The sequence below is a fragment of the Nitrospira sp. genome, assembly GCA_030692565.1.
Classification (GTDB): domain Bacteria; phylum Nitrospirota; class Nitrospiria; order Nitrospirales; family Nitrospiraceae; genus Nitrospira_D.
Map to the genome: position 1 here is coordinate 1 of JAUYAO010000051.1, position 53,777 is coordinate 53,777.

At 60.0% G+C, this 53,777-nt stretch carries 63 protein-coding genes; 41 read left to right on the forward strand and 22 right to left on the reverse strand.

The window, feature by feature from the left end; genetic code table 11:
- Positions 1-281: 281 nt before the first annotated feature.
- Entirely contained in the window at positions 282-857 is a 576-nt protein-coding gene (locus Q8N04_13225) for a DUF3365 domain-containing protein (protein MDP3091636.1), read from the reverse strand.
- 213 nt (positions 858-1,070) lie between these two features.
- Here Q8N04_13225 and Q8N04_13230 point away from each other — a divergent pair, with 213 nt between their 5' ends.
- A complete protein-coding gene (locus Q8N04_13230; protein MDP3091637.1) occupies positions 1,071-1,271 on the forward strand; it encodes a hypothetical protein in 201 nt (66 codons plus the stop codon).
- Between the two features lie 19 nt (positions 1,272-1,290).
- On the opposite strand, the gene Q8N04_13235 is transcribed toward Q8N04_13230, so the two are convergent.
- Positions 1,291-1,806 (reverse strand): hypothetical protein, encoded by a 516-nt coding sequence (locus tag Q8N04_13235; GenBank protein MDP3091638.1) that lies wholly within the window; start codon positions 1,804-1,806, stop codon positions 1,291-1,293.
- A 4-nt stretch (positions 1,807-1,810) separates the two neighbouring features.
- Positions 1,811-2,029, reverse strand: coding sequence for a hypothetical protein (locus Q8N04_13240; protein ID MDP3091639.1), 219 nt, complete (start codon positions 2,027-2,029; stop codon positions 1,811-1,813).
- A gap of 147 nt (positions 2,030-2,176) precedes the next feature.
- Here Q8N04_13240 and Q8N04_13245 point away from each other — a divergent pair, with 147 nt between their 5' ends.
- From Q8N04_13245 to Q8N04_13255, 3 genes are all read left to right on the forward strand, one after another.
- Positions 2,177-2,500 carry a hypothetical protein gene (locus Q8N04_13245; protein MDP3091640.1) on the forward strand — a complete coding sequence of 108 codons (324 nt, stop codon included), beginning with the start codon at positions 2,177-2,179 and terminating at the stop codon, positions 2,498-2,500.
- Positions 2,501-2,825: 325 nt separating this feature from the next.
- Positions 2,826-3,359, forward strand: a complete 534-nt coding sequence (locus Q8N04_13250; GenBank protein MDP3091641.1) for an acyloxyacyl hydrolase — start codon at positions 2,826-2,828, stop codon at positions 3,357-3,359.
- A gap of 90 nt (positions 3,360-3,449) precedes the next feature.
- Positions 3,450-4,184, forward strand: coding sequence for an NADH-cytochrome b5 reductase (locus Q8N04_13255; protein ID MDP3091642.1), 735 nt, complete (start codon positions 3,450-3,452; stop codon positions 4,182-4,184).
- A gap of 120 nt (positions 4,185-4,304) precedes the next feature.
- Here the strand turns inward: Q8N04_13255 and Q8N04_13260 are convergent, their stop codons facing one another.
- The 5 genes from Q8N04_13260 to Q8N04_13280 all read right to left on the reverse strand — a co-directional run bounded on the left by Q8N04_13260 (position 4,305) and on the right by Q8N04_13280 (position 12,162).
- The gene (locus Q8N04_13260) at positions 4,305-6,869 is read right to left on the reverse strand and encodes an AsmA family protein (protein MDP3091643.1); all 2,565 of its coding nucleotides are present in this window, start codon (positions 6,867-6,869) and stop codon (positions 4,305-4,307) included.
- A 136-nt stretch (positions 6,870-7,005) separates the two neighbouring features.
- On the reverse strand, positions 7,006-7,887 hold the full coding sequence (locus tag Q8N04_13265) for a M48 family metalloprotease (GenBank protein MDP3091644.1): 882 nt from the start codon (positions 7,885-7,887) through the stop codon (positions 7,006-7,008).
- Positions 7,877-8,386: an SH3 domain-containing protein gene (locus Q8N04_13270; GenBank protein ID MDP3091645.1), complete on the reverse strand. Its 510-nt coding sequence runs from the start codon at positions 8,384-8,386 to the stop codon at positions 7,877-7,879. The genes Q8N04_13265 and Q8N04_13270 overlap by 11 nt, the downstream gene beginning before the upstream one ends.
- Positions 8,387-8,397: 11 nt before the next feature.
- The gene (locus Q8N04_13275; GenBank protein MDP3091646.1) at positions 8,398-10,575 is read right to left on the reverse strand and encodes an adenylate/guanylate cyclase domain-containing protein; all 2,178 of its coding nucleotides are present in this window, start codon (positions 10,573-10,575) and stop codon (positions 8,398-8,400) included.
- Between the two features lie 39 nt (positions 10,576-10,614).
- Positions 10,615-12,162, reverse strand: a complete 1,548-nt coding sequence (locus Q8N04_13280) for a mechanosensitive ion channel family protein (GenBank protein ID MDP3091647.1) — start codon at positions 12,160-12,162, stop codon at positions 10,615-10,617.
- A 259-nt stretch (positions 12,163-12,421) separates the two neighbouring features.
- Between Q8N04_13280 and Q8N04_13285 the strand changes: the two genes are divergently transcribed.
- The 3 genes from Q8N04_13285 (at position 12,422) to Q8N04_13295 (ending at position 13,633) form a co-directional block, all read left to right on the forward strand.
- On the forward strand, positions 12,422-12,841 hold the full coding sequence (locus tag Q8N04_13285) for a hypothetical protein (GenBank protein ID MDP3091648.1): 420 nt from the start codon (positions 12,422-12,424) through the stop codon (positions 12,839-12,841).
- Between the two features lie 216 nt (positions 12,842-13,057).
- Positions 13,058-13,417, forward strand: coding sequence for a cytochrome c (locus tag Q8N04_13290; GenBank protein ID MDP3091649.1), 360 nt, complete (start codon positions 13,058-13,060; stop codon positions 13,415-13,417).
- A gap of 78 nt (positions 13,418-13,495) precedes the next feature.
- Positions 13,496-13,633 carry a hypothetical protein gene (locus Q8N04_13295; protein MDP3091650.1) on the forward strand — a complete coding sequence of 46 codons (138 nt, stop codon included), beginning with the start codon at positions 13,496-13,498 and terminating at the stop codon, positions 13,631-13,633.
- 82 nt (positions 13,634-13,715) lie between these two features.
- On the opposite strand, the gene Q8N04_13300 is transcribed toward Q8N04_13295, so the two are convergent.
- The gene (locus Q8N04_13300) at positions 13,716-14,324 is read right to left on the reverse strand and encodes a short chain dehydrogenase (GenBank protein MDP3091651.1); all 609 of its coding nucleotides are present in this window, start codon (positions 14,322-14,324) and stop codon (positions 13,716-13,718) included.
- 252 nt (positions 14,325-14,576) lie between these two features.
- Between Q8N04_13300 and Q8N04_13305 the strand changes: the two genes are divergently transcribed.
- From Q8N04_13305 to Q8N04_13345, 9 genes are all read left to right on the forward strand, one after another.
- Complete coding sequence (locus Q8N04_13305; GenBank protein ID MDP3091652.1) at positions 14,577-14,831, forward strand: hypothetical protein; 255 nt, start codon at positions 14,577-14,579, stop codon at positions 14,829-14,831.
- 32 nt (positions 14,832-14,863) lie between these two features.
- A complete protein-coding gene (locus Q8N04_13310) occupies positions 14,864-15,193 on the forward strand; it encodes a hypothetical protein (GenBank protein ID MDP3091653.1) in 330 nt (109 codons plus the stop codon).
- A complete protein-coding gene (locus tag Q8N04_13315; GenBank protein MDP3091654.1) occupies positions 15,190-15,771 on the forward strand; it encodes a hypothetical protein in 582 nt (193 codons plus the stop codon). Before Q8N04_13310 ends, Q8N04_13315 begins: the two co-directional genes overlap by 4 nt.
- A 70-nt stretch (positions 15,772-15,841) precedes the next feature.
- Positions 15,842-17,071, forward strand: a complete 1,230-nt coding sequence (locus tag Q8N04_13320) for a TCR/Tet family MFS transporter (protein ID MDP3091655.1) — start codon at positions 15,842-15,844, stop codon at positions 17,069-17,071.
- Between the two features lie 193 nt (positions 17,072-17,264).
- Positions 17,265-18,032, forward strand: coding sequence for a CBS domain-containing protein (locus Q8N04_13325; protein MDP3091656.1), 768 nt, complete (start codon positions 17,265-17,267; stop codon positions 18,030-18,032).
- A 41-nt stretch (positions 18,033-18,073) separates the two neighbouring features.
- On the forward strand, positions 18,074-18,433 hold the full coding sequence (locus tag Q8N04_13330; GenBank protein ID MDP3091657.1) for a hypothetical protein: 360 nt from the start codon (positions 18,074-18,076) through the stop codon (positions 18,431-18,433).
- Positions 18,434-18,510: 77 nt separating this feature from the next.
- Entirely contained in the window at positions 18,511-19,233 is a 723-nt protein-coding gene (locus Q8N04_13335) for an SDR family oxidoreductase (GenBank protein ID MDP3091658.1), read from the forward strand.
- Positions 19,234-19,393: 160 nt separating this feature from the next.
- Complete coding sequence (locus Q8N04_13340; protein ID MDP3091659.1) at positions 19,394-20,575, forward strand: M20 family metallopeptidase; 1,182 nt, start codon at positions 19,394-19,396, stop codon at positions 20,573-20,575.
- Between the two features lie 19 nt (positions 20,576-20,594).
- Positions 20,595-22,223 carry a GNAT family N-acetyltransferase gene (locus Q8N04_13345; protein ID MDP3091660.1) on the forward strand — a complete coding sequence of 543 codons (1,629 nt, stop codon included), beginning with the start codon at positions 20,595-20,597 and terminating at the stop codon, positions 22,221-22,223.
- A 33-nt stretch (positions 22,224-22,256) separates the two neighbouring features.
- On the opposite strand, the gene Q8N04_13350 is transcribed toward Q8N04_13345, so the two are convergent.
- The 7 genes from Q8N04_13350 to Q8N04_13380 form a co-directional block, all read right to left on the reverse strand.
- Complete coding sequence (locus Q8N04_13350) at positions 22,257-23,153, reverse strand: lytic transglycosylase domain-containing protein (GenBank protein ID MDP3091661.1); 897 nt, start codon at positions 23,151-23,153, stop codon at positions 22,257-22,259.
- 215 nt (positions 23,154-23,368) lie between these two features.
- Positions 23,369-24,091 carry a hypothetical protein gene (locus Q8N04_13355; protein ID MDP3091662.1) on the reverse strand — a complete coding sequence of 241 codons (723 nt, stop codon included), beginning with the start codon at positions 24,089-24,091 and terminating at the stop codon, positions 23,369-23,371.
- A 68-nt stretch (positions 24,092-24,159) separates the two neighbouring features.
- Complete coding sequence (locus Q8N04_13360; GenBank protein ID MDP3091663.1) at positions 24,160-24,396, reverse strand: hypothetical protein; 237 nt, start codon at positions 24,394-24,396, stop codon at positions 24,160-24,162.
- Between the two features lie 99 nt (positions 24,397-24,495).
- Complete coding sequence (locus tag Q8N04_13365; protein MDP3091664.1) at positions 24,496-25,386, reverse strand: thiamine pyrophosphate-dependent enzyme; 891 nt, start codon at positions 25,384-25,386, stop codon at positions 24,496-24,498.
- A 46-nt stretch (positions 25,387-25,432) separates the two neighbouring features.
- The gene (locus tag Q8N04_13370) at positions 25,433-26,338 is read right to left on the reverse strand and encodes a thiamine pyrophosphate-dependent enzyme (GenBank protein MDP3091665.1); all 906 of its coding nucleotides are present in this window, start codon (positions 26,336-26,338) and stop codon (positions 25,433-25,435) included.
- Positions 26,339-26,395: 57 nt separating this feature from the next.
- Positions 26,396-26,716 carry an iron-sulfur cluster insertion protein ErpA gene (gene erpA / locus Q8N04_13375; GenBank protein ID MDP3091666.1) on the reverse strand — a complete coding sequence of 107 codons (321 nt, stop codon included), beginning with the start codon at positions 26,714-26,716 and terminating at the stop codon, positions 26,396-26,398.
- 404 nt (positions 26,717-27,120) lie between these two features.
- The gene (locus Q8N04_13380) at positions 27,121-27,447 is read right to left on the reverse strand and encodes a PilZ domain-containing protein (protein MDP3091667.1); all 327 of its coding nucleotides are present in this window, start codon (positions 27,445-27,447) and stop codon (positions 27,121-27,123) included.
- Positions 27,448-27,691: 244 nt separating this feature from the next.
- On the opposite strand from Q8N04_13380, the gene Q8N04_13385 reads away from it, so the two are divergent.
- A complete protein-coding gene (locus Q8N04_13385; protein MDP3091668.1) occupies positions 27,692-28,054 on the forward strand; it encodes a nuclear transport factor 2 family protein in 363 nt (120 codons plus the stop codon).
- Positions 28,055-28,157: 103 nt separating this feature from the next.
- On the opposite strand, the gene Q8N04_13390 is transcribed toward Q8N04_13385, so the two are convergent.
- On the reverse strand, positions 28,158-28,523 hold the full coding sequence (locus Q8N04_13390) for a hypothetical protein (GenBank protein MDP3091669.1): 366 nt from the start codon (positions 28,521-28,523) through the stop codon (positions 28,158-28,160).
- A 32-nt stretch (positions 28,524-28,555) separates the two neighbouring features.
- Between Q8N04_13390 and Q8N04_13395 the strand changes: the two genes are divergently transcribed.
- The 4 genes from Q8N04_13395 to Q8N04_13410 all read left to right on the forward strand — a co-directional run bounded on the left by Q8N04_13395 (position 28,556) and on the right by Q8N04_13410 (position 31,480).
- The gene (locus Q8N04_13395) at positions 28,556-28,828 is read left to right on the forward strand and encodes a hypothetical protein (GenBank protein MDP3091670.1); all 273 of its coding nucleotides are present in this window, start codon (positions 28,556-28,558) and stop codon (positions 28,826-28,828) included.
- A gap of 62 nt (positions 28,829-28,890) precedes the next feature.
- Positions 28,891-30,537, forward strand: a complete 1,647-nt coding sequence (locus Q8N04_13400) for a SulP family inorganic anion transporter (protein MDP3091671.1) — start codon at positions 28,891-28,893, stop codon at positions 30,535-30,537.
- A gap of 127 nt (positions 30,538-30,664) precedes the next feature.
- Entirely contained in the window at positions 30,665-30,937 is a 273-nt protein-coding gene (locus tag Q8N04_13405; GenBank protein MDP3091672.1) for a hypothetical protein, read from the forward strand.
- 375 nt (positions 30,938-31,312) lie between these two features.
- The gene (locus Q8N04_13410; GenBank protein MDP3091673.1) at positions 31,313-31,480 is read left to right on the forward strand and encodes a hypothetical protein; all 168 of its coding nucleotides are present in this window, start codon (positions 31,313-31,315) and stop codon (positions 31,478-31,480) included.
- Between the two features lie 131 nt (positions 31,481-31,611).
- Here the strand turns inward: Q8N04_13410 and Q8N04_13415 are convergent, their stop codons facing one another.
- The 4 genes from Q8N04_13415 to Q8N04_13430 all read right to left on the reverse strand — a co-directional run bounded on the left by Q8N04_13415 (position 31,612) and on the right by Q8N04_13430 (position 36,205).
- Positions 31,612-32,616: a hypothetical protein gene (locus tag Q8N04_13415; protein MDP3091674.1), complete on the reverse strand. Its 1,005-nt coding sequence runs from the start codon at positions 32,614-32,616 to the stop codon at positions 31,612-31,614.
- A gap of 324 nt (positions 32,617-32,940) precedes the next feature.
- Positions 32,941-33,552: a hypothetical protein gene (locus tag Q8N04_13420; protein MDP3091675.1), complete on the reverse strand. Its 612-nt coding sequence runs from the start codon at positions 33,550-33,552 to the stop codon at positions 32,941-32,943.
- 41 nt (positions 33,553-33,593) lie between these two features.
- Positions 33,594-35,120 (reverse strand): aldehyde dehydrogenase family protein, encoded by a 1,527-nt coding sequence (locus Q8N04_13425; protein MDP3091676.1) that lies wholly within the window; start codon positions 35,118-35,120, stop codon positions 33,594-33,596.
- On the reverse strand, positions 35,117-36,205 hold the full coding sequence (locus Q8N04_13430) for a saccharopine dehydrogenase C-terminal domain-containing protein (GenBank protein MDP3091677.1): 1,089 nt from the start codon (positions 36,203-36,205) through the stop codon (positions 35,117-35,119). The genes Q8N04_13425 and Q8N04_13430 overlap by 4 nt, the downstream gene beginning before the upstream one ends.
- A gap of 135 nt (positions 36,206-36,340) precedes the next feature.
- Here Q8N04_13430 and Q8N04_13435 point away from each other — a divergent pair, with 135 nt between their 5' ends.
- Together Q8N04_13435 and Q8N04_13440 are read left to right on the forward strand one after the other, a co-directional pair.
- Positions 36,341-37,717 carry a glycosyltransferase gene (locus Q8N04_13435; protein ID MDP3091678.1) on the forward strand — a complete coding sequence of 459 codons (1,377 nt, stop codon included), beginning with the start codon at positions 36,341-36,343 and terminating at the stop codon, positions 37,715-37,717.
- A 146-nt stretch (positions 37,718-37,863) separates the two neighbouring features.
- The gene (locus Q8N04_13440) at positions 37,864-38,193 is read left to right on the forward strand and encodes a hypothetical protein (GenBank protein MDP3091679.1); all 330 of its coding nucleotides are present in this window, start codon (positions 37,864-37,866) and stop codon (positions 38,191-38,193) included.
- 80 nt (positions 38,194-38,273) lie between these two features.
- Here the strand turns inward: Q8N04_13440 and Q8N04_13445 are convergent, their stop codons facing one another.
- Positions 38,274-39,218 (reverse strand): glutathione S-transferase family protein, encoded by a 945-nt coding sequence (locus Q8N04_13445; protein ID MDP3091680.1) that lies wholly within the window; start codon positions 39,216-39,218, stop codon positions 38,274-38,276.
- A 214-nt stretch (positions 39,219-39,432) separates the two neighbouring features.
- On the opposite strand from Q8N04_13445, the gene Q8N04_13450 reads away from it, so the two are divergent.
- The 18 genes from Q8N04_13450 to Q8N04_13535 form a co-directional block, all read left to right on the forward strand.
- Entirely contained in the window at positions 39,433-40,065 is a 633-nt protein-coding gene (locus Q8N04_13450; GenBank protein ID MDP3091681.1) for a DUF2238 domain-containing protein, read from the forward strand.
- 7 nt (positions 40,066-40,072) lie between these two features.
- Positions 40,073-40,729 (forward strand): DUF2238 domain-containing protein, encoded by a 657-nt coding sequence (locus Q8N04_13455; GenBank protein MDP3091682.1) that lies wholly within the window; start codon positions 40,073-40,075, stop codon positions 40,727-40,729.
- Between the two features lie 150 nt (positions 40,730-40,879).
- The gene (locus Q8N04_13460) at positions 40,880-42,118 is read left to right on the forward strand and encodes an efflux RND transporter periplasmic adaptor subunit (GenBank protein MDP3091683.1); all 1,239 of its coding nucleotides are present in this window, start codon (positions 40,880-40,882) and stop codon (positions 42,116-42,118) included.
- Complete coding sequence (locus Q8N04_13465) at positions 42,115-45,246, forward strand: CusA/CzcA family heavy metal efflux RND transporter (protein MDP3091684.1); 3,132 nt, start codon at positions 42,115-42,117, stop codon at positions 45,244-45,246. The genes Q8N04_13460 and Q8N04_13465 overlap by 4 nt, the downstream gene beginning before the upstream one ends.
- Positions 45,237-45,482 (forward strand): hypothetical protein, encoded by a 246-nt coding sequence (locus Q8N04_13470; GenBank protein ID MDP3091685.1) that lies wholly within the window; start codon positions 45,237-45,239, stop codon positions 45,480-45,482. Before Q8N04_13465 ends, Q8N04_13470 begins: the two co-directional genes overlap by 10 nt.
- 291 nt (positions 45,483-45,773) lie before the next feature.
- Positions 45,774-46,034: a hypothetical protein gene (locus Q8N04_13475; GenBank protein ID MDP3091686.1), complete on the forward strand. Its 261-nt coding sequence runs from the start codon at positions 45,774-45,776 to the stop codon at positions 46,032-46,034.
- Between the two features lie 66 nt (positions 46,035-46,100).
- On the forward strand, positions 46,101-46,388 hold the full coding sequence (locus Q8N04_13480) for a DUF2934 domain-containing protein (GenBank protein MDP3091687.1): 288 nt from the start codon (positions 46,101-46,103) through the stop codon (positions 46,386-46,388).
- A 172-nt stretch (positions 46,389-46,560) separates the two neighbouring features.
- Complete coding sequence (locus tag Q8N04_13485; protein MDP3091688.1) at positions 46,561-46,773, forward strand: DUF2892 domain-containing protein; 213 nt, start codon at positions 46,561-46,563, stop codon at positions 46,771-46,773.
- Positions 46,774-46,967: 194 nt separating this feature from the next.
- Complete coding sequence (locus Q8N04_13490) at positions 46,968-47,333, forward strand: cytochrome c (GenBank protein MDP3091689.1); 366 nt, start codon at positions 46,968-46,970, stop codon at positions 47,331-47,333.
- Positions 47,334-47,467: 134 nt separating this feature from the next.
- The gene (locus Q8N04_13495; GenBank protein ID MDP3091690.1) at positions 47,468-48,865 is read left to right on the forward strand and encodes an NfeD family protein; all 1,398 of its coding nucleotides are present in this window, start codon (positions 47,468-47,470) and stop codon (positions 48,863-48,865) included.
- Positions 48,862-49,854, forward strand: coding sequence for a flotillin-like protein FloA (floA, locus tag Q8N04_13500; protein MDP3091691.1), 993 nt, complete (start codon positions 48,862-48,864; stop codon positions 49,852-49,854). The genes Q8N04_13495 and floA overlap by 4 nt, the downstream gene beginning before the upstream one ends.
- Complete coding sequence (locus Q8N04_13505) at positions 49,851-50,201, forward strand: hypothetical protein (GenBank protein ID MDP3091692.1); 351 nt, start codon at positions 49,851-49,853, stop codon at positions 50,199-50,201. Before floA ends, Q8N04_13505 begins: the two co-directional genes overlap by 4 nt.
- A gap of 250 nt (positions 50,202-50,451) precedes the next feature.
- On the forward strand, positions 50,452-51,372 hold the full coding sequence (locus tag Q8N04_13510; protein MDP3091693.1) for a universal stress protein: 921 nt from the start codon (positions 50,452-50,454) through the stop codon (positions 51,370-51,372).
- A 34-nt stretch (positions 51,373-51,406) separates the two neighbouring features.
- The gene (locus tag Q8N04_13515) at positions 51,407-52,258 is read left to right on the forward strand and encodes a hypothetical protein (protein ID MDP3091694.1); all 852 of its coding nucleotides are present in this window, start codon (positions 51,407-51,409) and stop codon (positions 52,256-52,258) included.
- Positions 52,255-52,419 carry a hypothetical protein gene (locus tag Q8N04_13520; GenBank protein MDP3091695.1) on the forward strand — a complete coding sequence of 55 codons (165 nt, stop codon included), beginning with the start codon at positions 52,255-52,257 and terminating at the stop codon, positions 52,417-52,419. The genes Q8N04_13515 and Q8N04_13520 overlap by 4 nt, the downstream gene beginning before the upstream one ends.
- A gap of 14 nt (positions 52,420-52,433) precedes the next feature.
- Positions 52,434-52,577, forward strand: coding sequence for a cation-transporting P-type ATPase (locus tag Q8N04_13525; GenBank protein ID MDP3091696.1), 144 nt, complete (start codon positions 52,434-52,436; stop codon positions 52,575-52,577).
- Positions 52,578-52,878: 301 nt separating this feature from the next.
- On the forward strand, positions 52,879-53,235 hold the full coding sequence (locus Q8N04_13530; protein ID MDP3091697.1) for a hypothetical protein: 357 nt from the start codon (positions 52,879-52,881) through the stop codon (positions 53,233-53,235).
- Positions 53,236-53,330: 95 nt separating this feature from the next.
- Positions 53,331-53,777 (forward strand): TolC family protein (locus Q8N04_13535; GenBank protein MDP3091698.1); only part of this gene is annotated, 447 nt, incomplete at its 3' end.

Genomic DNA, 53,777 nt, shown 5'->3' on the forward strand with positions numbered 1-53,777 from the left:
TCCCCCCAAACCGATCACAATTCCACTCATTGGCACACGTATCGGCCACACCCTTCGGCGGCGGACCGAATCGCTGCTGGTCCTGCCGTGAATCTACGTCTTGTCACGCATGGTCAGCCATTACTCGGACAGGCTCCTAGGTGCGTATTTGGTGACAGGCTCTGCATCAGGCCGCGCCGGGCGCTTCCCTGGGCGTATCTCCATTTTCAGCCACCTCAGTATGAAATGGGAGGGGGTGACTGGATCAGAAGTAAGTCCCTCGCCTGCTCAAGCCGTTCGCCCTATCGCCCCATCGGAATTTCGATCACGAGGCCTCCCATGGCCTCATTCAGCTTGAAGTCCTTCTTGGCGCTCTGGGGGTGGGTGTTATGGCACCCCACGCAAGACTGACTCACGGCCCGGTCGGCATAGATGGCTTGAAAGTACGTCTCGCTCCCTTGCGTGACCGTGCCGGTCACGACCCATTCCGGGTGCGTGCGCAACGACTCCAGGCCGGCCTTCTCTGCGGCACTTCGTGGCACATTGAGTGGATTGATCGGCCAGAGACTAATGAGCCGGTAACGGACCGATGTGCCGGTCATCGCTGAAAGTGCGCTGGATTCCATGAGGAACTGGGCCGGCAGAGGGAGGGTATTCTTCGTGGCCCGCCAGTTTTCGGCTGCCGCAACGGCTCCACTTTTCTGCAGTCGTTCGACCACGTGGATGGTGTAGAACGTCCGATCCGCTTCGATTACCGCATGGAGGTAGTTCGCGACGGTCTCCGGCGGGATACCGGTCTGTTCGCCGGCTAGCGCGAGGTTTTGCAGGGACAGGCTCAGGGACAGAATCACGAGGGCGAGGGATCGGATGCCTCTCATGACGGAACCTCCTTCATGAAGGTTGGGACCGGCCGTACAGTGCCAGCATAGTCCTCTGCAAGGCTCGACACAAACTCAGAGTCCTGGCGATGGCCTTGAGCCGGAGAACACGGACCTTCTCATTTTCGGATCGCTTCACCCGCGTTGACAGGCCTTCTCCTGGATCGTACTCTTTCGTGCTGCAATATCAACTCGTGGAGGCTCGGTCCGTCTATGGCCACATTCGGAAAACTGCTGGTCTCGGCGTTCGGCGGCTATGTCGGGGGATTTCTCCTCGGCATGGCAGTGGTCTCCTCCTTCTCTTCGAACCGGCATGATAAGTCGACAGAGGCGGCGATGACGGGGGCCTTCGTTTTCGGTCCGCTCGGGGCGGTGCTTGCGATGATCGCCGCATGGATCTGGTGGGTATCGTAGCTTCTGCGAGGACCGTCGTTCAGTCGCCTTGCTGATGCCACCGATAGGTTGTCCCGTCCCAGTAGAGCAGGGCGCTGGCAGATTCGAGCTTCTGTACGAGGAGGGCGTCGCCGCGTAGCGCAGGCGGTTTCTTTCCCGTGGCGCTCTGCTGAGCCGCCTGTTTAACGAAGACGCTCCAGGCATCCAGCCACCCGAAGTCTGTCCCGCCGTTTCCGATGGCGCGCCCTGCTCCCAACACAATCAGGGTCTGTGCGCCTGCATGGAGGACCGCGATCCCCTGTTGTCCGCTCCTCTTGTGCACGATAAGCACGGCTACGTCGAGCCGTCCATCCCCGTTGAAGTCTCCGTGCAAAAAGAAAGGGTTGAGCCGTGTGGACAGGGCATAGGTGGAGGCGAAGGCCTTCTCCGTCAGGACCGGCGCGGTCCATTCTGGAAGATTTTGCTGCTCTTGCCAGGTCGGTTCGCCGCCCGACACGAGGCTTTCGGTCAGGAGGACGAGACCGACGACGAGCCCAAGTTCGCGAGCCATCTTCATCAGGTCACCGCACCTCATCCATCGTATCTTCCTGTTCAAACCACCACTCATAGCGACTCAGTTCCATATTCGGCAGATGGGCGGCGAGTTGATTGGCCGCGTTCGCGCGGCTGCCCGGCGCAATGCCGGTCGCGCTTCTCACGCGGCGCCAGGCATAGGGGGCAGTCAGATTGTCGTGTATGACGATGATCAGAGCGATCTGAGTCGGGTCGGTCGGTTTCATAGCGCCGGTATTGTGCGGCAAGGATCGGCTTGGGAGCAACAGTCCGGCTTCGCCTGCGATCAGCTCTGCGTCCCCAGTTGCGAGTATATAGGCGGGAACGTATGATATGCCTATCCGTTCAACATCTATCTAGAGGGAGGGTTGGTGATGGCACTTTTTCTCGCACTCTATCTGGTCTTTGCTTCAGTCCTTCCTGCCGTAGCGCTAGAGGGTTCCGCGTCGACCGCACCGGCTGCGATCAAGGCGGATGTGATGTATTGGGAAGGCAATGAGCTCATCGTGAAAGAATTCTCCGGTCACGAGATGCGTCTCGTGGTGACCCCCGACACAAAAATTGAGGGCGTGGTGGCCGGACGACTCAAGACCGGCGACAAGATTGTGGCGCAGGTCGGCGAGGATCGACGGGCGCTCTCTATCGTTCTACAAGTCCCTGATGCCGCGAGCAGCGGATCTGCTGGTGGCATGCGCTAGCGCGTGCCTCTTCCTTGCGGGGTGGGACTGTTCTCGCCGCATGAGTTAGACGAGGTCGTCTGTCCTTCGCTCACGGTTGTTTCCGCGTTTCATGCATTGGTTGCGAAGGTGTCGTTCGCCTTGTATAGTAAACAAGAGTGTGTTCTCACGATCTATCGCATGTATAGGTCGAACCCGCTCGCCCCCCTGAGAGACTACGACGATTCATTGCGATCTCCACTATTCGGAGCCCAGCGGCCTTGGTCTGCCTGACGGCGCTCGCCTGGTGAATTGCATCGTTCAGATCGGCTCCCTTCTGAGGAGCAGAGTAGGGCTGCGAGTCGCGATGGTCGGACTGCTTGTCTTGCTCGTGACTCCCTGTGTGATTCAGGCAGAAGAAATTCATTTGGAGAGCATTGGGTTGCGCGGAGGGGCGAGCGGAAGCTCTCCCATCGGAAAGAAGGAGACGCAATTCTTCAATGAATTTGACCTCATGGCCAGCTGGTCGCTTCCCTGGGGATGGTACTCTGACTCCGGATGGGGCATCGGCACGAGGCTGATGGGGAGTGTCGGCGCATTGAGGGCCTCGGGTGATACGGCCTTTATCGCCACGATGGTGCCTGGCGTGGTATTGGGAAAAAAAGATGGCTGGCTGTCCTTAGAGGTCGGGGCAGGAGTCGCCCTTCTCTCCATGCACCAATTCGCTAACCAGGATATGGGAGGCGCCTTCCAGGTGGTGGGGGATATCGCGCTTCGAGCGAAGGTCTATCGGGGGATCGGCGTGGGCTATTGGTTTCATCATCTGTCCGATGCCTCGCTCTATGGAGACAATGGCCGTGGATATGATCTCCATATGATCGAGCTCAGCTATCGGTTTTGACGCAAGGCGGCATCGGCGTCAGCAGTCTTCCCGCACCGCCTATTCTCTTCCTCCATTGCGGCCACGCGCTAAGGCTCGTAGGATGACCGCATGACTGCTGATTCTGTCAGGCGCATTCAGTCGAAGCAGCCGGTGCCGTATGAGCTGACGGCGATTCATCTCGATACCCACGACACGAAGACCTTCCACTTTGCCCTTCCGAGCGATACCACGCTGGATATGCTGCCGGGCGACCATCTCTATGTCCACGCGACGATCGACGGGAAATCCGTCAAACGTCCCTACACGCCTTCGTCGATGCCCGGCGCCACGGGCTCCTTCGATCTGACTGTGAAGCGATACGAGACGGGGGTGATTTCGCGCTATCTCCATGATCGGCAAGTCGGGGAGACGGTGCTGATGAGCGGGCCGAATCCGGGAGGCCATTGGGTAGACGGGATGGCGAAGAAAGTCGGTTTCGTGGCCGGCGGCTCCGGCATCACGCCGATGATTGCGATTATTCGGTGGATTCTTGCCAGGGGCCTCCCGGTCGAACTGGTCCTCCTGTATGCGAACAAGACCGAGGCTGACATTATTTTCCGCGCAGAGTGGGACGCGTACGCACGCGCTCACTCGAACTTCCATTGCCATCATGTCTTGAGCGAGCCGCCTGTTGGCTGGAGTCAAGGAACCGGCCGCATCAGCGAGGTGGCGCTACGCACGCATCTTCCGGCGCCCGGTGCCGACACGGTCATCTTTCTCTGTGGCCCCCCGCCGATGGTCGATGTGATCGAAACGACGCTCAAGTCGATCGGTCACGCCGAGCAGGCGATCATCCTGCCGTAGCGAACGCACGCATCACTGGACATAGGCCGGAGACGTGAGGCAGCACTCTCAGCGGTACGGTGTGTGTGCGCGCGCTGATTGCCGGCAGGTCTCTGTTCGGTACGACGTGCGAGACTGTCCTCACCGGCCGAGTAGCCCCTTCAACAGGTCTTTGCCTTGTTGTTGAAGGTCTTTAGGATTGGTCGTGCCTTCCAGCAGCCCTTTGACCGCTTCGTTCACTTTCTCTTTCACCTGCTCCTGGACTTTTCCCGTCAGCTCCTTGGTATCCAGCCCGTAGGCGGGAGCTTGTATGCTGCCGGTGATCTGGAAGGGGAGTCTGAGCCGCCCTTCCTTCAGCGCGATTCTGGCAATGGGTGAGGACGATGCCAGTTTCTGGCTGAGAGCGGGGGAGAGGTGCAGATTTACGGCAAGGTTGAGCGCCTGGTCGAATCCGACGGTGCCGGCGCCTGTGGCTTGGAAGTCGTGGCTATCGATCAGCAGTTTCTGCACAGTGACGAGGCCCTGCTTGATCATGACATCGGTTTCCATCGCCGAGAATGCGGTCGTTTTGAGGCGATCCGGCGAGAGGCCTGCCACCTTCAAGAGCGTGACCGCCTCCTCCATCAGGTTGATCCCTTCGATCTTCCCGTTCTTGATCCGCAGATGTCCCGGTCCCTCTAACGCCTTGGTCAGGTCCGGCATGGTGAAGCCGCTTCCTGTGACGGCCAGATCCATGGCGGCCGTTCCGCTCATTGAGACCTTGCTGTCCGGACTGATGGCCGCCAGCGCGGGGCCGAGTTGGAGTCCGTCGATCCTGACCTTGCCGCGAAACGGCGGAGTCGGCGAGGCTGTCGACATTTCTCCGTCCGCCTTGAACTGGCCGTCGAACAGCTGGAAGGAGGCGTTGGAAAGACGTGCGTTCGGCCCCTTGAGATCGGCATTTATGAGCAGGTTTTTGAGTTCGACGGATTTCGCGAGCCCGGTTTCGACCGGCAGATCTCCTGTCTGCACCGAGGGCGATGAGAGAATCACGTTCGCCTGGCCGCCCAGCAGGGTGCCTTTGACCGACAGAACAGATTTTCCCAGGATCACCCCAAGGCGCAGGTCGGAGATATCGGCGATCTCCAACGGAGGTGCCGTCGGTTTGAACGGCACACGGGTCTTGGCCGTGACGGTGAGATCCTTGATCTCCACTGGCTTGGCTAGCGGAATGGCGATCGGCAGGTCAGCAGTATTGAGCGAAGGGGATGAGAGCGTCACATTGGCCTGACCGTTGAGGACCGTTCCTTTGAGGTGCAGGAGTGACTGGCCCAGTGCGACGGCGACCCGCAGGTCGGAGACATCGGCAATTTCCAATGGAGGCGCAGCGGGATTGAAGGGGACACGTGTTTTGGCGGTGACGGACAGATCTTTGAGCGCCACCGGCTTCGCCAGCGGCAGAGCGATCGGCAGGTCAGCGGTATTCACGGAAGGCGAAGAGAGGGTCATGGCGGCCTGGCCGTTGAGGACGGTACCCTTCACCTGGATCAGCGATTGGCCCAGTGCGATGGCGACCCGCAGGTCGGAGACATCGGCGATTTCCAGCGGCGGTGCCGTCGGTTTGAACGGCACACGGGTCTTGGCCGTAACGGTGAGATCCTTCAACTCTACTGGCTTGGTCATCGGCACGGCGATCGGCAGATCAGCGGTGTTGAGTGAAGCGGATGACACCGTCACATGGGCCTGGCCGTTGAGGACGGTCCCTTTGAGGTGTACGGAGGAGCGTCCCATGATGAGCGCCAGGCTCAGATTCGAGATGTCTGCCAGCTCCAGGGGCGACACTCCTTGCTTGAACGGGTATGGCGCTTTGGCGGTCACCAGCAGATCCTTGATCAGCACCGGCTTCTGCAGCGGCAAGGCCACGGGAAGATCGGCCGTATTGATGGCGGGAGCAGACAGGGTCGCATCCAACCTGCCTCCGACGAGTGCCCCCTTCACAGCGAGCGCGATCTTGCCGAATCCCAAGGCGAAGTTGTACTGCTGCACTTCGAGTGTTTCGACCAGCGGGCCGAACTCACCGTCCAACGTGACCGGAAGATCATAGGGCAGCACTGTGGCCTTGAGGTGGACCGAAGGCGTGTGCCCGAGACGGACGGACTTCAGCAGCAGTTCGAGATTCTGCACCTGGTATTCCGTGACCGGGGCCGTCGAAAGATCGCGATAGGTCAGCCTTCCGCCTTTGATCGAGACGCGATCCACGGCGAACAAAGCCAGAATTTGCAACGGGTTTCCGTCGGGAGGTGGAACCGTACCTGGCTCTGTGGTAGACGAGGACGCTGTCCTGGCCCCGATGGTCGACACATTCATCACGCCGTCTTTGTTAGTGATGACCGTTACGACCGGATCGCGCAGAGAGATCTCTTCGACTTCCACCTGCTTACTGAGGAGTGGCAGGAGCTTCACCCCCACATCCAATGACGTCAGCGATGCAAAGGGCCCGGCGCTGAAGGCCGGATCGTCGAGGAGGGTCACCCCGCCCACACGGGCGCCGAGGCGCGGCCAGATGGTCAGGCGGATGTCTTGGAGCTGGACCTTGCGATTCAGCGCCTCTTCGATCAGCGGTTTGTACCGGTCTTGATACTGGTTTAGATCGATGAGAAACGGCAGCGCGAGGATCACGCCGACGAGGAGCACGAATCCGATAATCAGGCTGACGACAATTTTCACAACAGCATCTCCGATCTCTTGGCAGTATAGGAAGCAACCGGCGGAGGGTCAATGCAGGAGAGTGACCGTCCTGGTGGAGTGGCGATAGTTGGACTTGAGGTGAGCAAGCATGGTGAGGAGCGAACTATCCGGTCTTCTACAGCGCGCCGCTCGATGAGCGGCTGAAGCGATCGGCGAGGAGAATGCCCGTGGTTTTCAGCTTCTGCTCACTGATGGTGGACCGAACGGCCGAGAGCCGATTGGAAAAATCCGGATGCGTTTTGAAGAAGGCCCGGTCGTCGCCTTTGAGGGCCCGTAACCGGTCCAGAAATGTCTCGTAGGCGGTGGGATCATACCCCACGCGCGATGCGAAGATGACTCCCAGGCGGTCGGACTCCAACTCTTTTCCCTGGTCCAGCCCCTCATCCAACAGCTTCTTGACCGCTCCGTCGATCACATTCTTGAACGCGTCGGGATTCTTGTTCGCGTAAGCCAGGCCTGCTTCCGCCACGCCGGCGATCTGTTTGGACCGCTGAATGACGTCGAGGATATGTTTCTGGGTGACGTGACCGATCTCATGGCCTAACACCGCCGCGAGCTCGGCTTCGTTCTTGATCGTTTTCAACAACCCGCGGGTGACGAAGATGTAGCCGGCGGGGGCGGCGAAGGCGTTGATCGAGTCATGGTTGAGGATTGCAAAGCGATACTCGATGTCAGCCCGATCACAGGTCAACGCGACGCTACGGCCGACCAGGTTTACGTATCGCGTCAGGTCGGGTTGGTCATAGACCCCACCATAGCGGGCCACGACCTGCAAGGCGATCGCTTGTCCGATGGTCTGTTCCTCTTCATAGCCGATAGGCAGCAGCCCGCCGATGAGCGTTCCGCCGCCATGGATCGTCTTCGCCAGCCGTTCGTTCCCCGAGCTTCGTGCGGCGCCTTCGGCAGCCTTCTGGACTTCCGCACAGCCGGTCAGACCGGCGGTGGCAAACAGCGCCAGGCCGACAACGAGGAGCCCGCGTGATGATCTATTCTGCATATTCGCCGAGCCTCCCGGTTTTGAGGAATGCCTGGATATCTTCATCGGGAATCTTGTTGGCGGTCATCCGATCCACGGCAGCGCGATGCTGCTGGGTAATCCCGGCCCGATTGGCATAACTCTCCGATGCTTTATCAAGTCCGCGAGCGCCGGCCGAGGCGGTGACATTCGAGGCCTCGGTTTGTCTGAACCCCTTCCCCAGGGCGGCCAGCTCGTTGTCTCCTCCCGCCGGTTTCGATTCGGACACATGATTGGCATAGATCCACCCTTGGACCCCCTTGGCGGTTCGTACTTGCAGCCAGCGCTCCTCGCGTTTCACCACTTCCAGACTCTCGCCGAGCTTGAGGCTGGCGACGACCGGGTCCAGGGACGTCTTTCCTGAGCGCAACTGCGCGCTCTTGGCCGCGACGTATAGAGTTTCGCCCAAGGCGGCAGCGGTCATGGTCATAGCCGTCACCATGAAGACTATGATGGCAAGGAAGGCATGTTGGTGATTCACGGGAGCCTCGCTCACTTTGAGGTGAGTTCATACACGCCATCCCACTGTTCGGGAGGCGGAGCTATAAGGTACTCTTTGGCTCTTTCCAAGTAAACCCGTGCCGGGCCGTCCTTCGGGTCGAGTGCCAGAGCCGCCTCAAAGTGCGTGGCCGCTGTTTTAAAATCGCGCTGTTTGTAGGCCTCGAGCCCCGCTCGATAGGCCTCAATGTGACGGTGTCGTTCGTCAGGCAGCTCTCCCTTGCGGGCGAGCAATTCGAAGACTACCACGGGTTCCCGTTTACCTTTGACCCGCATGCGGTCGACTTCCCGCGCTTCGATGTCCCCGGCGGCGAGTTCGTAGGTACGGGGACCCAACAGGATCAGCGTGTCGTAAAACTTGTTCGCGCCCTCCAGGCGGGAAGCCAGGTTCACGGCATCGCCCATCACCGTGTATTCCATCCGGGCCTGGGACCCCATATTGCCGACCACGAGCCAGCCGGAATTGATCCCGATGCGTGCGCGGATCTCCGGCTGTCCCTCGGCTTTCCACCGCTCGCGCAGCCTCGCGAGCTCCCGCTGCGAATCCAGGGCGGCAAAGCAGGCCAGGCTGGCATGGTTGGGCTCTCCGCGCGGCGCCCCGAAGATCGCCATGATGCCGTCCCCCAGGTACTTATTCACGTTGCCCCGGTGGCGGAGAATGATCTCCGTCATGGCCGAGAGATACTGGTTCAGGAGCTCGACGAGCCTCTCCGGATCCATCTGTTCCGAGATGGAGGTGAATCCGGCGATATCAGAAAAGAGCACCGACAGTTCTTTTTTCTCGCCGCCGAGCCGGATGGCTTCCGGATTCCGCATGATCTCATCGACCACCTCAGCCGCCATGTATTTGTCGAAAACCGTCCGCAGTTGCCGGCGCTGTCTTCCTTCCGTCAGGTACTCCACGGTCGCGGAGGTTGCAAACGAGGCGGCCAGCGCGCCTTCGGGTATGGCGAGATCGAGCCAGAGTCCGTGCGAGGTAAAGGCGTGGACGGCGAGTCCGTAGTAAGCGGTGGCCAGGCCGGCGATGGTGGCGGCCTTGATCCACTGGGATTGCATCAACATGAAGGCCCACGCGGTAGCCAGCGCAAGGACGAGCGTGGAGGCCGCGAAGACCGCCCACGAGGCCGGTTGGAGATGGCGATGTCTCAGCATATTATCGAGCGCCGACATGTGGATGAGGACGCCCGGTGCGAAGGGGGACAGCGGGGTCACCCGCAGATCGTACGTCCCGGCGGCGGTGGTGGCAATGAACACGATTTTGTCGCGAAACAGCGCCGGGTCGAGCAGGGGCGGCTTCCCGCCCTGCCTGTCGATATAGGAGCGGAGGACGGCTCCGATGGGATAGACGGGGTAGACGTGATTCTCCAGCGATCCGTGCCAGTCGATGACCATGTCCTGTTCCGCGGTTAAAGGAATCGTCACCGGTCCAAGGCGAAGTTCCCGAGGATGCAGGGAGGCTCGATCCGCTTGCAGGAGGTCCCGCGCGACAGCCGTGCTGATGTGCAGGAATGCCTGCTGCTGCGCGTATGCCAGTGGAGGGAGTCGGCGGGTGGTTCCGTCGATGTCCGGGGTCAGGTTGATATATCCGAGACCGTGAGCGGCCTGCGCGAACAGCGGCAAGGGCAATTTAGCCCCGGCGTAGGTCGGGACTGTTTCGGGTGGCAGAGCCCTCTGATCGTCGAGCGGGATCGTCGCTTTTTTCAAGATCTCGAGCGGGTACCCTTGCCCACCGTCAGGGGAAGCGTTCGAGCCGCCGGAGGGCTGTTGCTCGTTCTGCATCAGGAACGGCAGATAAACGTTTCCGGCGGCCCGCATCTCTTCGGCGAATACCGCATCAAACTCTTCCCCCGACCGATCCGGTTCGAGAAACAGGAGATCGAAGATTACGGCTTTGGCGCCGGCCTCTTTCAGATAGTGGACGACGTACCCGTGCCGGTCACGGGACCAGGGCCACTGGCCGTAGGCTTCCAGGCTGGCCTCATCCACCGCGACCAGTACGATGTCGCTTCCGGCCTTGGTGGCATCTGCGTATCGATGGAATCGATGGTCGAGTGTCTTGAGTTCGGTGACGGTGAGCCATCCGGACCAGTGCAGAGCTAAGGCGAGGAGCCACACCGCGCCTCCCACTACCGCTCCGGAGATGACCTTGTTGAATCGCGTGGCGGCTTGCATGTTACGGCTCCACCGTCGATGACCGGAGCCGGTCGGGGATCAGTTCCCGGACCGACGGAAGAATTGGAGAATCTTCGCGGTGAGCGATTGTCCATCCTCTGCGACAGACCTCAGCTTTGACGCGCGATCGGCGGTTTCGCGCGTGGCCGCCAGCGCCGACTGCCGGGTCGCGAGGATTGTGCCGAATTGTTCTGCCAGGCCGGGGGTCTTGGATATCACCTGGCTCATGGCGCTCTTACCGATGACCGTGACGGTCAGTTGGGATTTTGCCTGGACCGTGGCGGAGCGTGGGGCTCCGGTGAGCAGGGACATTTCGCCGAAGAACTGCCCTTTCTTGAGCGCGGCGACCGGCGTAGTTTGATCACCCGTCTTGATCACGACGTCGGCTTCGCCCTCCATGACCACGAAGAGTTCCTCTCCCGGTTCGCCCTCCCGCACGACCTGCTCGCCGGGCAGGTAGACGCGTTTCTGCGCATGTTCGGCCAGCGAATGCAGCCCCTCTGCGTCGAGTATGGCTAAGAAATCGATCGCACGAAATTGCTCCTTCATGCCGGCCAGTTCGATGGCCCGCAGCGCCGTCAGGTCGGGGGGCTGGGTGGTGTGCACGACACGTTGGGGATAAGGGATCTCGATACCATTCCGCTGGAAGGCATACCAGACGTAGGCCATCACCTCGCCCTCAAGGCGTTCTCGGCCTCCGTAGTCATGGAAAAAGAACTTGAGCTTGTAGGAGATGCCGGACTCTTTGAATTCCTCAACGAAGCTGATCGGCGCCGGAGAGGCGACGACGCCTGGGACCGCCAACGCAGATTGCACGAGGATTTCTTTTACCTGCATCGGGGGATGGGCATAGTTCGCTTCGACGTGAATGGCTCGGGCGCACAGGCTTTCCGGCCGGCTATGGTTGGTGATGGCGGATTGGGAGACCGCATCGTTGGGGAGCATGATGTAATCGTAGGCGCGCGTTCTGATCGTGATGTAATCGAAGGCGATGTCGGTAACGATCCCCTCTTTGTCCATCAAGGTGACCCAGTCGCCGACGTGGATCATGCGGCCGAGCTGGATGCCCGAGGCCAGGCGCGCGATGACGTCTTTAAGCGCAAACCCCACCACGGCGGTGGCGATGGTCGGGAGCGCGATCAAGGTCAGCGGATCCATTTCGAGCACCGCCCGTAGCAGGACGAGGCCCGCGAGTGTGACCCCGACGAGCAGGAAGATCAGGCGGAGCATCCGGGGGATGTATTTCCCCCGCTTCTCGACGAGGTAATCTTCGATGAACAGCAGATCCAGGGTTTTCAGGATGACGAAGGACATCGCCAGGTAGGCGATGAAGGCCAGCCAGGGCTGCGCCCACTGGGGCACATGTGAGATCAAGCCCTGTGTCGTGAGCTCCAGCAGGAGCACGAGCAGGATCGTGGAGAGGCATCCCGCGTAGAATTCAAGCCCGGCAGGTTTTTTACGGACGGCGCCGAGGTAGGCAAGCAGTCCGATGATGATCAGGCCAAGAATCGACGCTACGCCCATATCGTTCGCCGGGTTCCGATGAATGGACTGTACCGGCGTTCGAAGCCGGCGGTCGGCGCTCATCCAGACGGATGCCCGACGAGCAGAAGATAGACCGGATGAGCATGGGATGCAAGATGGTGGGATGAGTGGACGGTCATGTATTCAGACGGGGCGGGGCGGCCTCGTGGGAATGCGGCGGGATCGTGGCCAGATCAAGCCCGTCACACAGTTTCTTGCCGTCTGCCTAGTGGGGGGCAATTGCACAAGGCCGGTGTTAGAATCTCGCTCTGTCTCAGGGAGCGGGCTTGTGTGAATACAATTTCGTTTGTATGATCTCAACATGAATCTTCGTCTCTGCATTGCGTCGTTGTGGTTCGCGTTGCTGGCTGTTCCCGTTGGGGGCCATGCAGCGGATGACCTTCAAGTAGCCGACTCTCCCGCCTTGCAGTCGCTGAATCAGCAGTTTTCTCGGGGAGGCGTGGCGTCCGAGGTGCCGTTCTACGCGCCGGACTCGTTACCGTTGTCCTCTCCGGCATCGTCGATCTTTCGGGATATTCCGTCGATCAGCGGCCGCTATCCCGTCGGGGGGCGCACCATCATGCCGTATCTCGGGGCGGGATTCGGCGGCGGGTATACGTCGGAGTTAAATCGTTCGTTGACCGGTCCTGCTCCCGTGCAAAGCGATGTCGGGCTACGCAGTCAGCTCGGGCAGGGGCTTTCGCCGAATGAGTTTCATCTGGGCCTCCGCATTCCTTTCTAATGAGCGTTGTCTCCGATCGTGCGCGTTCGCTCAACGCCCGACTTCTTCTCCCTCCATTGAGCGTGCCGGTCTGAAGGGGTATCGTTCGGTACAACGCGTAGAGATCTCCGTGAATTGAGTCAAAGATGCGTGCAACGTAATCTGTTGATCAAACGGCTTCTTACGGACAAAGCGGGGCGTGATCGTCAACCTGACGAGGCGTGAGGAGGAGCGACGATGGCATCAGGATGGCGGGTCGGGATCTCAACGGCGGTCTGCATAAGCGGGCTGCTTTATGGAGGGATCGTCCAGGGAGAACCTGAGTCCAAGGTTCCGCGCGGCGATTCGGCGCGCGGCAAGACCCTTTTTATCAGAAATTGCGCCGGTTGCCACGGGGCTGCGGGTGGGGGAGATGGCTATCGGCTCCTGGGGCCGGATCCGGCGAATCTCACGTCACCGTCGACCAGCAGAAAATCCGATGCCGACCTGCTGAAGACGATCCACCATGGCAAACCGAATATGCCGGCCTGGAAGGGAAATCTTTCGGAGAGCCAGAGCCGGGATGTGCTGGCCTACGTGCGAACGTTTGCCAAATGACGAGCCTGGGATCACGGTTGATTTGTAAACAGCGGGCAGGCGATCGGATGAAGGTGCTCCGCTTTGTGCAGTGCCGTCGTGGCCATGCCCGCATTCCTGCGCACGTTCGAAGGCGGTGATCGCCGGTCGATCGGGCGGTCTAACGCTGTCGTCGGGGACGTGCTTGCCGGTCCGGCGCAGTTCGGCGAGATTTCTGCGGGGGGCCCGGTGGTGTAGGCGCGAGGTGGGCAGTTGCTTGCCCAGCTCTCATCGAGGCTGAGAGCCGGGTGTTGGAATTGCACTGCCGGCCTGTGCGGATTTATCTAGCGGGGAAGGTGCGCGGATCGAGCGTCTGTCCGGTGGCGGTGCCTTGGACGCCGGCGAGATAGGCTTGCGCGACGGTGGCGGCGGGGAGACCGATCGACGGATCCATTTTTCTGGCGATCAACGTTTCGGTCACCCAGGGCGGGCTCACGACGTTGATGCGGATGCCGCGCGGGAGCTCCAGGGCGGCGGCGCGGGCGAAGCCTTCGAGTCCCGCATTGACCATGCTGATCGATGCACTGCCCTTCATGGGCTCGCGGCTCAGGACGCCGCTGGTGAGGGTGAAAGAGCCGTTGTCGCGCATTTGCTTCCGGCCGATGCGGACGAGGTTGACCTGCCCCATCAGTTTGTTGGACAGCCCGAGCTGAAAATCAGCATCTTTCAGGTCGTCCAAACTGGCGAACGCGGCTCGGCCTGCCGCGCAGACGAGCGCGTCGAACGTGCCGACGGCGTCGAACATCCGTTCGATGGATTCGGTTGAGGCGAGGTCCACGCGGATTGCGCCGCGCTTGTTTCCCACGGCCACGACTTCATGACGCGCGGATAGGGCCGCGACAATTGCGGACCCGATCGTTCCTGTAGCACCGACGACGACAACTCGCATGGTCCCTCCTGGATAGAATCCGATCACGCACTCTTCCCGATGAATCGCGAGAGAGTAGCGCTGGCCCGGTCTTGGCGCAAGAGGGGCTCTGTTTCGTCAGGGAGTCTCTGTGCGATGGACGCCGGGTAGTCTGATTCTTTATTTTGAGGGAGCGGGGCCCGTCGGTGATCTGCGCGGGGCCTGCAAGCATCCGGAATACGAGAATTTGTCATGATGCGGCACACGTCCATCCGTCTCGGAGCACTCATCTGTATGGCCACAGTTGCCCTGGCACTGGCCGGGTGCAGACAATTCGAACCCCGCGATAAGCGGTTCTACTACCGTGCGCTGTGGAACTTCGCGCTGCGCGAAGATCTGGCCGAGCTCGACAGCGAGTTCAACGGCGTCGATTTCGGCCATTCCAACCTCTATGAGAACTTACTCCTGACCGGCGGGAAAGACGTCCAGGCCATCGACGACCGGGCGCGCAAGGAACCCCTCGCCTTCATCGCCACCAAGCGCGGCTGAACCCGAACGAAGAGGCCATCGCGCCGACCTACATGAAGCTGGCCTGGCGCGCGCAGAATACGTTCGATGAAGCGCATGCCCTGCATCGCGCCACCTACGACATCATGGCTTCCGACGAGGCTGACAAAGCGCGCGCGCTCCGTGACGTGCTGGCCTATTATCAAGAAAGCGCCTATGCCATTACGGCCAAGCGGCTGGACCATCATCGGCTGGATCAGTTTCCCTATTCCAAGACCTTCCGCAACCGGTTTCCGTTGTTCAATGCGACGATCTGGTCGTATCACTACCTGCAAGTCGCTGTGTATGATCCCTTGCAGGCGGCGTGCGCTTCAACGACCGGCGGGAGGGTCGCACCCGCGTGACGTTCCAGCCGCAAATCATCTACGGGGCGTTCGACAACACGCAGGTCGAGATCCAGGGCGATCTGATGTCCGATCCCAACACCCTCGTCGGGGCGGCGAAGTCGGGCGACCTGCATCTGGGCCTGCTCTACAACTTCAACACCGAAACGATCAGTCTGCCGGCGTTCGCGGCGCGGGTGGAGGTGGATCTGCCCACGGGCGTGAACTCGAAGGGCGTGGACACGCAGATGACCGGCATTCTCACCCGTTCGTTCGGGCGGCTGCGCGCGCACCTCAATGCGGGCTACACCGTCCTCGGTTCCCCGCAGGGACAGGAACGGCCCGGCGCCTATCGCGCCGTCGCCGCGGTGAGTTATCCCTTGGGCTATCCGACGAGCTTCAGCGACACGTTGATTGCCAGTGTGTACACGCGCGAGTCGGATCTCCGCGGGCAGCGCAATCACACCGGGTTTGAGATCGGTCTGCGGCATCAACTGTCGTCGCGGCTCGTGTTGGACGGAGGCCTCGGCACTGAATTCGTCGGACCGGCGGATCGGGCCGCCCTGTTGGGTACGATCGGACTGTCGGTGGGGTTCTGACCAGGTTCTATTCGAATGTGCCGCCAGGGACAGTGTCTACTCATGCAGCGGCCTGCTAGAATGCCCCGCCATGCCCGACACAACGAAAACCAGTCAGCCGCGTAAGGCGGCGGCCCTCTTCATCCTCTTCACCGTGCTGCTCGACATGCTGTCCTTCGGGATCGTGATCCCGGTGTTGCCGAAGCTCGTCGAAGAGTTTCTGTCGGGCGACACGGCCCGCGCGGCGGAGATCTTCGGCTACATGGGAACGGCCTGGGCGCTGATGCAGTTTATCTGCTCGCCTATTCAAGGCGCTTTGTCCGACCGGTTCGGCCGGCGGCCGGTCGTCCTGCTGTCGAACTTCGGATTAGGACTCGACTACATCCTCATGGCGCTGGCGCCGAATCTGGCCTGGCTGTTCGCGGGGCGCGTGATCGCCGGGATCGCGTCGTCGAGCTTCAGTACCGCCGGGGCCTACATTGCGGATGTGACGCCGCCGGAGCAGCGGGCGGCGGCGTTCGGCAAGATCGGGATGGTCTTCGGTCTCGGGTTCATTCTGGGCCCGGCGTTGGGCGGATGGCTGGGGGCGATCGATCCGCGATTGCCGTTCTGGGGCGCCGCGCTCCTCAGTCTCTTGAATGCCTGTTACGGATTTTTCGTCTTGCCGGAATCGTTGCCGCGCGAAAAGCGGGCGGCCTTTGCCTGGAAGCGGGCGAATCCGGTCGGTTCGCTGGTGTTGCTGCGGTCGCATCATGAATTGTTCGGGCTCGCAACCGTCGCGTTCCTCGGTTATCTCGCCCACGCGGTGCTGCCAAGCGTCGCCGTGCTCTACATGGGCTATCGCTATGGATGGGACACGGCCAGCGTCGGTCTGATGCTCGCCGGTGTGGGGGTGGCCGCCATGATCGTGCAGGGGGTGCTGATCCGGCCGCTCACGGCGCGATTCGGCGAACGTACGACGTTGCTCGCGGGATTACTCTGCGGCGCGGTCGGCTTTGCGATCTACGGAGTCGCGTCGGAGGGGTGGATCTTCTGCCTGGGCATTCCGATCATGGCGTTCTGGGGACTGGCCGGCCCGGCGACCCAGGCCTTGATGTCGCGCCGCGTGAGCGGCTCGGAGCAAGGCCGGCTCCAAGGGGCGACGGCGAGTATCAACGGGGTTACCGGTCTGATCGGCCCGACGCTCTTCACGCAGATCTTTGCACACTTCATCGGGGCGCAGGCCGGGTGGCAGGTGCCCGGCGCGCCGTTTCTCCTCGCGTCCTGCCTGCTTCTGACCGGGGCCGGCCTCGCCTGGCGAGTGACTCGATCGCGCGACTAAGCGCTTTGTTGTCAGGCTCCGGCCTTTGATCCTGTTCGCTTGCCACGCGGCAGCCCGGTCTCGTCCAAGCTCCTACTCTCATCGCTCTCACGGTTGTTCGCGGATCTCACCGGCAGAAGAAGGTTGCTTGCCTCGTTTATTCGGCAAGGCGTATGATCGATCATCTCACCGCGTTTATCTATAAGGAGGTGCTATGACCGTCCTTACCAATTCCAAAAAGCCGCGAGTGTCCTTTGACCGCAGTATAGAACGTATGCGGGAACAGCTGGCCGAACTTGCCCCGTTTCTAGGCAAAGGGAAGCCCACCCGCAGCCTGGACGAGTTCGATTTCGAAGCGGAGCAGTTGATCGGCGACCTGCTGGGGCAGACATCCGATCTGTTGCATGCGTATGAATATGCCGAGCTGGGCGAGGCGGCCGGCCTGGTGAATATGACGGATGAGGCGCCGGAAGGCACCGGCATGGACAGTCAGCGGCAGAGTCTCTTGCAACGCAGCCGGGTGTTGGAGAGTTGCATCTCTGAATTGGAAGCGCGCCGGTCTGCCGAACCGAAGAAGCCCAAAGTGGGGCGGACCCTCATCGGTCCGCAAGTGGCCGAACACATGTCCCCTGAAATACGGAGCCTGTCCCAGGACGCCACCCTCCAGGAGGCGGGGCAGCTTATGCAGAAATGGAAAACGGGCTCGTTGCTCCTGACGGATAAGCAATCCTATGTCGGATTCATCACGGATTCCATACTCGCGCGCGAGGTGGTGGCCAACGGCCTGAATCACGCCGCCACGGCCGTCAAAACCTGCATGCGAACGCCGGTTGTGGCGATCGCCGGCGACCGTCCGATTATCGAGGCGGTGCGTCTGATGAAAGAGCAGGCCACCCGGCACCTGGCCGTGACGCAAGACGGCCAGATCATCGGCGTGATCTCGGTATCCAATATTTTGCGCTATTACTCCGGTGTCGTCTGAACCCTGGTGTGACCGCATTCGTCCAAGCAACGGAGGTACATATGGGACCGACCAAAGCGATCGTTAAAGAGCACGCGCTCTATGAGGCGGTGAGCGGAAAAATCATCAAGGACGGCTTTGCGAACCGCGCCGACATTGAAGATTATGTGAACCATCACTATCTTGTCCTGCCGGTCCTCGACAATGCGGGCCAGCCGTGGCTGCTGGACGGGAAACCCGTCTACTGTCTTCGCGGCAGCCAGTACGAGACGCTCGGCGGACAGAAAATCCAGCTGGCCCGCTGCCCGGATTGCGGCGGCATGGGGATCAGAACGGACGAATTCACGGTCGAGTCGGATTGCATCCACTGCACGGCCTGTGGGCACGAGTTCGATGCAAGACTCGAAATGATGGAGACGTAGCGGCGGCGGTTCTCTTCGCTGCCACGATCCCGTGGCGGTGATTGGTTGTCATCTTTCAGGAGGCATGAGGTCACCGGATGGGACGATTAACCGGCAAAGTCGCGATTGTCACAGGCAGCAGCAGCGGCATCGGGAAAGCCATTGCCCTGCGGTATGGCGCAGAAGGGGCGAGGGTTGTCGTGACGGCGCGGCGGCTGGCACTGTGCGAGCAGACGGTAGACCAGATCAAGGCCAAAGGCGGGGAGGCCTGGGCAATTCAAACCGACGTGGCCGATGAGCAGCAGGTCGAACGGCTGATCGCGGAGACGGTGAAGCGCTATGGACGGCTGGATGTACTGGTGAATAATGCCGGCATCATTGCCGGCGGACGGCGACTGGCCGAGACGAGCACGAAGGATTTCGATGCGGTCATGAATGTGAATCTGCGCGGGACGTTTTTCTGCTGCCGGGCCGGATTCAACCAGATGAAGCAACAGGGCGGGGGCACCATCATCAATATGTCGAGCGTCGCGGGTGTGCAGGCCTGGGCCGGTACCGGCATCTATAGCGCCTCGAAGCACGGCATCATGGCCTTGACCAAGTCGCTGGCCGACGAAGGCCGCGCGCATCATATCAAGGTGGCCGCTATCTGTCCGGGCGGCGTGGCGGACGAGCTCGTCGATGCGTCAGCAGAGGAGATCCTGCGCAGCGAAAAGATCGATCCGTTCGACATCGCCGAAGCGGCGGTCTATCTGGCGACGTTGAGTAGGCACACTGTCGTACACCAGATCGTGATCGATCGGCTCGGCGCGGATTGGTAAGGAGGCGATCAAGGCAGGGGCGAGGGGGCCCCAACGTACTACGGAAACCGTCGTGGTCTTTGTGCTAGCATAAAAACGTCTTCTTCTGATCGCCTGTCTGGCCGGACCCGGCGAGTGAGAGTCCTACAGGCCGTCGTATGTTCATCGCTGGGTAACCATCATGCCGTTAATTCCCGAACCGCTGCACCATCGTCTCATCCAGCTGCGCCGTGTGCTTCATGAGTATCCTGAACTCAGCGGGCAGGAGGCCAACACGGCGGCAGTGATTTGTAAATTTCTCGACGGACTCGCCATCAAGTATCGAGCGCACGTCGGCGGCCACGGGGTGATTGCTGAGATTCCCGGACGCGCCGGAGTGCCCTGTGTCGTGTTGCGCGCCGACATGGATGCGCTGCCGATTCAGGAAGACACCGGCCTGGAATTCGCGTCGGTCCATGACGGCATCATGCACGCCTGCGGGCATGACGGGCACACGACGATGCTGCTCGGCGCTGCCGCGCTACTCTCGGAGGAGAACGAGCTGCCCGCTCCGGTGCGGTTGATTTTTCAGCCGGCCGAGGAAAAAGGCACCGGCGCGTTGGCCATGATTCACGCCGGCGCGTTGGAGGGGGCGGGCATGATATTCGGCGGGCATCTCGACCGTCACTATCATCCGGGAGGCATTGCCGTGGCCGAGGGCGCCGTCAACGCGTCGTCGGATAATTTCACGATCGAGATCATCGGACAGGGTGCGCACGGCGCGCGTCCCCACGAGAGCATCGACGCGGTCGTGGTCGGGAGCCTCATGATCATGGCGCTGCAGACGATCGTGTCGCGTGAAGTCGACCCCGCACGGCCGTCGGTCGTCTCCGTGGGGCAGTTCCATGCGGGGACCGCGCCGAACGTGATCGCGGGCCAGGCCAAGTTGGAGGGGACGGTCCGCGCTCAGGATCCTATGGTGAGGCAACAACTCCTCGCCTCCATCCGCCGCATCGCCGAATCCATTGCCCAGCTGCATGGAGCGAAAATTCAGGTCGCCGTGACAGAAGGCACGCCGCCGCTGATCAACACGCCGGACATGGCCAGCCTCGCGCGTCGTGCGGCGGTGACGGCCGTGGGGGAGGCCAACGTATTGCCGCTCAAGACGGCCAACATGGGGGCCGAGGATTTCAGTTACTACATGGAAAAGATTCCGGGCGCCTATGTCCGGTTCGGGGGGCAAGTGCCCGGCAAGGAGGGGTATCCCGCGCATTCCAGCAAGTTCGATTTCGATGAAGCAGCTTTGGCCGTCGGTGCGGCCTATTATCAGGCCATTGCCAGGCTCGCCGGCCAGCGGTTGCGCGATCAGACCACCGGTTTCTGACCTAGCTTACGGGACGGCCATGATTCGGATCAGAGAAGCCCGCGAAGAAGATGTCGGCCAGATCCGCGAGATTTTTCTCGCGGTCTACGGCGCCGACTACCCGCATCGCGAACTCTACGATGAATTGTGGCTGAAGCGCTCGGTCTTCACGGACGATGCGCTGATTCTCGTCGCCGAAGATACGGAGGACAACCGGGTGATCGGCACGGCTTCCGTGCTGTTTGATTTCGGAGCCCATTCCGATCTCGTGGGCGAGTTCGGCCGGCTCGCGGTCCATCCGGACTATCGCCGGTTGCAGGTCGGTAAGCTGCTGATGGAGAAGCGCCTGGAGGTGATTCAGAACCGCCTCCACGTCGGCCTTGTCGTCGCCCGTACCGTCCACCCCTATGCCCAGCAGATCAGCCTCGCGCACGGGTTCACCCCCACCGGGTTTCTGCCGCTGAAGCATTTCTTTCGCCACCGCGAGAGCTTTGCTTTGCTGGTCCGGTATTTCGGCGATGCACTCGCCTTGCGCCGCAACAATCCGCGGATCATTCCCGAGGTCTATGCCCTGGCGAATCTCGTGATGAGCCACCCGCCGCTGACCCCGGATTTCATCGTCGACGAAGACTCCGCTCCGTATCCGGCCGGGGGCGACTACACCATTGAGCAACTGCAGTCCGAAGGCTATCCGGCCTTACTGCGTATTGAGCGGGGGCGGGTGCGCAACCGGGAAATCTTCGGCCCCATGCGGCTGGACTACGGTTTCTTCAAACTTCAGGCTCGGCAAACGCGCTACTTCCTGGCCCGCTCCGGCGGCCACATCGTCGGGGCTGTCGGTTACACGCTGGATCCGGTCGAGCATACCGTCCGTGTCTTCGAGTTGATCGCTCTTGCAGATGACGTTGTGCGCTTTCTCCTCGCCGAGCTGGAGAGAAAGTGTCGGGAGGAGTTGGCCGTCGAATATATCGAGATCGATGTCAGCGCCTATGCGCCGCGGATGCAGCGCACATTGTTGGAGCTGAACTTTCTGCCCGTCGCCTATGTGCCGGCCATGGTGTTCTATCAGGTGGAGCGGCTCGATATCGTGAAGATGGTGCGGCTGAACAAGCTGCAAGATCTGGGGCCGCTCGCACTGACGGAACAGGTCAGGGTCGTCGCCGATGTGGTGATGCGCGGGTTCTCCACCTGCGTCATTGCCCCGCGCATGGCGCAAGCCATCAAGGAGATTCCATTGTTCCACGGCATGAACAGTGAGCAGGCAATCCGGCTGGCGGGAATCTGTACGGTGCGGGAATGGCAGCCAAGGGATTGTCTTTTTATCGAGCGCGATCCAACAGACCGGCTGTATCTGGTGCTGCAGGGGCGAGTCGTCATCAGCGGCGGCAGCCCGCCGGTGACAATCGGAACCGTCCGCACCGGAGAGACCTGCGGGGAAGTGTCACTGCTCTCGGCCCGACCGCACTCCGCGACGGCTACGGCGGAGGGCCCTGTCGAAGCGGCCGAACTGCTCCAGCGCGATCTGGCCGATCTCATCCGCCGGCGTCCCGACATCGGGGTCATTATCTACCGCAACCTGGCCGTCGGCCTCGGCGAGAAACTCCTGCGCTCCGGCCATTCCATGCGGGGCCATGAACCTGTCCATTCGGAAGTGCTTCATTTCACCTGAGACGGTATTTCAGGTCGCACACTCATCGTGTGTTCACCGAGTCTGCCGGAGCGCTCTATTCCCCGCTGCCAGATGCGCGAATTGCTGCTTCAATCCATTGATGCGCGCCAGGTAGGTGTTCACATCGTGGTCGCCGCAGCGCTGGTGGGGAAGGAGCCGGAAACCGCGCCTCGCGTAATCCTGGCCCGCTCCCGCTCCGCAGAGGTGGATGATGGCGGCGAGATCCTGCTTTTTCTGGAGCGTCGCCGATGCCGCCCGCCGGTGGCCCATCGCGGCGGCGACATTGCGGTCGAGCAGCGCGGCCGTCATCTCGATCGCATGACTCGGCACGACGCGGGAATAGAAGCGGTTGAACCAGCAGGAGTTGAAATTGTTCCAGGGGCCGTCTTCGACGACCTCGTGATCGTGAACGCAGTAGCGCTTCGCCAGCTGAAACGTTCCGTCGGTGAGCTGGTACATACCCACCGCGCTTGACGCCGGCTGATACCACTCCAAGGGATTCCACGAAGCCCGCCATCGCCAGTAGGTCCGCGCCACGGGGTTGCCCGCTCCTTCGCTCTGGGCCAGTGCGGCGAGCAGTTCCGGCGCGATGACGGCGGTCGAATGTTCACGGAAGAGCGCGCCGTATTCCTGCCAGGTTTTCGCCGGGCTCTTGTCGAATGCGTTGTCGAGGGGGAACAGGACTTCGGTGGGTTTGTGGAACGCATGGTACATCCAGTTCACCGCCAGCCAGAGCACGAGAATCAGCGCAACGCTGACGACGATTCGCACCGCCGGCGTCGTTTTTCCCAGTGCCCGAAAGAATGTGCGACACTCCTGCCAGCGGGACCGCACGAAGCGGCGGGATCCGGCAAAGCTGCGTCGATGGCGCGAGCGTCCCGCTCTGCGGCGAGGGGAACGGGCGTTGCGGCGATGGGATCGGGGCGGCATGCCTGTACTATAACTCAAAAATGGAGGCATGCCTGCATGTTGTGCGCAGGGAAGGATTGATATCGGCCTCATAACGGTCGACAAATGCGTTTCTGGGGAAGGAGATGACGGTCTTCCCATCTTCAGATGGTTCAGTCTAAAGCGGATTGTGTTGAGGATGCCTCTAGCGGGGCGGGCTGTCCGTTCGTTTCCGCACAGCTCCTCACGGGCTGGATCTAGGAGAGACCGAAGTTGGTCTCATCTGTTTCTTCGGCGGCGTGAAGGTTCTCGTCGGATAGCGCGACATAATGGCGAGCCCACGTCAGATACATATATCCGCTGTCGCGCATCACGCCGGCACCCTTAAGCAGTGTGTCGGTCAACTCGGCATCTCTGCCACCGGCCTCAAGTGTTGCCGCGCGCCGCTCCAGTGCCGGGGAGAATGCCGTCATCAACGCCGACATCTCACCGATGAGCTGTTGGAGATGCGCTTGTTGACTGTCCATCGAGACGTTTCCCTTTCTGAAGGAGGGCAGAGTATCAGTGACGCTTCCTACCTTGGTCACCGGCCGGTGGGCGGGCGTCTCGGACGGAAGCGGATAGAGTTGCTCGAGTCGCTGGATCAACGGCAGTGCTTCCGGAGTACTGGCCCAGGTCGGTTCACTGGGTGAGTGGTCCCAGCTCAATGTTTGAATACCCGCGTCCGTCAGGACGGTGCGGATTGTCTCGACCATCGCATCCAGCGTCGTTTCACTCCAGGGACGGAGATCGATGACGCGCTTCTCCCGCTCATCGGGTGGAGGACTTTCATGGATGAGCATCCAGCATCGGTCGAAGAGTGCCGTACGCACGTCATCGGGCACATTGAGTGAAGTCAGCCGGGAGGTGCACAGCGCCGTGATGAGCAGGACGAACTGAAGGTCCGGCATCCCGGGGCGATCGATATCAAGCGTCTGCATGATGGCCTTTCCAGACGGCCGCAGAATCCTTTTCGGCGGTTCCAGGCTCCGGTCATGAATCGCGGTGCTTACGTTTCGGCATGGATCTCGAAAAATGCGTCGACGCACTCCAGTAACCGCGCTTTGATTTCTTCCGGCGTGCCGTTGATCACGTGCAAGGTGATGTTGCCGGTCGATCCGTCGGGCAGGACGATCGGCATGTGCGGATGCGCCTCTTCTGCACCGGTCCCTGGATCCAGCCGCATGCCGTAGGTCAGTGTAAAAGGAGTCTGTGTGTTCCCGGTGCGTGTTGTGGAGTCCGTCATGGTGTACCTCGGTCGCATTATCGGCAAGGCGTGCCGGGTGAAGGGTGGAAGACCCGGGCGGTGCATCGTGCCCGGCTCCCGAATCTTCCACCTATCCTGTCACGCCTGTACGACGGCAGCAACCGGCTTCGGCAGGAATTCCTTGTAGCCGTACCGCTCGGCCAGATAGGCCTTGGCCTCGTCGCTGACATACTCGGTGAATTTGTAACGATCGTCCTCGACGTTCTTGGCGTCTTCCATGACCTTGTCCGTCGGGATCGCATACTCGATATTGCAAGACGTATAGGCTTGAATATACGTCGGTCCGACTTCCCGCGCGATCAGGACGGCCTTCTTGATGCAACTTTCCACCCGCCGAGGATTGTTCGGCACCACGGTGGCGATATAGGCGCAGCCGGCGATTTTGGCCATGCTGACCATATCCATCTTTTCGAACTTCTTGCCGAGCGGCGCCATTTTGAGGACCGCGCCTCTGGTCGTCATTCCGCTCTCCTGCCCGCCGGTATTGCCGTAGACCTCGTTGTCCAGCATGATCGTCGTGAACCGTTCTTTTCTGAACCAGGAATGGAGCACTTGCTGGAATCCGATATCGGCGGTTCCTCCGTCCCCCGCGATCACTACGACATCCTTAGGCTTATCGCCGAAGCGGATCCTCAACCCGCGCGACAACCCGCTGGCGACGCCGTTCTGGTCGCCGTAGTTGCCGTACACGAAGGGAATCGCCGCCTGAGAAATGGCCAACCGGCCGCATCCGGCCGTTCCAACCGTGATGGTATCTTCGGGATTGGGAAACGCGATGATCGCCAAGCGGATAAACAAGGTCATGGCGCAGCCGGCGCACATGGGGTGTTCTTCGAGGATTTCCTTGAAGCTGCCCATCTGCGAGACGGTCGTTTTCTTTCCGAAGGGACCGTGCTCCACCATATCCTTATATTCTTTCGGCATGAAGGCATCGAACCCTGGGGTGAATTTCACATAATCGAGACTCATCTGGCACCTCCGCTCTTTGTGTAGGCCGCAGCTGCGGCGATCCTTGTTATGCCTGGGATGACGCCAACTGCTTCGCGGCGTCTTTCTTTTCTTTTGCCTTCGCAGCGAGTTCGGCGATGAGTTCCTTGGCCGGTTCGCTCATGTATTCCTTGTAGGCGAAGCGCTCGCTCGGCTTCTCCGCGTCGCGCATTTCTTGTAGTCCCTCCTGGCTGTCCTTGCCGATTTCGAGAATGCAGGGCGTATACAGTTGCACGTAGGTGGGACCGATCTCGCGCGCCACGAGTACGGCGTTCCGGATCACTTTCTCTACCAAGGAGGGTTTGCTCACCGTACAGTTCACGACGTAGTGGCACCCGGCCTCCCGCGCAATTTCAGGGAGCCGGACCTTGTCGAAGCTCTTGCCCATCGGAGCCATTTTGGCCACGAAGCCTTTTTGCATGAGCCCGCTTTCCTGGCCGCCGGTATTGGCATACAACTCATTGTCGAAACAGATCGTGGTGAATTTCTCCTGGCGGAACCATGCCTGCAAGGTCATGTCGAGTCCGATGTCCACCGTGGCGCCATCCCCGGCCAGCACGACCACATCCTTGATTCGTCCTGGAAAACGGACGGTCAACGCCCGCTTCAGGCCTGAGGCCACGGCATTTTGATTGCCGAACAGCGAATGAATGTTGTGGAGCGCGACATGAGGAAAGACGAGACTGGTGCAGCCGGTCGAGCCGACCATGACGGTATCTTCGGGATTGGGGAGCGAGGCTAAAATGTAACGAAACGCCATGGACTCAGGACAACCGGCGCAGAGCGAGTGCTGCTCAATGAGTTCCTTGGCCGTGCCGATATCCTTCCATCCCCGGTCTTCCTTGCCGTAGGTGGCCTTGGCGACAAGGTCCTGATACTCGGGCGGCATGATGTCGTAGAGGTCGGGTGAAATGGTGATGCGTTCTTTGCTCATGTATATCTCCTCTCAGCCTAGCTGAGTGTCAATGTTTGACGTTGAGGCACACTGCCGCTATGCGCTGAATGAACTGCCGCATCCGCACGTCGTTTTCGCTTGCGGATTCTTGATCGCAAACCCTGAGCCCTGCACGCTATCCGTATAATCGACTTCGCAACCGTTCAGCAGCGGGGCGCTTTGGGAATCCATGATGACTTTCACATCGCCCATTTCCACGACGGTGTCGTCCTCGCTCATCTTGGACTCGAACGCCATCCCGTACTGATAGCCGTGGCAACCTCCGCCTTTCACGTAGACGCGCAGGCCGATCGTATCCTGCTCTTCCCGCATCAGTTCACGAATCTTTTCTTCAGCCGTTGAGGTCACTGTAATCATGGCGGTATCTCCTCTACTGATGTGTGAAGCCTGCGCAATGCCTCTTACGAAGCGCGCGTAGAAGTCCCGTTCAACGCCGGACGCCGAAGCGCGCTTCCGGTTACGGAGAAACTCGACAAAAGGGAGTGAAAGAACCGCTGGCGTAGGAAGCGGCGGAGACCGGAGAATCAGTCGCGCAGAGCAGAGTGCGGGAGCGCGAGGGATGGGACAGTCAGCGGGGCTTGAGACGTCACTGACTTCACCCTGGGCGCAAATGAAGTCGTAGTCAAGCGCTATTAAGGGTAAGGTCACGCCGGTGATTCAGCGATTGTCCTGAGGTATTGGCCGGGGAATCCGGTGGGGCCGTTGTGTAAGCGTTCTGGTTTGCCGGGGGAGGCTGGTTTTCGGTGAAGGTGGCCTGCCGATCAGCTACGACCGGGTTGGCCTGCGAGCTGTTGGAGAGTGCCGTCCAGTCGTTCTCGATGAGGAGAGGCGAGCGACGGGAACTCGATTCCAATTCCATGGGCCCCGGCCCAGCGGATGGTGGCGTGCTGGATTAGTACGGGAACTGGTTCGTCGCTGAGGTAGAGGAGTAGATCCACTCGTGTGCCGGCAACGACCTGTACGGAACTTTCGAGCCGGCACCCTTTGCGTGAGAGATCAACCGAGTTTGTAATCGTATGGGGATGGTTCCGATAGACCAGCGTGCCGGAGAATGACGCATGGTAGCGGGGGTGTTGTCGTAGCACCATAGGTCACCTCGTACCCGGTCGTGGTTCGATGCGGTGGATCTTTTGACCAGGATAGTGCAGGTGCGATGCCTGAGCTGAATCCTGCGAGGTCGCGTATTTCCCGTCTTTTGCGCTGAAAGGCTCTGTAGAGGACGAGATTCGCCGTTCTTTGCTGTGCGTCAGTGAAGGGGCGGGGCCACACTGAGAGGGCCTACGGCGATCAGGAGACTGGTAGTGTTGTTCGTTGGCGATCACGAGGCCTGAGATGATGGATGAGAAGTTTGTCCGAGCTTTTGCCGCGGAGTGGATCGATGCCTGGAACGCTCACGATTTGGATCGGGTGCTGGTACATTATGCGGACGACTTTGAGATGCGGTCTCCGCTCATTGTTACGATTGCCGGTGAGCCGAGCGGGCGTCTCAAAGGGAAAGCGGCGGTGCGGGCGTACTGGAGGAAGGGACTGCAGCTCCTCCCGGACTTGCATTTTGAGTTGGTCGCAATTCTGGCCGGGGTGGAGGGGCTCACGCTGATGTATCGTGGCCATCGTGGTCTGGTGGCCGAGGTGTTTCGATTCAGCCCGGATCGAACAGTGGTCGAGGTGAGTGCGCACTATCTTTTGCCAGACTGACTTGCGGAGGCTGGAAGAGGGGCTGAGTTCACAATGCAAGCGGGCTGATCCTTCCGGACCAGCCCGCTGTAAGGTTGACGGATATGTGGGAAGCGGCGGGGCGCTATTGGATGGAATTGGCGAAGCCGCCCTGCGTCAGCTCCGCGCGAATCTTATCTCCCACTCTTTTGTCCCCGCTGATCTTCTTGGTGTCTTTGCCGACAAAGACGCGGATTTCGTTGGAGTTGGCTCCTCCCCCGATCGCATTGTAGGCAGGACCTTCGACCACGTAGATGTTGCCTTCAATTTTGCTGACCTTCCCGTCGATGGTCGTAAATGCCGGACCGGGTTTAGTATCCAACTCCTGGGTCTTCGGGTTGGATGAGGGAGCGTACTCGGCTTCCGCCCATGCCAGGCCGGCGCTCACGGCTCCGGTAATTCCTACTGCCAGAGCCAGTGCCATTGTAGATTTCGTGCCAATCTTTTTCATCTGATCTCCTCCTTAGGTGTCGCCAGGGGCACGTGAAAGACTCGTCTGTTTTTCAGTTGTTCCCGGCCTTCGATGAGTTTTTCAGCAAGCATTATGCCGAGGCCTACGGCAGGAGATTTCAGATGTTTTGGAGGGGATTTTACGACAACCCGGCTCTTGAACGGCTAGGTATCTCCACGCAGACTGACAAAACATTGTCTCTCCGTGCAATTGTGGGCGGATTGTTCTGGGCTCAGGCCATGTTTGCCGTGATGCCCGATCTGGTCCATTCGATTCTCCTGGCGGAATGGGATGCCTTCTTTTGATAGACTCCCGGCCGCAGGTTTGTTACGACTGTCCTGGGGGTTGTGTCCGGAAGGGGTTGTTCGTGCCCATCATTCACGGTTTGTCGTTTTCCCATCTTCGCGGCGATCTCGCCGGCGGGGTCGTTGCTGCCGTTGTCGCGTTGCCGCTGGCGCTCGCCTTTGGTGTGGCGTCAGGCGCCGGGGCGATTGCCGGCCTCTACGGAGCGATCTTCGTGGGATTGTTTGCCGCGTTGTTCGGCGGCACTCCTGCGCAGGTGTCGGGTCCCACCGGCCCGATGACGGTCGTCATGGCGGGTCTTATCGTCCAGTTCGGTCAAGAGCCGGCACTGGCGTTTACGGCCGTCATCCTGGGGGGCGGGCTGCAGATTCTGCTCGGATTGAGCGGCGTCGGACGCTATATCACCTTGATGCCGTATCCTGTGATTTCCGGCTTCATGAGCGGGATCGGCGCGATCATCATTATTCTCCAAGCCGCTCCACTCGTAGGCCACGCTGCCCAGTCCGGGAGCGTCCTTGCGACGATGTCCATGCTGCCGTCGTTCTTTATGAATCCCGTGCTCGACGCGTTGATGCTCGGAGTCGTGTCGCTGACGATTGTGTATGGAACGCCGGAACCTGTGGGGAAAATCATCCCGCCGCCGTTGCTTGCGTTGGTTGTTGGCACGGTATTGGGAGCGTTCGTGTCCCCCGGCGCACCGGTGATCGGCGCGATTCCGACGACGATCCCCATGCCGGCGCTTCCTGCTTTCCATCTCGATGCCATGAAGATCATCATTGGACAGGCGATCGTACTGGCCGTGCTGGGCAGCATCGACAGCCTGCTCACATCGCTGGTCTGCGACAACATGACGCGGACGCACCATGATTCCAACCGCGAGTTGATCGGGCAGGGGATCGGCAATGCTGTGGCCGGCCTGTTTGGAGGACTGCCTGGCGCGGGTGCCACGATGCGTTCGGTCATCAATATCCGTACAGGCGGGAGAACGCCTATTTCCGGTGCGCTCCATGCGCTAGTCTTGCTGGCGGTGCTCCTGGGATTGGGGCCGCTGGCGGAGCGGATTCCGCTCGCCGTGCTGGCTGGGATTCTCGTGAAGGTGGGCGTCGATATTATTGATTGGCGCTTGCTCAGGCATGTGATGCAGGCGCCGCGCGCAGACGTCACGATCATGGCGGTCGTCTGTGCGATGACGGTGTTGGCAGACCTCATCATGGCGGTGGCCGTGGGGCTGGTATTGGCGAGCGTGTTGTTCGTCAAACGGATGGCTGATCTCGAGTTGATGAATCTGCGGATCATTACCGCGCAGACTCCGGAATCTCCACTCACGAATGAAGAGGCGGCGGTGCTTGGCCGTCACGAGGGCCGGATCATTTTGATTCATATCGACGGTCCGATGAGCTTTGGTTCGGCTAAGGACATGGTCCGTCGCTTAGAGGGTGTTTCGCGATGGAGCAGTTTTTCAGTCGTTGTACTGGACTTGTCGGCGGTGCCGATGATCGATGGGACCGCCGCGCTGGCGGTCGAAGATATGATTCACATGGCGGAGTCCCATCACCAGCATCTTGTACTCGTGGGGATGCAAGCGGTTGTGAGGGAGGTGCTGGAGGGGTTGGGAGTGTTGCGGCTGATACCATTGGGCAACCAGCATGCCTCCAGGCTCGATGCGCTTCACCATGCGGCCCGTCTCGCTACATCGCCTGTCGCCTCATAGTCCCAGCGTCCTTTCGTTCCCCGCTTGAACCAGGTCCCCTGTTTTTGACGCCTTCCCGGTCACGGCGTAGGGTTCTCCCACGTCACTGCTTTCAACGACAGGATTCGGTCCGAGCCGGGAGGATTGCATGCCAACCACCATTTTAGAGATTGCCACCAGGATTGCCGAGCTCGAGCAGCAGCTGGAGCGAGCGGTGGCGGAAGAAGTGGAGGCAAAACGTCGCGAGTTTCTCGATTTCGGCGACGTGCTGCCCTCAAATCCTGAGCCTGGGTGTGTTGGTCTGATCCCTCACTCGCTGATCTGTACCTGGCTGAGGGGGGAAAGGGAGCTTCTGCCCACAGCTGATCGGATGACACGAAGAGTCTCTTCAGCGGTATTCGTTCTGGTGGCTCTCCGTTGATTGAGAATCGGTCCTCCACCGTGCAGGTCCTCGTTTCCGACATCCGCATTGCGCCGAGTGTGTGGAATGGGCGTTGCCTTCGCGAGAGGTGGTGATGAACTGCCCAGTTCGAGGCACGGTTTTACCTGAATTGTACAACGCTGCTGTGTCGCAGAGTCTTATGATTTCTTACTGAGGCCATTGTGCTGAATGGATATCTACTGAACAGGCTTGCTGTTCATGTCATTGCGGATGTCCGGATCGCCAAAGCCATTACAGTGGAAAGAGTGGCACCTCCCTTGCAGTCTTGAGCCTCCGCCAGAACGCCGGGGCAATGGTTGCCTAGGCAAACAATACATTGGGGCTCAGTTCATTCGAAGGGAGATCGAGTTGCATATGGTTACGTTAATTGGGATTGTGACGATGAGTTCGTTGGTGTGGGTTCTGACGTTCTGCCTGGCAAGGGAAAGTGATGCCGAGAGGCGTCGCATGAGCACCCTTTCCGCAAAAGATTTCTCGCCGAGCTTCGCCGTGAGCCGTGAGGATCTGAAGCTGGCTGCTTAGCCTCTCGTATCTATCAAAGAGCAGCGTCTGACTCTGGATGCGGCGTGCCGCATCCAGAGCAAACACCGGTCTTTCATCAGCCGAGAAGTCTCACCAGATTGAGTCCCGGTGATAGTCCGGGCTTTATTGAGCTATTCTGACCAGGCCTTCATTCGCCCGTACACCAGTTCCGGAACATCGTTCGTGCGTAACTCTCGGTGACCGATGTCAGCCGGAAGCGCACGTGCTCGCGCGACGGGTACTTCCAGGCAGGGCAACGCGGTTGGTTCAAAGTGTTCACGCCGCAGTTCGTTCCCGGTTCTGCTTCGATAGACGAGTTCGTCGGTCTCTAGATCGTATTCAGGGATCTCGGGATTTCCCCATCGCTGCTCAAAGTAATGTGAGTAGAGCGTGTAGAGCCCGTGGGTCTTTCGATTGTGCCGCAGCACATATTCCGGCATGGTCTCGATATCAAGGTCTGCGTGGTAGTGCTGGAGCCACAAATAGTCGCCCAGAACAACCATTTTGACCAGAGGCGGATCGGCATATAGCTTGAGCTTCACAGCTTTGCCCATCGCCTTCAGGCGTTTGAGCAGCGTGATGCTTTGCCGGACTTCCTCGCGGAATCCGTCCAGGGTAAATTCAGGATGGCCGATAGCCTGGATGCGAGCACTGGCCTCCTCGCTGTATGGATTGACCAGGAGGATTTGTGCGCCCAGGCACTTGTCGAGCACCGAAGAGAGGTCACCTACCTGGTCGACCAGAGTGCTATACCCGCTTGACCCGATCACTTTGATGGTGCGGCCCGTCCCCTGATCTTCTTTGAGTTGTCTGATACGTCGTTCCGCGCCTCGGGCGCGCCGGGGGAAGAAGGAGACGAGCCCGGCTCCGGTCGCGTACGCCGCCAGGGTTCGGTCGCGAAGGCTCCGATGGAGAAAGTTCAGTCCTGCGATCAGGAGCACGGCGACCGACATTTCTACGGCGATCAGCGAGAGCTTGTTGTGCTCGACCTGAGACCAGAAGGAGAGAAACTGTTTGGCTCCCGCTGGCAGCAGGAGGGCGATGCCTCCGCTCAGCGCAACAATCGTGATGTGGTAAGCGCTCCCCGCGGCATTGCGGAGGAGAGCTCGAAACGTGGACGAGAATTCATGAAACAAAATGCACCTCTTGAAAATGTGACAACAAACCACGCGACGGTGTCGGACTGGTCTTGCGAGCGATGGGTGTAAGGCCAACGGGGACTGCTCAGCAGATGCAGGACGGTCTTGTGCGGGCAAACAAAAATCGCGTCAGACTTCGGTGTGCCGGGGGATACTGCGGCCCCTAAACTCCGGAGGTCTTACGCGATCAAGTGTCACCCTAACAGGATGTTGGCGGTAACACAAGGTGTATCGTGATGCTGGGCGGGATCTTGTGCGTGGGGCCGGCGGCGTCGAATGAACGCTGATGCGGTTACCGAGACATCGCCGGAAGACGATGAGTCATTTGCGCGAAGTCTCACGCGGCGCAGTCGACTTCATGAGACTGTCGGCTTGTGGCGGAAGAAAGCCTTGGTATCCCTCGTGTCGTTCGGCCAGTTCCAGCACCGAGAAGGGATGGCCATCGACCATTTCAGGCGAAGAGAAAACCTGCCGGAGTGAGTCTCCGCGTGCCCCGACGATGTGTCCGGCAAATAGGATGCCTCTTTTGTTGAGTTGCCGGACGGCTTTCTCGATATCCTCCACGCGAACCGCGATATGGTGAAAGACCTGGTCGCCGAAGTTCTGAACCCATCCGGGAATAATGCTGGTTCGTCCGCGGTCGCCCGCATAGGCTTGATCCACAAAGAGCGCAGGGTAGCCGGATTTCCGATAGACTTTGGCGTACCAGTCGTCGTACTCCAGCGTTTCGTCGTAGGCATATCCGAGGGCGATGAATGGCTCGGCCCGGCGATCGATATCGAGCGTCCGCAAGGTCACATGATCGATCACGGGCGTGAGGCCGACTCCCGCCTCGTCGAGCATGGCTTGCAGCGTTTGTCCGGCCTGATTGTGCAGGACGAATTCCCCCACCATGCGCACCATGAGTCCATCGAGTTCCCGATTCTGATCCATGATGGCCTCCCTTCTCTCCTGGAGTTGCAGCCGTCAGCTATTCAGCCGAACGTGATGCCCTGTGCGAGCGGCAGGTCCGCGCCCCAATTCACCGTGTTGGTCTGACGGCGCATGTAGGCTTTCCAAGCGTCTGAACCGGCTTCCCGTCCGCCTCCCGTTTCCTTCTCGCCGCCGAATGCCCCGCCGATTTCCGCACCGGATGTGCCGATGTTGACGTTGGCAATTCCGCAGTCGCTGCCCGCCGAGGACAGAAACCGCTCACTGTGCTGCAGTCTTGTGGTGAACAGGGCCGATGAGAGGCCCTGCGGCACATCGTTCTGGAGGCGGATAGCTTCGTCGATGGTCCGGAAGGGCATGACAGAGAGGATCGGGGCGAAGGTCTCACGCTGGACCACGGGCCAGTGGTTCTGTGCGAGTACGATCGTCGGTTCGACGAAATGTCCGGGCCGCTGGAGCACCTGTCCGCCGTAGAGAATCTTGCCGCCTTCCTTTTTAATCTCGTCGATGGCGGCACGGAAGGTGTCGACTGCGGCCTGATCGATCAGCGGGCCCATCAGGACGTCAGGCTCCAGGGGGTTGCCTATGTGGATGTGCGCATAGGCGTTTACGAGTGCGGCCGTTACCTCCTCATAGCGAGATTCGTGGACGAGCAGGCGTCTGGTTGTTGTGCAGCGCTGGCCGGCGGTGCCTACGGCTCCGAAGAGAATGGCGCGCACGGCGATATTAAGGTCTGCGGTCTCATCGATGATGATGGCGTTGTTGCCGCTGAGTTCGAGCAGCGCCCGCCCCAATCGGCTGCCGACGGTTGATGCGATCCGGCGGCCGACCGCCGCCGATCCTGTGAACGAGATGAGAGGCAGGCGCGGGTCCTGGACCATGGTCTCGGCCAGGCTGGATTGATCCGTGACGAAGAGCGAGAACACGCCGTGACAGCCCTGCTGCTGCATCGCACGATTGCAGATCTGTTGAACCGCGATTGCACAGAGCGGAGCCTTGGGGGATGGTTTCCAGATGACGGTATCTCCGGCGATCGCGGCCAGGAAGGCGTTCCATGCCCAGACGGCCACGGGGAAATTGAAAGCGGTAATCACCCCAACGGGGCCGAGAGGGTGCCACTGTTCGGACATGCGATGCGCCGGCCGTTCGGAGTGCATCATCGTCCCATAGAGCATGCGCGATTGCCCGACTGCGAAATCGGCCATGTCGATCATCTCCTGAACTTCGCCGTCTCCTTCAGCTTTGATCTTGCCGACTTCCAGAGCGATCAAGGTGCCGAGGTCATCCTTCTTCTCTCTAAGTGCCTGGCCGATGAGTCTCACGAGTTCCCCGCGTTTCGGTGCCGGGACCATTCTCCATGATTTGAATACATCAACCGAATTTTTCGCTATGCTGCTGTAATCATCTGATGAACATGGCACTACTCTGGATATCGTTTCTCCTGTTGCCGGGTCAATCGATGGCAATAAAGGCCTGTTGGATTGACCTGACCACCACCCTGAACCAGTGCTTCCGCCTGGGTTGACCGCTTGAATACCAAGCTCCTTGAGGGCGGTTTTGATTGTGCTCATCGGAAGCATGCTCCAAAGTCGTTGGCGAGGAAGTTCTTCAGCGAAATGGATTCCTGTGTGACAAAGCCATGGTAATGGGTTGGATCGCGCAGGACGAGGTCCAGCACCGTGCAGAGGCTGGAAGCGGTCGTGACTTGAATCGCCGACCAGAGCCTGCCCTTGATGCATTGAGGGTAAACCTTCTTGACGTAGTTCTCTTCAAAGAATCCCCCCTCTTTGGTCCCGGTGACCGAGGCGTAGATCAGGACGACATCCTGGAGGGTTTGCGGAACGGCGTGCTCCAGTACTCGCTTGAGCGTGTCCCGGTCTTCGTTTAGCTTCAGGTCCTTCATCAGGAGATGGATCTTTTCGCAATGCCCCGGATAGCGCAACGTCTTGTAATTCATCGTCTGCACTTGCCCGGCATAGGTATCTGCCAGCGTGCCCAATCCTCCGGATGTGTTGAAGGCCTCGTAGAGTAGACCGTCCAGCTCGATGGTCTCATAACCCTCCAGCGGCTGGAGCGGTACTTTCTCGCCCTCTTCGATGCCGTAGCACAGGTTGCCGTATTCATTGATCAAGCCATCGGTCGACCAGGTCAGCGAGTATTTCAGCGCATTGCTGGGATGGACCGGCAGCGCGCCGACGCGCATCTTCACGGTGTCCAGCTTCTGGAAATGCGTCATGAGGTCGTGCGTCACAATGCTGATGAACCCCGGCGCCAGGCCGCACTGCGGCAGGAAGGCTTGGGAGGCGCCGGCGCTCAACACGCGAATCTGACTGGTCACCTCGATGTCTTCGGTCAGATCGAAGTAATGGACGCCGTGAGTCAGGGCCAGCCCCGCCACGGTGGGGTTACAGAAATAGGGGAGACTGGAGACGATCGCATCGACGGGATGCGTCGAGAGGTACGTGCTGACCATGTCCGGGTGGCGGACGTCGAGGAGGCAGGGAGTCACTCGCTCAAGTTTGAGATCCGCGACGAGGCGGCTCGCTCCGTCCAGATTCACATCGCCGAGATGCACCTCGTAACGGCCGTGTTGAGAGAGCAGGCCTACAATGAGCGAACCGATCTTTCCTCCACCGAGGACCAGTACTCGATACATAATGCGCCTCTCGTATTCTCAGTATACTCCTCTCCGGGACATTCATCAGCCGTCCAGTCTTGACAGGTGAAGGGTGGCCCTAGTACCGTTTCGCGTTTTTTGAGGTGTTCATGACGATTGCTCAAGGAACTATTCATGGAATCATTCTCGGTCGAGCCCACGTCGCCTTCTGCTCCGTTTTCCCATTCTGTCGAGGATCGGCCCGCCTGGCTGAGTGTTGACCTTCGATTCGTCATTGCGACAGTCATCGTCTTCAGTGCGGTGGTGGCGACCACGATTCGATTCAGCCACGAGGTGTTTGACCCGCTGGCCGATGCGCTGAAGATTCAAGGGTGGGCCGCGATTATCGCGCGTCCCAGTCTTCTCTGGTTTACGATGGGCATGGCGCTCATCGTCATTCGGACGTTGCTCTGGGTGCGGTATCATCCGGTGGCCGCGGTCTCTCATGATGAGGCGCCGCGGATGTCGATTATTATTCCCGCGTATAACGAAGGGGCGATGGTGCGGAAGGCGGTGGACGCCTGCGCGCGGGCCGAATATCCAAGAGGGCGTCTAGAGATCATCGTGATCGATGACGGCAGCACAGATGACACCTGGAGGCACGTGGACGCGGCGCAGCGGGAGCGCCCTGACCTTGTGCAGACGATCCGGCTTCCGGTGAATGCCGGGAAACGGGCCGCGCTCGCGGCCGGGTTTGCCAAGGCGACAGGGGAGATTCTCGTAACGGTCGATTCCGACAGTCTGGTCGAACGAGGCGCACTGCTGGCGATCGCCGGCCCGTTCCGGAATGAACGTGTCGGTGCGGTGGCGGGCAAGGTCTGTGTGCTGAACCGGTTTCAGTCGGTTCTGCCGCGTATGTTGCACGTTCGGTTTGTGCTCTCGTTCAATTTTCTGCGCAGCGTGCAGTCGACGTACGGTACCGTCTATTGCTGCCCGGGGGCCTTGTCAGCCTATCGTGCGTCGGTCGTGCAGGCGCTGGTTCCGGCCTGGTTGCAGCAGCGGTTTCTCGGCGAGGTGTGTACGATCGGGGAGGATCGGGCGTTGACGAACGACGTGCTGGCCGCCGGCTATCGGGCGGTGTACCAGCGTACTGCCGTGGTGCAGACGCTGGCGCCGGAGACCTATCGGAAACTGTGTCGAATGTTCCTGCGGTGGGACCGCAGCTATATTCGGGAAGAAATACGGCTCTGGAAGATTATGTGGACACTGCCGTTCCCGGCGATGGCCTTGACGTTGATCGAGACGACGGTCACAAATCTCCGGTATCCGGTCGCCTATAGTTCGCTGGGATTGATGCTCTATTTAAGTGTGCAGGATCCGCTGACCGTCGTCCGTTTGTTGATCTCCATCGGCATCGTATCCATTTTTTATTCGCTCTATTTCCTCCATAGCGAACGTTCCCGCGAATTCTTCTATGGCGTTCTCTATGCCTATTTTCATTTCGTGAGCCTTCTGTGGATTTTCCCCTATGCGCTGGCGACGGTGCGAAATCGTTCCTGGATGACCCGCTAGGTCTGACGCAGGTCAGCCTGTCTTGTTGGCCGGTGAGTCGAATGCGCGACTTCCGCCAGTTGTTCATTCCCATCAGCAAGGGGGACCGGTATACTAGCCGCCAGTGTTGTCGCGCACAGGGCCAATAAGAAACGGGGAGGGAAAGAATGGACTATCGAAAAGGTTGGGTCAGTGTCGGCATGATGGTGCTGCTGCTCTGTGTGTTGGGTGGGGTTGGTGGAGCCGTGTCGTCCGTTTGTGCCGACGAACCGGTTGTCGACCTGAATAGTCCCGAGGCGATCCGCCATACGCTCGAGCAGCAGGCGGGCAAGCGAGTAAAGCTGAAACTTCAATCCGGACAGGAGTTGGAAGGCAAAATCTCCAAGGTCGGATCCCATGTCGTTGTCGTCAGCGAGCTCAGCGGGATGGAGTTTTTCGATGCGACGGTGCGGGTCGATCAAGTCGCCGCGGTCATCGTCCGGGTTCGCACGAAGTAGGCGTGCTGTCCAGAAGTCTGCTGGGCGGTTTGCCGGCTCTCGAATGTCCTGATGATGGAGGCTGAGTCTTGCGGCTTAGCCTAGCCGAGCCGAGCCCGACCATGGGGGGTGGTGAGATCCTGATCGGGACCGACCGGGACGATGCGGGTAGGGTTGATGTCGTCATGCGTGACGTAGTAGTGCCGCTTGATATGGTCGAAATTGACGGTCTCGGCGATGCCGTCAGTTTGGTAGAGATCCTTGAGATAGCCGAAGAGGTTCGGATAGTCGATGATGCGGCGAATGTTGCATTTGAAGTGGCCGTGATAGACCGCATCGAACCGGACCAGGGTGACGAACAGCCGCCAGTCGGATTCGACGAATTCCGAGCCGAAGAGATAACGTTGATGCGCCAGCCGCGCATCGAGGCTATCCAGCGCATCGAATAGCCGATGCACCGCTTTCTCATAAGCCTGCTGTGACGTCGCGAATCCTGCCCGGTAGACTCCATCGTTGACGTTTTCGTACAGAAAGGAATTGAGATCGTCGATCTCTTTGCGAAGACCTTCCGGATAGAGATCGATCGGGCTCTCGGTGAAGCGATTGAACTCGCTATTGAAGATACGCATGAGATCGTCGTCGGAGTTGGTGACGATGCGGGTGGTCGCCCGGTCCCACAGGGCCGGCACGGTAATGCGTCCGATATAGTGCGGATCGGTGGCCTTGTAGGCCTCACTCAGAAAGTGGAATCCATTGACGGGGTCGGGTGAATGTCCCGGGCCTTCGCGAAAGGCCCATCCCCTCTCGTCGCGAATCGGGTCGACGGCGGTCAGTCCGATAATCCCCTCCAGTCGTTTGAGCTTCCGCACGATAATGGTGCGATGCGCCCAGGGACAGGCCCAAGACACATAGAGATGATAGCGGCCGGCTTCGGCTGGATAGCCGGAACTTCCGGTGGAGGTCACGTAGTGGCGAAAGGCATCAGCCTGACGTGTGAACTCGCCTTCGCCGGATTGCTCATCGGGAAACTGCGCCTGGATTGTCACGTTGCATCCGCTCCTGGTCGGTCGAAAAGTTACTGGTCGCATTATCGCATAGGTCTGTCTTCCTGGGGCAGGTTTCTAAGCTGTTGCCTGCTGGTTGGAGAGCGGTTGCAGCCAAGGGCGGCGTTCAGTAAAGTAACAAAATATGAGGGCTGAACCAAATCGTTCAGCGAGCTCCGGTTTGAGGACGGGATAAGCGGATAGCAGGGAGATGCACATGGATCGCAGGAAGCTTGTGACGGCGGGACTCTTAGTCTGGTACGTTGCGGTGTCCGTATGGATGGCGCAGGCGCCGGCCGACCCCCAGTTCTGGTTGATCGCGAGTATTCTGCCGGCGCTGTTCGTCGTCGTGCTGATCGCGACCTACCGGCACTTGCCCATGTCACCGGCTTCCTATGGCCTCATCACAGCGTTTCTCACGCTGCATACCATCGGTGTTCACTATACCTACGCGGAAGTGCCGGTCGGCTTGTGGATGGATCAAGTCCTGCACCTCGGACGCAATCATTTCGATCGGATCGTGCATTTCAGTTTCGGATTTCTGCTCGCCTATCCCATGGAAGAGTTGTTTCGCCTCAGTGCGACTGTCCAGGGGTGGGTGGTGTACTATCTTCCGGTTATGACCGTTCTTGGACTGAGCGGACTCTGGGAAATTATTGAATCATGGGTAGCCAGCGCCGTGCATCCCGAGTTGGGCGCGACCTACTTGGGTTCGCAGGGGGACATCTGGGACGCCCAGAAGGACATGGCCGCGGCGCTCTACGGAGCCCTGCTCTGCGTGTCGATCCTTATGGTGGTTCGGGCGTTGAGAGGAGCCCGGTCCGAGCTTCAAACCGAGCTAGCTGAATAATCTCCATATGAACGCCGGGGTGACAGGGCCGCACGGCGCGGAATCAAGAAACCGCCATTTCCTTCTTGGGTTGGTGCTTGCCTACGGTGTGTTCTGGATTTGGTTGGCGATCGATCCCCTGAACCGCAGGGACTGGCTGCTGGAAAATCTGCTGGTGCTCACCCTAATTCCTCTGCTGCTCCTCACGTATCGCCGCTTCGAGTTCTCCCTCACGTCCTACTGTCTGATCGGTTTGTTCTTGGTGCTCCACGCCTTCGGCGCCCACTACACCTACGCCGAAGTGCCGCTGGGGTTCTGGCTCAAAGATCTCTGGGCTTTGAGTCGCAATCCATTCGATCGCATCGCACATTTTGCGTACGGCGCGTTGCTGGTGTTTCCCATTCGTGAATTGCTCGTGCGTCAGACCGGCCTGCGGGGTCGGTGGGCCTATGCATTGCCTGTCTGTATCGTGCTGGCGCAGAGCGGTTTCTTCGAAGTGCTGGAAGCGATCGTGGCGATGATCGTCAGTCCCGAATTGGGAAATATCTATCTCGGAACTCAGGGAGATGAGTGGGATGCCCAACATGACATGGCGGCGGCCCTGGGTGGCTCGGTCCTGGCCATGGGTATCGTGTTCGCGTTGCGCGTGGCTCTCAAGCCCAAGGCAAATTCCTCACCCCAGTGATCCGCTTCAGTTATTTTACAGGCGCTGGTGCATTTCACCACGGTCCGTATTTCTTTCCCGTAGCATAATGCCTCGGGATTTTCTTTGATTGCCGCAAAAACCAGGCTTTTGTCAGGCACGTGTCATGCTGATTCCAGAGAGGGGAGATCTATGAGAAAGCGTCCGTCGATGGTAGCTGGCGCAGAAAGAGGGGGAGCGCGTGCGAACCGCGGCAGAGTCTGTCGAGGGTTGTCTACGTTCGGACTGATGGTGGTGTTGAGCGCTGCCGCTGTGGCTTGCGAGAAGCCGTCCGATCGGACGGTTGAGGTCAAGACAGCGGCAGATGCCCTTCCTGGCGTGCTCCATCTCACACAAGAAGAACTTGCGAGGAGCGTCATCGAGGTGTCCCCTGTCGGCCGGGGGCAGTTGCGCGTGCCGCGGGAGTTCACCGCGACCGTTCAATCCAATGAAAACGAACTGGCCGAGGTCACCACGCTGATTCGTGGGCGGGTCGTGAAAGTGTATGTGGATGTCGGACAGGATGTGAAGAAAGATACGCTGTTGGCGCTGCTTCACAGCACCGATCTCGGTGTGACTGAGGGGGCCTATCTGAAAGCGGTGGCGCAGCTGCACGAGGCGGAGCTGGCCTATGAGCGTGCCAGGGATTTGCATGAGCATAAGGCGGTGAGTCTGGCCGAATTGCAACGCCGCGAGGCCGAGATGAAAACGGCGCGGGCCGAGGCCCGTGAAACGCAGAACCGCCTGGAGCTGCTCGGTGTGCCACGGCAGGAAGTCGAGCGCCTGCATCGCGAACATACGATCAAAGCGGATGTGCCGTTGCGGGCGCCGTTCGACGGCCGGGTCATCATGCGCAATATCACCAGAGGCGAGGTCGTCGAGACGAATCAGAAGTTCTTCACCGTCGCCGATCTTTCGGATGTGTGGGTGGTCGGCAATGTGCCGGAGAAGGACGTGCAATTCATCCGCAAGGATCAGAAGGTCGACGTCATCGTGCCCGCGTATCTCCACGCCATCTTTCCCGGCACGATCACCTATATCAGCGATGTGCTTGACCCGGCGACCAGGACGATGCGCCTGCGGGTGACGGTGCCGAATCCCGACCATATGTTAAAGCCGGAAATGTTTGCCACGGTCCGTGTCTATGCCGCGCCCAATCCCGATGCCTTGACCATCCCGTTGGCCGCCGTCCAAAACGGCCCGAACGGCAAGATGGCATTCGTCCGGCGAGGAGCGAACGACTTTGACGTGCGGACCGTCAAGTTGGGGCTGGAGCGGGGGGATCTCGTGACGGTGCTAGAAGGGCTGTCGGAGGGCGAGCCCGTGGTGACGAGAGGATCGTTCATGCTCAAGTCAGAAATGGAACGGCATAAGATCGAGCCTGTGCCATGATTGCCTCGCTACTCGAGTTTTCCCTTCGCCAGCGGATCCTCATTTTGGGGCTGGCCTGTCTCTTGTCTGTCGCGGGCCTCTGGGCCTTCCAATCGATTCCGATCGACGCCTATCCCGATGTGACCAATATCCAGGTGCAGGTGCTGACCGATGCGCCGGGACTGTCTCCGGTCGAAGTGGAACGGTTCATTACCTATCCCCTCGAATTGCAGATGACCGGTCTACCGGGCTTGGCGGAGATCCGGTCCCTTTCAAAATTCGCCCTATCGCAGGTCACGGTCGTCTTCAACGACGATGTAGATATCTATTTCGCGCGCCAGTTGGTGCTTGAACGGATGATCGCGGCAAAAGAGCGGTTGCCCGAAGGGCTTGATCCGGTGATGGCGCCTGTCAGCACCGGGTTGGGCGAGGTGTATCAATATTACGTCGAAGGGCCGGGTGCGGGCGCGACCGATCCCGCGATGGCCGAGGCGGAGTTGACCGATCAACGGACGCTCCAGGACTGGGTCTTGCGGCCGCTCCTCAAGAGCGTGCCCGGCGTCATCGATGTGAACGGCATGGGCGGGTTCGTCAAACAGTATCAGATCGTCGTGGAGCCGGCGAAGCTGCGAAAATACGATCTGACGCTGCACGATATTTATGATGCCGTGGCCAAGAACAACGCCAACGCCGGAGGCAATGTGCTGGAGCGCCATGCGGAGCGCGCGATCGTTCGCGGCCTTGGCCTCATCAAGACGGTGAGCGATATCGAATCCATCATCGTGAAGGAGGCCGGCGGTACACCGGTGTTCGTGCGCGACGTCGCGGAAGTCCGCATCGGACACGCCGTGCGTCACGGCGCCGTGGTGCTCAACGGCGAGCGCGAGATCGTCACCGGGACGGTGCTCATGATCCGGGGCGGCAACGCCCGCCGGGTGGTCGAAGCCGTCAAGGCGAAGGTGGAGAACCTGCAGCAGGACCATGTTCTTCCGGCGGGTATGAAGATTCTTCCGTTTTACGACCGCATCGAGCTCGTGACGGCTGCGATCAATACAGTGCGGGACGCGTTGATCGAGGGGATTGTGCTGGTCGTCTTCGTGTTCTTCTTCTTTCTGGGCCATGTGCGCAGCGCTATCGTGGTCACGGCGGCGTTGATCGTCACCCCGCTGGCGACGTTCATCGTGATGGAACGGTTCGGACTCTCCGCCAATCTCATGACACTCGGCGGACTGGCCATCGCCATCGGCGAAATCGCGGACGGATCGCTGGTCGTGGTCGAGAACGTCTATCGCCACCTGGCCGAGAATCATGGGGCAGTGAAGAAGAGTAAGCTGGACGTCATTCTGCACGCCACGAAAGAGGTGGGCCGGCCGATTCTCTTCGGGATTCTGATCATTAGCGTGGTGTTCCTGCCGCTCCTGTCGCTCCAGGGGATGGAGGGAAAGATGTTTGCGCCGCTGGCGTATACCCTCGTGATCGCGCTGCTCGCGTCGGTGATCGTTACGCTGACATTGTCGCCGGTGCTCGCCTCGATCATGCTGCGCGGGGATCATCCGGAAGAAACGCGCCTGACGAGCTGGATGAAGCAGCGCTATCGCCCGGTGTTGCAGTGGACGCTGGGTCATCGGAGTGCCGTGCTGGCTGGTTCCACGGCCATCGTGCTGGGCAGCCTTGCGCTGCTTCCGTTCGTCGGGCGCGAATTTATCCCGCTGCTGGAAGAGGGCGCCCTGACGCCGCAGATCGTGCGGTTGCCGAGTGTGTCCCTGCCCGAATCCATCGAGATGGAGAAGCAGGCCCATAAGGCGATGCTGGAATTTCCTGAAGTGCGGATGGCCGTGAGCAAGATCGGACGGCCTGACATCGCGTTCGGGCCGGAAGAACCGAACGAAAGCGATCCGATCGTCTCGCTTCGTGACCGGAGCACGTGGACGACCGCGACCACTCAGCCGAAATTGACCGACGCGATCAGAAACAAGCTGGCGGAGATTCCTGGGATTTCCGTGCTGATGAGCCAGCCCATCCAGGAACGGGTGGACGAGCTCATTTCTGGAATCAGGACGATGTGCGCGATCAAGCTCTACGGAGCGGATCTCGATGTGCTGCACGATAAGGCGGAGGAGATCGCAGCCTTGATGCAGCAGATCAAAGGCGTAAAAGACATCAAGGTCGAGCAGATTGCCGGCCAGCCCTATCTGACGATCGACATCGACCGCCAGAAGATCGCCCGTTTCGGCATCAATGTGGCCGATGTGCAGGAGATCATTGCCACCGCCATCGGCGGCAGGGCCGCGACTCAAGTGTACGAAGGCGAGCGGCGATTCCAATTGACCCTCCGGTTTCCCGAAGCGCAGCGCAACAGTGTGGCGACGATCGGTGAGATTCGGGTGAAAGCCGCTTCCGGCGCGCTCATTCCCATGAGCGAGTTGGGGACCATCGAGATGCGGGAGGGGCCGCTCCGGATCAGCCGCGAACAGGTCACCCGTCGTATCTTCATTGGATTCAATGTCGTGGGGCGCGACATCGGCAGTGTGGTGGATGAAGGGCGTAAAACACTGGCGTCGCAGCTTCGCCTGCCGGAAGGGTACCGGGTGACGTGGGGCGGCGCGTTCGAGAACATGGAACGGGCCAATGCGCGGCTGCTGATCGTCGTGCCGGTCACGCTCGGACTCGTGTTTTTTCTGCTCTTCTGGGCCTTCCATTCCCTGCGGTACGCGACATTGATCATTATGAATCTCCCGTTTGCCTTGATCGGGGGCGTCGTGTCCCTGTGGCTCTCCGGGCAATACTTGAGTGTGCCGGCGTCGATCGGCTTCATTGAGCTGTTCGGCCTGGCGGTGGGGAACGGGATCGTACTGGTGTCCTATATCAATCAGTTGCGCAATGAGGGGGCGCCGCTGGAGGATGCGATCATCACCGGTTGCAGCCTGCGGTTTCGTCCCGTGGTGATGACGATGATGACCACATTGCTCGGGCTTCTCCCGCTCGCTCTCGCGCAAGGTATCGGTGCGGAGGTGCAACGGCCGCTCGCTACCGTCGTCATTGGCGGGCTTTTCACCTCGACCGCGCTCACGCTGGTGGTGTTGCCTGCTCTCTATCGAAGGTTTGCAGAAAAAGAAGTGGGGAAGGAGCATGCGCCGGAGTGGGTGTGAACGGGGTGGCAATGATCTGGCTGACCTTTGTGTGTGGTGCGGTCGTGATTGTCCCTGCCGGGACGAGGCTCTCGCGGTATGGAGATGAGATTGCCGAGTTGACGGGATTTGGGGCGGTCATGGATCGGCGTCGTGTTGGTCGCCGGTGCCACCTCGCTGCCTCCCTTCTTTTCAGAATTGCCAAAATGGTTTTTCAACAGCCTGCCAGAATCTCGCGGTTGGACACGCTGCTGTAGCGATCTCTTCGAGGAACAGCGCCAAGAGTGCGGTGTTCTGCCCCCGTATAGCTTGCCTACTGTGGCTAAATGTCCCCCTCGTCTCACAGTGAGCATGGCGAGTGGTGTGAAACATTAGGAAGTCTCAAGCCGGTTGTGTCGCAGCGAGCAAGGCATTGCTCTTGCTGGCCTTGAACTGTGCGATATTGCCGTGTCTCGCTCACATGACGGATTCAGGCCGGAGTCAATCAGGCTGCAGGGGTGGAGTGGCGTGTCGTAATGCGCGATCACACGTAAGGAGGGGCAAGAGAGATGGAACAGCCCAAGAAAAGCGACGGCTGGCTCGTTTCATTTTTCCGCGAGGTGATTAGCATGCCTCGTCGGCATGTGCTCGTGTTTCTTGTCGCGACCCTGCTGCTCGTCGTCGTAGAAGTCGAGTTGGTCGAGGGGTGGCACCTTGTCCATCTCGTGGAACTTGTGGGCGTGATGGTCTTTCTCTACCTCCTGTGGGCCGCTTGGCGAGTGCGGCGTGAAAGGACCAAGCCCCGCCATCTGTCGACCAAGAGCGAGTAGGAAACTGAACACCCCTATTCGTAGGTAAGAATCACCATTTAATTCTTAGGGAGGGATAACAACGCCATGACAGCTATTCAGAAAACAACAGGAACGACAGGGGCAAAGCAGTTGCGCCAGACACAGCATGATCGAGAAAAAGAGGGGAAGGGGCGTACGCAAGACAAGTCGGGAACCGCTCGTGGAGTTGCTAGCGGGAATCCCATCGAGCTACCCAATGGCATGTGGGAACGGATCGCGATGAAAAGCTACGAGTTTTGGGAACAACGCGGGTGCCGCGAGGGCCATGACCTCCAGGATTGGTTCGACGCGGAGGCCATCGTGATGGATGAGATCCATGAAGCCCGCGAGTGATACGCCCGCAGTATGGACGATGCTCTTGCTGCAATTATTCGGACGAGCGGCCAGGGGCGAGGGGTGACGAGAAGGAGTTTCTTCTCTCTCGCCTCGTGCCACGTGCCCCTCGCCCGGCGTCGATGCGAGGTCGTCACGAACCGTTAGGAATTATGCAGGTGAGGCGAACACCATGCTTCGTAATGCGGAAGTCGTGGAACGATGGAGCAGGGTCATCGGCGGACTCATCCTGATGGTCCTCGGGATCACGCTGCCCATTCCGTTCTGGGTTGAAGAAATCGCGGAGACCATCGGGTTGCTTTCAGCGGTCTCCGGGGCCGTGGGGTATTGTCCGGTGAAGCGCCTGTATTCGCGGAGAGGGCAAAAGCCTGGGTCATCAAGTTAGGGTGTCGGCGCAGCGTGCAGCGATGACCGTATCTTCCACCAGGCCCCTGTGTTGGATCCGGCAGAGGTGAATGTCCATGAAACAGTTACCGATTAAGCGGATCTTGCTGGCCACCGATTTTTCAGGATGCGCGGAGCAGGCGCTCGAGTACGCCGCTAATACCGGGCATCAAACCGATATCCGGAAAGGACATTATGCTCAGGAATCTTGGCATCACCATAGCCGTGCTTACCATCGTCCTGTCGAGTTCCTGGACCGTGGCCCAAATCAGGCCGGGACATCCCGATCGAGGAGAGGTGGTCTACAAAGAACAGTGCGTCCGGTGCCACGGGCGGACGGGCGACGGCAATGGGCCTGACGCGCAGAACCTCATCGTGCGGCCGACCGATTTTCATACGGAGCGGTCGCGCGCGAAGACCGATTTTGAACTCCTGATCGCGATCTCGAACGGCGTGCTGTTCAGCCCGATGCATGCCTGGCGTGGCCGGCTGAAAGACGAGGAGATGATGGACGTGATTCAGTACGTGCGGGCCTTGGCGCCCGCCGGGCCGCATCTGTGAGAGCGAAGGCGGTCATCCGGACGATGCGTGTCGTGTGTATGACCGTGCGGATGGGCCGTTTCAGGCTTGCATAGGAGACGGAGATGCAGTTGCGGCGCATCCGTGATGAGGGGAGGGGAGAAAGGAAACCTGCAATGAACGCACGTTTGCTCCGTCCTGGGCTTCGAGCGACCCATCTCGCTATCATCGGGCTCTTGAGCCTGTTGACGCTGGGTGTTGCGCCGAGCGCCTCACGCGCTGGATCCGTGGTCTATGTGATTCCGGTCGAGGGCGTCATCGACCTAGGCCTGGCGCCGTTTGTGGAGCGCGTGCTGGATGAAGCGACCGCAGCCGGCGCCTCAGCGGTGATTCTCGAGATTGACACGTTCGGCGGGCGTGTGGATGGCGCCGTCCTTATCCGCGATGCCCTGCTCCGATCGAAGGTCCGGACCGTCGCGTTCGTGAATAAGCGGGCCATCTCGGCGGGCGCGCTGATTAGTCTGGCTGCTGAAACCATCGTCATGGCCGAGGGCGGCACGATCGGCGCCGCCACGCCGGTTCAGATCGGTTTGCCTGGCGCGCCGGCGCAGCCGGTCGAGGAGAAAACCGTCTCGTATATGCGGAAGGAGTTCCGCGCCACGGCGGAGAGCCGCAAACGGCCGCCGGACTTGGCTGAAGCGATGGTGGATGCGGATGTGGAGATTCCAGGGGTCATCGCGAAGGGCAAACTGTTGACGTTGACGACGGAGGAAGCGTTGCAGCAGAAGCTGGCGGACTTTCGCGCCGACAGCCTGGATGCCGTGCTCAAGACGCTTAATCTCTCCGATGCGGAGATTCGCCGCGCGTCGGAAACCTGGGCGGAATCGCTGGTGCGGGTCCTCACGCACCCGGTCGTCAGTTCGATTTTGATTGCCGTCGGGATGCTCGGCATCATCGTGGAAATTCAGAGCCCCGGGTTCGGGGTGCCGGGCGTTATCGGGCTAACGAGCCTCGCGCTGTTCTTGTGGGGGCATTGGTTGGTCCGTTTAGCGGGCTGGGAAGAAGTGCTGCTCATCGGGATCGGGCTCATTCTGTTGGTGATCGAAATATTTCTGCTGCCGGGCTTCGGACTATTCGGGGCGCTTGGCATTGCGGCGCTTCTCGGGGGACTTGGCCTGAGCCTCGTCGGGACGGGCGCGACCTGGGCCGTCGTCCTCTATGCGCTGGGACAGGTGATCGCCGCCGTACTGTTGGCCGCCGTGCTGGCTCTCGCGTTGCTGCGGGTTGTGCCGCGCCTGCCCTTTGGCCGGAAGCTCATTTTAGACACCGCGTTGCCGGCCGCGGTGGGGTATGCCTCCCAGCCGGAATCGGACAGCCGATGGCTCGGCACGCGCGGGACCGCCGCTTCGACATTGCGACCGGCGGGGGTTGCCCATTTCGACCACGAGCGCGTGGACGTCGTCACCGAAGGCGAATACATCGAAGCCGGCGGCGCCATTGAAGTCATTCGAGTGGAGGGCAATCGGATTGTGGTGCGGCGCCTGGCGCCGGATGGTGAAAGGAGCGAGTCATGAGCGAACTAGAAACCGGCCTGTTGGGGATTCTGACGACCTTTATAGTGATCGTGGCGGGAACGGCGCTGCTGTTGTACCTGATTCCGCTCCGCCTGTGGATCGCCGCCTGGGCCTCCGGCGCCTATGTTGGGCTGTTGACCCTCATTGGGATGCGTCTCCGGCGGGTGCCGCCCGGGACAGTGGTGACCGCGCGTATCAGCGCGGTGAAGGCCGGCCTGACCATTCCGCTGAACGATCTGGAAGCCCACTATCTGGCCGGCGGCAACGTGGTGAACGTCGTCCTCGCGATGATCTCCGCCGACAAGGCGAATATCTCGATGCCGTTCAAGCGGGCGGCGGCCATCGACTTGGCCGGGCGCGACGTGCTGGGAGCGGTCAAGATGTCGGTCCTCCCCAAGGTGATCGAAACGCCGCGCATCGCCGCGGTTGCGAAAGACGGCATTCAGCTCCACGCGATCTGCCGCGTGACGGTCCGGACGAATCTCGACCGGCTGGTGGGCGGAGCGGGCGAGGAGACGGTGCTCGCCCGGGTGGGCGAAGGGATCGTGAGCACGATCGGCTCGGCGGAGACTCACAAAAATGTGCTGGAGAATCCCGATCACATCTCCAAGCATGTCTTGGCGAAAGGGCTGGACGCGGGGACGGCCTTCGAGATTCTGTCGATCGATATCGCGGACATCGACGTCGGCGAGAACATCGGCGCAAAGTTGCAGATCGATCAGGCCGACGCCGACAAGCAAATCGCCCAGGCGAGAGCCGAGCAACGGCGCGCCATGGCCGTCGCGCTGGAGCAGGAAATGCGCGCGAAGGTGGTGGAAGCTGAGGCCGAAGTGCCGAAGGCTATGGCCGAGGCCTTTCGTCAGGGGAATCTGGGCATCATGGACTATTACCGGATGAAGAACGTGCAAGCGGACACCTCCATGCGCGAGGCCATTGCAGGGACGGGCGAAGAGTCGCCCGGAGGAACCGAGAAGGGGGACCGCCCATGAGCCTCGATCAGCTATTCATCACGTTCTTGATCGCCCTGGTGGTCTTCATCAATATCGTCCTGCCGATGCTCAGGCGGGCGGCGCCAGAGGCGCAACAAGACGAGGGAGCCGAGGATGCGGAGCCGATCGTGCCTGCCGCTTCGGTGGAGAGACAGATCGTACCGGTCGAGAAGGCCCGGATCCGGCCGTCTCAAGATCGGCACCATCGTCCCTTGCGGGCATCGGTGATCACGCGAAAACAGGACGTTCGACCAATGATGCTTCGCGAAGCGCGCCGCGGCATGGTGCTGATGGCGGTACTCGGTCCCTGCCGGGGGGTGGAGCGGTCAGCCTTACCGGGTGAGTAGGATGAGCGCCTGAGTCCGGCCTTGCCCTTCATTCGGTGCGGGGCCTGTCACGAGGATTGAGAAGGGAGGTGGACGGGTGTCTGTTGCGCTAGGCCGCAATGCGGACCGCCTTTTTGATCAGTCTTTGTTGCCAGATCAGTCGCAGGTGAGGGGCGAGGGAGGAGGATTAGGATGAAGCTGGATAGGCTTATGGGACGGCCGGCCGTGATGGGGAGATGAGCGGAGTCTGCTTTACACGGGAGAATAGGCGATGAAAGTTGTGATTGCGCTGGACCGGTCTCGGCATGCTCGTGCGGCGATGCAGTTGCTCCAGCAGCTGCGCTGGCCGGCCGGATCGGTTGTGACTCTGCTTCATGTATTAGAAATCGTCACCATCTCCGGTGGCTGGCAGCTCCACTACCATCCTGAGTTATGGAAGCAGTTTGTGGGGGAACGGAAAAAAGTGTTCGGAAACGCTCAACGTTTTCTGGAGAGAATGGAAGCGCTGGTGCGTCCCGGCAGCGTCCGATTGGATGCGATGGTTAAATGGGGTCTGCCGCTGACAGGGATCATCGATGTCCTGAAAAAACAGCAGGCAGACCTGGTCGTCGTGGGCTCTCGCGGGCTCTCCGGTGTGCGACGATTCCTGCTTGGAAGCGTGAGCGAGGGTGTGCTCCATTCGGCGCCTTGCTCGGTCCTGATCAGCCGAGGATCACGGAAGCGAGGCGCACAGCCGTCAGTCAAAGGCCTCAGGATCCTGTTGGCGGTCGATGAATCCGATCACGCGTTGGCGGCCGCACGATGGCTTCGAGCGCTGCGTCTATCGGCGGCGGAGGTGACCATTCTGCACGTCGTTGGGCCACCAGGCGATGGGACATCCCAGCTGCTGACTCTGACGGCACCGAAATTTCGTGAGGCCGCACAGGCCATGATTCGTGTGACAAAGGAGCGGGGGAGGCAGGTGTTGGGGCGGATGCGAAAGCTCGTGGCGCATCGCGGGCTGACCGTTCATCCAGCATTGGTCGAAGGCCATCCAGCCGAAGAAATCATTCGAGCCGCCCAGCGGACCCATGCTGATCTGGTAATCCTCGGATCACGGGGTATGACGGGGTTGAAGGGCGCGTTCCTCGGCAGTGTGTCACGGAAGGTGGTGCGGCATGCACCCTGTTCGGTGCTGGTGGTGAAAAGCTGAGGCTGATGAGCATTGATTTGGCAGGAGATACGCGGTGCTGACGCTGTGCGGGGTATTTCTTATCAGCGCAGTCGTGATTGTCCTGGCCGGGACGAGGCTCTCGCGGTACGGAAATGAGATTGCCGAGTTAACGGGATTGGGACGATTGTGGATTGGGGTGGTCTTGATGTCCACCGCCACGTCGCTCCCGGAGGTTTTTGCCGATGTCAGCGCGGCCCTGATAGATTCGCCCGACCTTGCTGCGGGTGATCTGTTCGGCAGCAACATGGCGAACATGCTCATCCTGGGCATCATCGATCTGATGCATCGCCAGAAACGGGTCCGGCATCAAGCCGCGCTGGAACATACGCTCACCGCGGCGCTCGCGATGCTGCTGACAGGCCTTGCCGCATTCTTCGTGCTGGCGCAGATCGATAGCACGCATCTAGGCGTGGGGATCGGGAGTCTGACTCTCGTGGTGATTTATGTGCTGGGGATGCGGCTGATCTTTCGGCAGGAGGATATGAAGCGGCGCCAGCGCGAACAGGAGACGCTCGTGGAAGGGATTGCGGAGAAAGCCGATGCCGGGACCGCCCAACGCGGCGATGTGCGGCGCGCGGTCGCTGGGTTTTCAGCTGCCGCGCTCGTTCTGCTTGTGACCGCTCCGTTTCTGGCTGGTTCAGCAAAGGAGATCGCCGAGCATTCAGGCATTAGCGCCACGTTCATCGGCGCCTCTTTGGGAGGTATCGCCACGTCGCTGCCGGAATTGGTGACCTCAATCGCGGCAGTCCGCTTAGGCGCGTTCGATCTCGCCGTGGGAAATCTCTTTGGCAGCACGCGTTCAATATGGCCGCCTTCTTCTTTGTCGATGTGGCCTATCCCGGAGGAGCGTTGCTCGGTACTGTGACGTCGGCGCATGCGTTGACGGCGCTGTGGTCTATCCTGATGATGAACATTGGTCTCATGGGGATCATCTATCGTGCTGAGAAACGGTTTATGTTGATCGAACCGGGCAGCCTGTTGATGATCGTCAGTTATGTGCTGGGTTTGTGGCTGCTGTTTCGGTGAAGTTCTGAGGGGGAATGGAATTGCCGAAGGATGCGCCGGCTGTGAAGTTGTGGCACTCAATGCCGGCCAATGCGCTGGCGCTGGATCTGCGCACGAACCTCGAAGTCGGACTCAGTGCCGACGAAGCAAGCCGCCGACAAGAGCGCGAGGAGTTCTGATCGGAGGGATAGGCAATAGGATGTATTTCGCCACGGTGGTCATATGGGAGGATGACCCGAAATGCCTCAACTCAAATGGGAAGAGAGATTCCTGTTCTTGCGGGCATTCTTGCGGACAGGTGTGTGTAAGCTCTCAGAATCGCATGTGGCTCGAAGCAGTTTCGTTCCAGTTCTTTCTGGCATCGCTGATGCCTGTCAAATATAGGTGAGGCGGTGGCGGCTTGACGTGATCGCTATGGTTGGTAGAAACTACTTGTATTGAAATCAGCGGCGCTGGTCGGTGAGGAGTGTCGTCGATCCCATGATTCCACGAATCCACATACAGTACGTTACACTGGTGCTGTTTTTCGCCTTCTGTCAGGTGATCGGAGCGACATGTGTCTTGCCTGATCTGTCGTTGGCAGGGGAAGCCACGATCTTGGTGGAAGAGCACATGGCCTGTCCGATGGAGGGAGCCACCATGTGCCCACCGTCACTCATCGCATCTCCCGAGCGTCACACGAAGGATAGCATGGTTCCGGATGGTGATCATGCGCCGATCTCGCTCAGCTCAGCTGCCAGGCTCACCGTTCACTCAGCCCCAACGTTGTGGTCCTGGAGCAGCGTGTTGTGTATTGTCCCCATCTCCATCGGTTCTTCCTCGGTCCTCCGAATCTGATTCCACACCTCCAGTCCTTTCGCTCGCTGTTCGACTGCTTGGGTTGAGCGAGTGATGCCCCCTTTCGTTCTTCAATGCCATCTGGAGGTGCTGCCATGAAACGATCATTTGTTCATATCCCGTCGTGGATTTTCGCTGCCCTCACCCTCTGTGTTTTGGGCCTCACCCCACTGAGTGCCAGCGGCGCGCAAGAGATGGGTGGTGCCATGCGCCAGGAGAGCGCTGTCCACACGGGACCCGGTGATGATCGAATTAATCTCCAGAGTCTCATCGAAGAACTGGTCGCCCGGAGCCCGGAAATGAAGGCGGCCCGCGAACGATGGGAGGCGGCCAAGGCCGTCGTACCGCAAGCGCAAACGCTCCCCGATCCGAAACTCCAGTTCGGCTATCAGCGGATGCCCATGATCGAGCCGTTGCAGGGGGCCATGTATGGAATCGGGCAGGAGATTCCCTTTCCCGGCAAACTCCGCCTCAAAGGGGAAGTGGCCCAGCGCGAGGCCGACCGGATCGAGCAAGACTATCTGGCCATACGGCTGCGCCTG

What these genes read in the sequence shown, in the direction of transcription:
- Q8N04_13225 (MDP3091636.1), bottom strand. Translation starts at nt 857, where the DNA reads ATGAGAGGCATCCGATCCCTCGCCCTCGTGATTCTGTCCCTGAGCCTG.
- Q8N04_13230 (MDP3091637.1), top strand. Translation starts at nt 1,071, where the DNA reads ATGGCCACATTCGGAAAACTGCTGGTCTCGGCGTTCGGCGGCTATGTC.
- Q8N04_13235 (MDP3091638.1), bottom strand. Translation starts at nt 1,806, where the DNA reads ATGAAGATGGCTCGCGAACTTGGGCTCGTCGTCGGTCTCGTCCTCCTG.
- Q8N04_13240 (MDP3091639.1), bottom strand. Translation starts at nt 2,029, where the DNA reads ATGAAACCGACCGACCCGACTCAGATCGCTCTGATCATCGTCATACAC.
- Q8N04_13245 (MDP3091640.1), top strand. Translation starts at nt 2,177, where the DNA reads ATGGCACTTTTTCTCGCACTCTATCTGGTCTTTGCTTCAGTCCTTCCT.
- Q8N04_13250 (MDP3091641.1), top strand. Translation starts at nt 2,826, where the DNA reads ATGGTCGGACTGCTTGTCTTGCTCGTGACTCCCTGTGTGATTCAGGCA.
- Q8N04_13255 (MDP3091642.1), top strand. Translation starts at nt 3,450, where the DNA reads ATGACTGCTGATTCTGTCAGGCGCATTCAGTCGAAGCAGCCGGTGCCG.
- Q8N04_13265 (MDP3091644.1), bottom strand. Translation starts at nt 7,887, where the DNA reads ATGCAGAATAGATCATCACGCGGGCTCCTCGTTGTCGGCCTGGCGCTG.
- Q8N04_13275 (MDP3091646.1), bottom strand. Translation starts at nt 10,575, where the DNA reads ATGCAAGCCGCCACGCGATTCAACAAGGTCATCTCCGGAGCGGTAGTG.
- Q8N04_13280 (MDP3091647.1), bottom strand. Translation starts at nt 12,162, where the DNA reads ATGAGCGCCGACCGCCGGCTTCGAACGCCGGTACAGTCCATTCATCGG.
- Q8N04_13285 (MDP3091648.1), top strand. Translation starts at nt 12,422, where the DNA reads ATGAATCTTCGTCTCTGCATTGCGTCGTTGTGGTTCGCGTTGCTGGCT.
- Q8N04_13290 (MDP3091649.1), top strand. Translation starts at nt 13,058, where the DNA reads ATGGCATCAGGATGGCGGGTCGGGATCTCAACGGCGGTCTGCATAAGC.
- Q8N04_13300 (MDP3091651.1), bottom strand. Translation starts at nt 14,324, where the DNA reads ATGCGAGTTGTCGTCGTCGGTGCTACAGGAACGATCGGGTCCGCAATT.
- Q8N04_13305 (MDP3091652.1), top strand. Translation starts at nt 14,577, where the DNA reads ATGGCCACAGTTGCCCTGGCACTGGCCGGGTGCAGACAATTCGAACCC.
- Q8N04_13310 (MDP3091653.1), top strand. Translation starts at nt 14,864, where the DNA reads ATGAAGCTGGCCTGGCGCGCGCAGAATACGTTCGATGAAGCGCATGCC.
- Q8N04_13320 (MDP3091655.1), top strand. Translation starts at nt 15,842, where the DNA reads ATGCCCGACACAACGAAAACCAGTCAGCCGCGTAAGGCGGCGGCCCTC.
- Q8N04_13325 (MDP3091656.1), top strand. Translation starts at nt 17,265, where the DNA reads ATGACCGTCCTTACCAATTCCAAAAAGCCGCGAGTGTCCTTTGACCGC.
- Q8N04_13330 (MDP3091657.1), top strand. Translation starts at nt 18,074, where the DNA reads ATGGGACCGACCAAAGCGATCGTTAAAGAGCACGCGCTCTATGAGGCG.
- Q8N04_13335 (MDP3091658.1), top strand. Translation starts at nt 18,511, where the DNA reads ATGGGACGATTAACCGGCAAAGTCGCGATTGTCACAGGCAGCAGCAGC.
- Q8N04_13340 (MDP3091659.1), top strand. Translation starts at nt 19,394, where the DNA reads ATGCCGTTAATTCCCGAACCGCTGCACCATCGTCTCATCCAGCTGCGC.
- Q8N04_13345 (MDP3091660.1), top strand. Translation starts at nt 20,595, where the DNA reads ATGATTCGGATCAGAGAAGCCCGCGAAGAAGATGTCGGCCAGATCCGC.
- Q8N04_13350 (MDP3091661.1), bottom strand. Translation starts at nt 23,153, where the DNA reads ATGCCGCCCCGATCCCATCGCCGCAACGCCCGTTCCCCTCGCCGCAGA.
- Q8N04_13355 (MDP3091662.1), bottom strand. Translation starts at nt 24,091, where the DNA reads ATGCAGACGCTTGATATCGATCGCCCCGGGATGCCGGACCTTCAGTTC.
- Q8N04_13360 (MDP3091663.1), bottom strand. Translation starts at nt 24,396, where the DNA reads ATGACGGACTCCACAACACGCACCGGGAACACACAGACTCCTTTTACA.
- Q8N04_13365 (MDP3091664.1), bottom strand. Translation starts at nt 25,386, where the DNA reads ATGAGTCTCGATTATGTGAAATTCACCCCAGGGTTCGATGCCTTCATG.
- Q8N04_13370 (MDP3091665.1), bottom strand. Translation starts at nt 26,338, where the DNA reads ATGAGCAAAGAACGCATCACCATTTCACCCGACCTCTACGACATCATG.
- erpA (MDP3091666.1), bottom strand. Translation starts at nt 26,716, where the DNA reads ATGATTACAGTGACCTCAACGGCTGAAGAAAAGATTCGTGAACTGATG.
- Q8N04_13380 (MDP3091667.1), bottom strand. Translation starts at nt 27,447, where the DNA reads ATGGTGCTACGACAACACCCCCGCTACCATGCGTCATTCTCCGGCACG.
- Q8N04_13385 (MDP3091668.1), top strand. Translation starts at nt 27,692, where the DNA reads ATGATGGATGAGAAGTTTGTCCGAGCTTTTGCCGCGGAGTGGATCGAT.
- Q8N04_13390 (MDP3091669.1), bottom strand. Translation starts at nt 28,523, where the DNA reads ATGAAAAAGATTGGCACGAAATCTACAATGGCACTGGCTCTGGCAGTA.
- Q8N04_13405 (MDP3091672.1), top strand. Translation starts at nt 30,665, where the DNA reads ATGCCAACCACCATTTTAGAGATTGCCACCAGGATTGCCGAGCTCGAG.
- Q8N04_13410 (MDP3091673.1), top strand. Translation starts at nt 31,313, where the DNA reads ATGGTTACGTTAATTGGGATTGTGACGATGAGTTCGTTGGTGTGGGTT.
- Q8N04_13420 (MDP3091675.1), bottom strand. Translation starts at nt 33,552, where the DNA reads ATGGATCAGAATCGGGAACTCGATGGACTCATGGTGCGCATGGTGGGG.
- Q8N04_13425 (MDP3091676.1), bottom strand. Translation starts at nt 35,120, where the DNA reads ATGAGCACAATCAAAACCGCCCTCAAGGAGCTTGGTATTCAAGCGGTC.
- Q8N04_13430 (MDP3091677.1), bottom strand. Translation starts at nt 36,205, where the DNA reads ATGTATCGAGTACTGGTCCTCGGTGGAGGAAAGATCGGTTCGCTCATT.
- Q8N04_13435 (MDP3091678.1), top strand. Translation starts at nt 36,341, where the DNA reads ATGGAATCATTCTCGGTCGAGCCCACGTCGCCTTCTGCTCCGTTTTCC.
- Q8N04_13440 (MDP3091679.1), top strand. Translation starts at nt 37,864, where the DNA reads ATGGACTATCGAAAAGGTTGGGTCAGTGTCGGCATGATGGTGCTGCTG.
- Q8N04_13450 (MDP3091681.1), top strand. Translation starts at nt 39,433, where the DNA reads ATGGATCGCAGGAAGCTTGTGACGGCGGGACTCTTAGTCTGGTACGTT.
- Q8N04_13455 (MDP3091682.1), top strand. Translation starts at nt 40,073, where the DNA reads ATGAACGCCGGGGTGACAGGGCCGCACGGCGCGGAATCAAGAAACCGC.
- Q8N04_13460 (MDP3091683.1), top strand. Translation starts at nt 40,880, where the DNA reads ATGAGAAAGCGTCCGTCGATGGTAGCTGGCGCAGAAAGAGGGGGAGCG.
- Q8N04_13465 (MDP3091684.1), top strand. Translation starts at nt 42,115, where the DNA reads ATGATTGCCTCGCTACTCGAGTTTTCCCTTCGCCAGCGGATCCTCATT.
- Q8N04_13475 (MDP3091686.1), top strand. Translation starts at nt 45,774, where the DNA reads ATGGAACAGCCCAAGAAAAGCGACGGCTGGCTCGTTTCATTTTTCCGC.
- Q8N04_13480 (MDP3091687.1), top strand. Translation starts at nt 46,101, where the DNA reads ATGACAGCTATTCAGAAAACAACAGGAACGACAGGGGCAAAGCAGTTG.
- Q8N04_13485 (MDP3091688.1), top strand. Translation starts at nt 46,561, where the DNA reads ATGCTTCGTAATGCGGAAGTCGTGGAACGATGGAGCAGGGTCATCGGC.
- Q8N04_13490 (MDP3091689.1), top strand. Translation starts at nt 46,968, where the DNA reads ATGCTCAGGAATCTTGGCATCACCATAGCCGTGCTTACCATCGTCCTG.
- Q8N04_13495 (MDP3091690.1), top strand. Translation starts at nt 47,468, where the DNA reads ATGAACGCACGTTTGCTCCGTCCTGGGCTTCGAGCGACCCATCTCGCT.
- floA (MDP3091691.1), top strand. Translation starts at nt 48,862, where the DNA reads ATGAGCGAACTAGAAACCGGCCTGTTGGGGATTCTGACGACCTTTATA.
- Q8N04_13505 (MDP3091692.1), top strand. Translation starts at nt 49,851, where the DNA reads ATGAGCCTCGATCAGCTATTCATCACGTTCTTGATCGCCCTGGTGGTC.
- Q8N04_13510 (MDP3091693.1), top strand. Translation starts at nt 50,452, where the DNA reads ATGAAAGTTGTGATTGCGCTGGACCGGTCTCGGCATGCTCGTGCGGCG.
- Q8N04_13525 (MDP3091696.1), top strand. Translation starts at nt 52,434, where the DNA reads ATGGAATTGCCGAAGGATGCGCCGGCTGTGAAGTTGTGGCACTCAATG.
- Q8N04_13530 (MDP3091697.1), top strand. Translation starts at nt 52,879, where the DNA reads ATGATTCCACGAATCCACATACAGTACGTTACACTGGTGCTGTTTTTC.